This window comes from Ruegeria sp. YTSC004 (assembly GCF_059609805.1).
The window spans coordinates 1-55,379 of record NZ_JBXWMJ010000003.1; the positions used below are offsets into that span (position 1 = coordinate 1).

General features: G+C 56.8%; 58 protein-coding genes and 1 pseudogene (1 of these 59 running past the window's edge). 34 read left to right on the forward strand and 25 right to left on the reverse strand.

Annotated elements, in window-relative coordinates:
* Positions 1 to 206: pseudogene (locus AC2FFP_RS06945) on the reverse strand (hypothetical protein); the annotation flags it as partial.
* Positions 207 to 260: 54 nt separating this feature from the next.
* Positions 261 to 974, reverse strand: a complete 714-nt coding sequence (locus AC2FFP_RS06950; RefSeq protein ID WP_496880848.1) for a uroporphyrinogen-III synthase — start codon at positions 972 to 974, stop codon at positions 261 to 263.
* A 96-nt stretch (positions 975 to 1,070) separates the two neighbouring features.
* Here AC2FFP_RS06950 and tsaD point away from each other — a divergent pair, with 96 nt between their 5' ends.
* Genes tsaD through AC2FFP_RS06970 form a run of 4 tightly spaced genes read left to right on the forward strand, consistent with a single transcriptional unit; the run spans position 1,071 to position 3,820 of the window.
* Entirely contained in the window at positions 1,071 to 2,168 is a 1,098-nt protein-coding gene (gene tsaD, locus AC2FFP_RS06955; RefSeq protein WP_496880849.1) for a tRNA (adenosine(37)-N6)-threonylcarbamoyltransferase complex transferase subunit TsaD, read from the forward strand.
* A complete protein-coding gene (locus AC2FFP_RS06960; protein WP_496844813.1) occupies positions 2,165 to 3,127 on the forward strand; it encodes an NAD(P)H-dependent glycerol-3-phosphate dehydrogenase in 963 nt (320 codons plus the stop codon). The genes tsaD and AC2FFP_RS06960 overlap by 4 nt, the downstream gene beginning before the upstream one ends.
* Before the next feature lies 1 nt (position 3,128).
* Positions 3,129 to 3,398 (forward strand): YciI family protein, encoded by a 270-nt coding sequence (locus AC2FFP_RS06965; RefSeq protein WP_496736545.1) that lies wholly within the window; start codon positions 3,129 to 3,131, stop codon positions 3,396 to 3,398.
* Positions 3,398 to 3,820, forward strand: a complete 423-nt coding sequence (locus tag AC2FFP_RS06970) for an EVE domain-containing protein (protein ID WP_496844814.1) — start codon at positions 3,398 to 3,400, stop codon at positions 3,818 to 3,820. The genes AC2FFP_RS06965 and AC2FFP_RS06970 overlap by 1 nt, the downstream gene beginning before the upstream one ends.
* Positions 3,821 to 4,033: 213 nt before the next feature.
* Here the strand turns inward: AC2FFP_RS06970 and AC2FFP_RS06975 are convergent, their stop codons facing one another.
* Complete coding sequence (locus AC2FFP_RS06975; protein WP_282153670.1) at positions 4,034 to 4,375, reverse strand: DUF2853 family protein; 342 nt, start codon at positions 4,373 to 4,375, stop codon at positions 4,034 to 4,036.
* 198 nt (positions 4,376 to 4,573) lie between these two features.
* Here AC2FFP_RS06975 and AC2FFP_RS06980 point away from each other — a divergent pair, with 198 nt between their 5' ends.
* Positions 4,574 to 5,221: a DUF899 family protein gene (locus AC2FFP_RS06980; protein ID WP_496766079.1), complete on the forward strand. Its 648-nt coding sequence runs from the start codon at positions 4,574 to 4,576 to the stop codon at positions 5,219 to 5,221.
* A gap of 17 nt (positions 5,222 to 5,238) precedes the next feature.
* On the opposite strand, the gene AC2FFP_RS06985 is transcribed toward AC2FFP_RS06980, so the two are convergent.
* From AC2FFP_RS06985 to AC2FFP_RS06995, 3 genes are all read right to left on the reverse strand, one after another.
* Positions 5,239 to 5,988 (reverse strand): extensin-like domain-containing protein, encoded by a 750-nt coding sequence (locus AC2FFP_RS06985; RefSeq protein ID WP_496766077.1) that lies wholly within the window; start codon positions 5,986 to 5,988, stop codon positions 5,239 to 5,241.
* Between the two features lie 14 nt (positions 5,989 to 6,002).
* Positions 6,003 to 7,391 (reverse strand): adenosylhomocysteinase, encoded by a 1,389-nt coding sequence (gene ahcY / locus AC2FFP_RS06990; protein WP_496766075.1) that lies wholly within the window; start codon positions 7,389 to 7,391, stop codon positions 6,003 to 6,005.
* 104 nt (positions 7,392 to 7,495) lie between these two features.
* A complete protein-coding gene (locus AC2FFP_RS06995) occupies positions 7,496 to 7,810 on the reverse strand; it encodes a hypothetical protein (protein ID WP_496766073.1) in 315 nt (104 codons plus the stop codon).
* Positions 7,811 to 8,014: 204 nt separating this feature from the next.
* On the opposite strand from AC2FFP_RS06995, the gene AC2FFP_RS07000 reads away from it, so the two are divergent.
* Positions 8,015 to 8,608, forward strand: coding sequence for an HD domain-containing protein (locus AC2FFP_RS07000; protein ID WP_496766071.1), 594 nt, complete (start codon positions 8,015 to 8,017; stop codon positions 8,606 to 8,608).
* A gap of 230 nt (positions 8,609 to 8,838) precedes the next feature.
* Positions 8,839 to 9,396 (forward strand): CHAP domain-containing protein, encoded by a 558-nt coding sequence (locus AC2FFP_RS07005; protein WP_496880850.1) that lies wholly within the window; start codon positions 8,839 to 8,841, stop codon positions 9,394 to 9,396.
* 176 nt (positions 9,397 to 9,572) lie between these two features.
* Here the strand turns inward: AC2FFP_RS07005 and AC2FFP_RS07010 are convergent, their stop codons facing one another.
* The 4 genes from AC2FFP_RS07010 to AC2FFP_RS07025 form a co-directional block, all read right to left on the reverse strand.
* Positions 9,573 to 9,944, reverse strand: a complete 372-nt coding sequence (locus AC2FFP_RS07010; protein ID WP_480794865.1) for a VOC family protein — start codon at positions 9,942 to 9,944, stop codon at positions 9,573 to 9,575.
* Between the two features lie 267 nt (positions 9,945 to 10,211).
* Positions 10,212 to 10,706, reverse strand: a complete 495-nt coding sequence (locus AC2FFP_RS07015; RefSeq protein ID WP_496766065.1) for a lysozyme inhibitor LprI family protein — start codon at positions 10,704 to 10,706, stop codon at positions 10,212 to 10,214.
* 107 nt (positions 10,707 to 10,813) lie between these two features.
* Positions 10,814 to 11,368 (reverse strand): ActR/PrrA/RegA family redox response regulator transcription factor, encoded by a 555-nt coding sequence (locus tag AC2FFP_RS07020; protein ID WP_058275167.1) that lies wholly within the window; start codon positions 11,366 to 11,368, stop codon positions 10,814 to 10,816.
* Positions 11,369 to 11,454: 86 nt separating this feature from the next.
* Positions 11,455 to 12,075 (reverse strand): SCO family protein, encoded by a 621-nt coding sequence (locus AC2FFP_RS07025; protein WP_496739296.1) that lies wholly within the window; start codon positions 12,073 to 12,075, stop codon positions 11,455 to 11,457.
* Between the two features lie 92 nt (positions 12,076 to 12,167).
* On the opposite strand from AC2FFP_RS07025, the gene regB reads away from it, so the two are divergent.
* From regB to AC2FFP_RS07075, 10 genes are all read left to right on the forward strand, one after another.
* Positions 12,168 to 13,565 (forward strand): sensor histidine kinase RegB, encoded by a 1,398-nt coding sequence (gene regB / locus AC2FFP_RS07030; RefSeq protein WP_496844816.1) that lies wholly within the window; start codon positions 12,168 to 12,170, stop codon positions 13,563 to 13,565.
* Between the two features lie 85 nt (positions 13,566 to 13,650).
* The gene (locus AC2FFP_RS07035) at positions 13,651 to 15,159 is read left to right on the forward strand and encodes a PAS-domain containing protein (RefSeq protein ID WP_496844817.1); all 1,509 of its coding nucleotides are present in this window, start codon (positions 13,651 to 13,653) and stop codon (positions 15,157 to 15,159) included.
* 41 nt (positions 15,160 to 15,200) lie between these two features.
* Entirely contained in the window at positions 15,201 to 15,674 is a 474-nt protein-coding gene (tsaE, locus tag AC2FFP_RS07040; protein WP_496726302.1) for a tRNA (adenosine(37)-N6)-threonylcarbamoyltransferase complex ATPase subunit type 1 TsaE, read from the forward strand.
* Complete coding sequence (locus tag AC2FFP_RS07045; protein WP_496776951.1) at positions 15,671 to 16,675, forward strand: aminoglycoside phosphotransferase family protein; 1,005 nt, start codon at positions 15,671 to 15,673, stop codon at positions 16,673 to 16,675. The genes tsaE and AC2FFP_RS07045 overlap by 4 nt, the downstream gene beginning before the upstream one ends.
* On the forward strand, positions 16,672 to 17,358 hold the full coding sequence (locus tag AC2FFP_RS07050; RefSeq protein ID WP_496776953.1) for a nucleotidyltransferase family protein: 687 nt from the start codon (positions 16,672 to 16,674) through the stop codon (positions 17,356 to 17,358). The genes AC2FFP_RS07045 and AC2FFP_RS07050 overlap by 4 nt, the downstream gene beginning before the upstream one ends.
* Positions 17,351 to 20,278: a double-strand break repair protein AddB gene (gene addB / locus AC2FFP_RS07055; RefSeq protein WP_496880851.1), complete on the forward strand. Its 2,928-nt coding sequence runs from the start codon at positions 17,351 to 17,353 to the stop codon at positions 20,276 to 20,278. Before AC2FFP_RS07050 ends, addB begins: the two co-directional genes overlap by 8 nt.
* Entirely contained in the window at positions 20,275 to 23,634 is a 3,360-nt protein-coding gene (addA, locus tag AC2FFP_RS07060; RefSeq protein WP_496844820.1) for a double-strand break repair helicase AddA, read from the forward strand. Before addB ends, addA begins: the two co-directional genes overlap by 4 nt.
* Positions 23,635 to 23,694: 60 nt before the next feature.
* Positions 23,695 to 24,015 (forward strand): thioredoxin, encoded by a 321-nt coding sequence (gene trxA / locus AC2FFP_RS07065; protein WP_496844821.1) that lies wholly within the window; start codon positions 23,695 to 23,697, stop codon positions 24,013 to 24,015.
* 90 nt (positions 24,016 to 24,105) lie between these two features.
* A complete protein-coding gene (locus tag AC2FFP_RS07070) occupies positions 24,106 to 24,456 on the forward strand; it encodes a Lin0512 family protein (RefSeq protein WP_496844822.1) in 351 nt (116 codons plus the stop codon).
* Complete coding sequence (locus AC2FFP_RS07075) at positions 24,453 to 24,815, forward strand: Lin0512 family protein (protein ID WP_496844823.1); 363 nt, start codon at positions 24,453 to 24,455, stop codon at positions 24,813 to 24,815. Before AC2FFP_RS07070 ends, AC2FFP_RS07075 begins: the two co-directional genes overlap by 4 nt.
* A gap of 61 nt (positions 24,816 to 24,876) precedes the next feature.
* Here AC2FFP_RS07075 and AC2FFP_RS07080 read toward each other — a convergent pair whose 3' ends face one another.
* Entirely contained in the window at positions 24,877 to 25,071 is a 195-nt protein-coding gene (locus AC2FFP_RS07080; protein WP_496844824.1) for a DUF1127 domain-containing protein, read from the reverse strand.
* A 197-nt stretch (positions 25,072 to 25,268) separates the two neighbouring features.
* Between AC2FFP_RS07080 and hslV the strand changes: the two genes are divergently transcribed.
* Positions 25,269 to 25,820: an ATP-dependent protease subunit HslV gene (gene hslV / locus AC2FFP_RS07085; RefSeq protein WP_109313826.1), complete on the forward strand. Its 552-nt coding sequence runs from the start codon at positions 25,269 to 25,271 to the stop codon at positions 25,818 to 25,820.
* On the opposite strand, the gene AC2FFP_RS07090 is transcribed toward hslV, so the two are convergent.
* The gene (locus AC2FFP_RS07090) at positions 25,817 to 27,058 is read right to left on the reverse strand and encodes an MFS transporter (protein ID WP_058275153.1); all 1,242 of its coding nucleotides are present in this window, start codon (positions 27,056 to 27,058) and stop codon (positions 25,817 to 25,819) included. The genes hslV and AC2FFP_RS07090 overlap by 4 nt on opposite strands.
* Positions 27,059 to 27,174: 116 nt before the next feature.
* Entirely contained in the window at positions 27,175 to 27,576 is a 402-nt protein-coding gene (locus AC2FFP_RS07095) for a DM13 domain-containing protein (RefSeq protein ID WP_058279372.1), read from the reverse strand.
* Between the two features lie 197 nt (positions 27,577 to 27,773).
* On the opposite strand from AC2FFP_RS07095, the gene hslU reads away from it, so the two are divergent.
* From hslU to AC2FFP_RS07110, 3 genes are all read left to right on the forward strand, one after another.
* Positions 27,774 to 29,081, forward strand: coding sequence for an ATP-dependent protease ATPase subunit HslU (gene hslU, locus AC2FFP_RS07100; protein WP_496726293.1), 1,308 nt, complete (start codon positions 27,774 to 27,776; stop codon positions 29,079 to 29,081).
* A 98-nt stretch (positions 29,082 to 29,179) separates the two neighbouring features.
* Positions 29,180 to 30,280 carry an alpha/beta hydrolase gene (locus AC2FFP_RS07105; protein WP_496766042.1) on the forward strand — a complete coding sequence of 367 codons (1,101 nt, stop codon included), beginning with the start codon at positions 29,180 to 29,182 and terminating at the stop codon, positions 30,278 to 30,280.
* Positions 30,277 to 31,497, forward strand: a complete 1,221-nt coding sequence (locus tag AC2FFP_RS07110; protein WP_496766040.1) for an MFS transporter — start codon at positions 30,277 to 30,279, stop codon at positions 31,495 to 31,497. Before AC2FFP_RS07105 ends, AC2FFP_RS07110 begins: the two co-directional genes overlap by 4 nt.
* Here AC2FFP_RS07110 and AC2FFP_RS07115 read toward each other — a convergent pair.
* The 3 genes from AC2FFP_RS07115 to AC2FFP_RS07125 are packed head-to-tail and all read right to left on the reverse strand — an operon-like array spanning position 31,494 to position 33,771.
* The gene (locus tag AC2FFP_RS07115; RefSeq protein ID WP_496766038.1) at positions 31,494 to 32,081 is read right to left on the reverse strand and encodes a Smr/MutS family protein; all 588 of its coding nucleotides are present in this window, start codon (positions 32,079 to 32,081) and stop codon (positions 31,494 to 31,496) included. The genes AC2FFP_RS07110 and AC2FFP_RS07115 overlap by 4 nt on opposite strands.
* Complete coding sequence (gene mltA, locus AC2FFP_RS07120) at positions 32,081 to 33,115, reverse strand: murein transglycosylase A (RefSeq protein WP_496766036.1); 1,035 nt, start codon at positions 33,113 to 33,115, stop codon at positions 32,081 to 32,083. Before mltA ends, AC2FFP_RS07115 begins: the two co-directional genes overlap by 1 nt.
* Positions 33,112 to 33,771: a Tim44/TimA family putative adaptor protein gene (locus AC2FFP_RS07125; RefSeq protein ID WP_496766034.1), complete on the reverse strand. Its 660-nt coding sequence runs from the start codon at positions 33,769 to 33,771 to the stop codon at positions 33,112 to 33,114. The genes mltA and AC2FFP_RS07125 overlap by 4 nt, the downstream gene beginning before the upstream one ends.
* A 107-nt stretch (positions 33,772 to 33,878) precedes the next feature.
* Here AC2FFP_RS07125 and AC2FFP_RS07130 point away from each other — a divergent pair, with 107 nt between their 5' ends.
* Both AC2FFP_RS07130 and secB read left to right on the forward strand, forming a co-directional pair.
* A complete protein-coding gene (locus AC2FFP_RS07130) occupies positions 33,879 to 34,379 on the forward strand; it encodes an FxsA family protein (RefSeq protein WP_496844829.1) in 501 nt (166 codons plus the stop codon).
* A 54-nt stretch (positions 34,380 to 34,433) separates the two neighbouring features.
* The gene (gene secB, locus AC2FFP_RS07135; protein ID WP_058275145.1) at positions 34,434 to 34,931 is read left to right on the forward strand and encodes a protein-export chaperone SecB; all 498 of its coding nucleotides are present in this window, start codon (positions 34,434 to 34,436) and stop codon (positions 34,929 to 34,931) included.
* Between the two features lie 27 nt (positions 34,932 to 34,958).
* Here the strand turns inward: secB and dnaQ are convergent, their stop codons facing one another.
* From dnaQ to AC2FFP_RS07155, 4 genes are read right to left on the reverse strand one after another with little or no spacing between them, the layout of a single operon-like run.
* The gene (dnaQ, locus tag AC2FFP_RS07140) at positions 34,959 to 35,681 is read right to left on the reverse strand and encodes a DNA polymerase III subunit epsilon (protein WP_496844830.1); all 723 of its coding nucleotides are present in this window, start codon (positions 35,679 to 35,681) and stop codon (positions 34,959 to 34,961) included.
* On the reverse strand, positions 35,674 to 36,267 hold the full coding sequence (gene coaE, locus AC2FFP_RS07145; RefSeq protein ID WP_496844831.1) for a dephospho-CoA kinase: 594 nt from the start codon (positions 36,265 to 36,267) through the stop codon (positions 35,674 to 35,676). The genes dnaQ and coaE overlap by 8 nt, the downstream gene beginning before the upstream one ends.
* Positions 36,264 to 37,097 carry a shikimate dehydrogenase gene (locus tag AC2FFP_RS07150; protein WP_496844832.1) on the reverse strand — a complete coding sequence of 278 codons (834 nt, stop codon included), beginning with the start codon at positions 37,095 to 37,097 and terminating at the stop codon, positions 36,264 to 36,266. The genes coaE and AC2FFP_RS07150 overlap by 4 nt, the downstream gene beginning before the upstream one ends.
* Entirely contained in the window at positions 37,094 to 37,693 is a 600-nt protein-coding gene (locus tag AC2FFP_RS07155; RefSeq protein ID WP_496736590.1) for a Maf family protein, read from the reverse strand. Before AC2FFP_RS07155 ends, AC2FFP_RS07150 begins: the two co-directional genes overlap by 4 nt.
* Before the next feature lie 403 nt (positions 37,694 to 38,096).
* Between AC2FFP_RS07155 and AC2FFP_RS07160 the strand changes: the two genes are divergently transcribed.
* The 7 genes from AC2FFP_RS07160 to AC2FFP_RS07190 all read left to right on the forward strand — a co-directional run bounded on the left by AC2FFP_RS07160 (position 38,097) and on the right by AC2FFP_RS07190 (position 45,462).
* Positions 38,097 to 38,546, forward strand: a complete 450-nt coding sequence (locus AC2FFP_RS07160; RefSeq protein WP_496736592.1) for a CopD family protein — start codon at positions 38,097 to 38,099, stop codon at positions 38,544 to 38,546.
* 122 nt (positions 38,547 to 38,668) lie between these two features.
* A complete protein-coding gene (rho, locus tag AC2FFP_RS07165; RefSeq protein ID WP_058275260.1) occupies positions 38,669 to 39,940 on the forward strand; it encodes a transcription termination factor Rho in 1,272 nt (423 codons plus the stop codon).
* 30 nt (positions 39,941 to 39,970) lie between these two features.
* A complete protein-coding gene (gene mnmE, locus AC2FFP_RS07170) occupies positions 39,971 to 41,257 on the forward strand; it encodes a tRNA uridine-5-carboxymethylaminomethyl(34) synthesis GTPase MnmE (RefSeq protein WP_496880852.1) in 1,287 nt (428 codons plus the stop codon).
* A 12-nt stretch (positions 41,258 to 41,269) separates the two neighbouring features.
* Entirely contained in the window at positions 41,270 to 43,138 is a 1,869-nt protein-coding gene (mnmG, locus tag AC2FFP_RS07175) for a tRNA uridine-5-carboxymethylaminomethyl(34) synthesis enzyme MnmG (RefSeq protein WP_496880853.1), read from the forward strand.
* Positions 43,135 to 43,749 (forward strand): 16S rRNA (guanine(527)-N(7))-methyltransferase RsmG, encoded by a 615-nt coding sequence (gene rsmG, locus AC2FFP_RS07180; protein WP_496766011.1) that lies wholly within the window; start codon positions 43,135 to 43,137, stop codon positions 43,747 to 43,749. The genes mnmG and rsmG overlap by 4 nt, the downstream gene beginning before the upstream one ends.
* Complete coding sequence (locus tag AC2FFP_RS07185) at positions 43,742 to 44,545, forward strand: ParA family protein (RefSeq protein ID WP_496739272.1); 804 nt, start codon at positions 43,742 to 43,744, stop codon at positions 44,543 to 44,545. The genes rsmG and AC2FFP_RS07185 overlap by 8 nt, the downstream gene beginning before the upstream one ends.
* A 20-nt stretch (positions 44,546 to 44,565) precedes the next feature.
* On the forward strand, positions 44,566 to 45,462 hold the full coding sequence (locus tag AC2FFP_RS07190) for a ParB/RepB/Spo0J family partition protein (protein ID WP_496766009.1): 897 nt from the start codon (positions 44,566 to 44,568) through the stop codon (positions 45,460 to 45,462).
* Here AC2FFP_RS07190 and AC2FFP_RS07195 read toward each other — a convergent pair.
* The 4 genes from AC2FFP_RS07195 to rph are packed head-to-tail and all read right to left on the reverse strand — an operon-like array spanning position 45,452 to position 48,277.
* Complete coding sequence (locus AC2FFP_RS07195; protein WP_496880854.1) at positions 45,452 to 45,805, reverse strand: YbaN family protein; 354 nt, start codon at positions 45,803 to 45,805, stop codon at positions 45,452 to 45,454. The two genes, AC2FFP_RS07190 and AC2FFP_RS07195, sit on opposite strands and share 11 nt — an antisense overlap.
* A gap of 3 nt (positions 45,806 to 45,808) precedes the next feature.
* On the reverse strand, positions 45,809 to 46,960 hold the full coding sequence (gene hemW, locus AC2FFP_RS07200) for a radical SAM family heme chaperone HemW (protein WP_496880917.1): 1,152 nt from the start codon (positions 46,958 to 46,960) through the stop codon (positions 45,809 to 45,811).
* Positions 46,953 to 47,567 (reverse strand): RdgB/HAM1 family non-canonical purine NTP pyrophosphatase, encoded by a 615-nt coding sequence (rdgB, locus tag AC2FFP_RS07205; RefSeq protein ID WP_496880855.1) that lies wholly within the window; start codon positions 47,565 to 47,567, stop codon positions 46,953 to 46,955. The genes hemW and rdgB overlap by 8 nt, the downstream gene beginning before the upstream one ends.
* Complete coding sequence (gene rph, locus AC2FFP_RS07210; protein ID WP_058279370.1) at positions 47,564 to 48,277, reverse strand: ribonuclease PH; 714 nt, start codon at positions 48,275 to 48,277, stop codon at positions 47,564 to 47,566. The genes rdgB and rph overlap by 4 nt, the downstream gene beginning before the upstream one ends.
* A gap of 112 nt (positions 48,278 to 48,389) precedes the next feature.
* Here rph and hrcA point away from each other — a divergent pair, with 112 nt between their 5' ends.
* Both hrcA and AC2FFP_RS07220 read left to right on the forward strand, forming a co-directional pair.
* Positions 48,390 to 49,454, forward strand: a complete 1,065-nt coding sequence (hrcA, locus tag AC2FFP_RS07215; protein WP_282170592.1) for a heat-inducible transcriptional repressor HrcA — start codon at positions 48,390 to 48,392, stop codon at positions 49,452 to 49,454.
* Between the two features lie 10 nt (positions 49,455 to 49,464).
* Positions 49,465 to 50,028 carry a nucleotide exchange factor GrpE gene (locus AC2FFP_RS07220; RefSeq protein ID WP_496766006.1) on the forward strand — a complete coding sequence of 188 codons (564 nt, stop codon included), beginning with the start codon at positions 49,465 to 49,467 and terminating at the stop codon, positions 50,026 to 50,028.
* Positions 50,029 to 50,086: 58 nt separating this feature from the next.
* Here AC2FFP_RS07220 and mutS read toward each other — a convergent pair whose 3' ends face one another.
* Entirely contained in the window at positions 50,087 to 52,702 is a 2,616-nt protein-coding gene (mutS, locus tag AC2FFP_RS07225) for a DNA mismatch repair protein MutS (protein WP_496880918.1), read from the reverse strand.
* A 161-nt stretch (positions 52,703 to 52,863) separates the two neighbouring features.
* Between mutS and AC2FFP_RS07230 the strand changes: the two genes are divergently transcribed.
* Positions 52,864 to 55,119, forward strand: a complete 2,256-nt coding sequence (locus AC2FFP_RS07230; RefSeq protein WP_472722505.1) for an NADP-dependent malic enzyme — start codon at positions 52,864 to 52,866, stop codon at positions 55,117 to 55,119.
* A 3-nt stretch (positions 55,120 to 55,122) separates the two neighbouring features.
* Positions 55,123 to 55,379, forward strand: the beginning of a protein-coding gene (locus AC2FFP_RS07235) for a ribokinase (protein WP_496766004.1). 616 nt of this gene lie beyond the right edge of the window; only the first 257 of its 873 coding nucleotides appear in the window; it begins with the start codon at positions 55,123 to 55,125; its stop codon lies beyond the right edge, outside the window.

Sequence of the window (55,379 nt, forward strand, 5' to 3'; positions counted from 1 at the left end):
GCTTCTGCTTCTGCTTCTGCTTCTGCTTCTGCTTCTGCTTCTGCTTCTGCTTCTGCTTCTGCTTCTGCTTCTGCTTCGGAAAGGGTCTCTTCTAGCGGCTCATCCGCGTCAACGACTGTCTCATCACGCTGCGAGGTGAATTCAACCGTTTCGTCCGACTTGGGGTCTTCCACCGGCTTTTGATCGGTCTTTTTCTTACGAGCCACCGCGACGTTCCCCTTATCGAATCCAATTTCATATGAATAACAGGCCACTCTAAGTTAATCAGTGGTCTCTCCACGCTCAACCCGCATCGCGTGTTTGACAAGCTTTTTCACGGCTTTCCGCATTTTCTTGGGTGTCGGCTCTTTGGCGATCTTTAGGCGCTCATAGTCCAAAGAATAAAGGGGCTCGGCCGTGGCTTCGCTGATGGAAATCAGCCACAAAGGTGCTGTTCCGGTCCAGATTTCGGCAAATTGTCGCGCCGTTCGGGGCGAAAACAGCGGCGCGAGCACAGGTCTGTCACCGGATGCAGCCGCAGCCGCTTCGGATGTCAGCGGTAACAGGCGCTGTTGATAGACAATCTGATCGCGAACTGTCAGCCCCGATTCGGTCAGGCGTCTGGCAACATTTCCCCGCGTATGTTCACCCCTGAGATGCAGCAACGGGCTTTCAGGCCGCTGCTTCAAAAGGTAGGCCACCAGTTCTTCGGCGGTATTGCCCACCATCATTGCATCCCATCCGGCCCCTTTGGCGGTTTCAGTGGTCGCCGGACCAACACAATAGGCGGGCAGATTGGGTTTGACGCCAAGCGAAGCGGCGGCATTGACCGAGTTGGCCGAAGTAAAGATCAATCCGCGAATTCCGTCCGTTTCGACCGCAACCCTCAGGGGTCGGATTTCCAGGATTGGAGAATAGATGACGTCTATCCGTGACCTGACGCGGTCCGAAAGCTGTGCCACAAACCTTTCAGAGGCGGCGCGAGGGCGGGTCATCAACAAATACAATGGCGGGGCCTTCGGCCTTGGGATTGTTTGCGTCCGCGCAGGGTGATACCCCGCTTGAGTGTCATGATGCAACGGATCAGGCCTATGGTGCAAACACTTACCGTTCTTGGATTGGAAAGCAGCTGTGATGACACGGCCGCCGCTGTTGTGCGCCAATCCGATGGTGCGGGTGCCGAGGTTCTGTCGTCTATCGTTCACGGTCAAACCGAGCTGCACAGCGCATTTGGCGGGGTCGTACCCGAAATCGCAGCGCGGGCCCATGCCGAAAAGCTGGACATTTGCGTGGTGCAGGCATTGGAGGTCGCAGGACTGACACTGGCAGATATGGATGCGATCGCCGTCACTGCGGGTCCCGGCCTGATCGGAGGGGTCATGTCCGGCGTCATGTGCGCCAAGGGGCTGAGCGCTGCGACCGGGCTTCCCTTGATCGGTGTAAACCATCTGGCCGGTCATGCGCTGACGCCCCGGTTAACGGATAGCATAGCCTTTCCCTACCTGATCCTGCTGGTTTCAGGCGGACACTGCCAGTACCTGATCGCGCACGGGCCGGAACAATTTACCCGACTGGGCGGAACCATTGACGACGCGCCCGGAGAAGCGTTCGACAAAACCGCCCGTTTGCTGGGCCTGTCGCAACCCGGCGGTCCTTCGGTGGAGGTTGAAGCACATTCTGGCGATCCCAAGCGTTTCCGGTTTCCCCGACCTCTTCTGGATCGGCCGGGATGCGATCTGTCCTTTTCGGGGTTGAAAACCGCGTTGATGCGGATGCGGGATCAGATTGTTGCCGAAAAGGGCGGCCTGACCCGTCAGGACCGCGCTGATCTGTGTGCCGGGTTCCAACAAGCCATCGTCGATACGCTGGCCGAGAAGACCCGCCGCGCGATTGACAGGTATCTTGAGGAAAACCCTACAGACACAGTTATTGCCGTCGCTGGCGGCGTTGCCGCCAATTCTGCCATTCGGGCTGCGTTAGAGACTGTTTGTGCCGAAAAGGACGCCCGGTTTACTGCACCGCCGCTCAACCTGTGTACCGACAATGCCGCCATGATTGCCTATGCCGGCATGGAACGATTTCGCGCTGGTGCGCGGGATGGTCTGGACCTTACGGCGCGCCCTCGCTGGCCTTTGGACAAGACCAGTCCTGCTATGCTGGGCGGCGGCAAGAAAGGCGCCAAGGCATGAGCGTTTCCGTTCTGGGATCCGGCGCATTCGGCACAAGCCTGGCCATTTCACTGGCCGGGAACGGGCCGGTCACGCTGTGGTCTCGGGATCAGGATCAGGCCCAGCATATGCAAACAGCGCGTGAAAACACCCAGCGTTTGCCTGGCGTGGCTTTGCCTGCTGATATCACGGTGACATCGAACATCGATCAGGCGACCAAGGCTGATGTTCTGCTGATAGCTGTCCCTATGCAAAAGTTGCGCGATGCCTTGCAAGCGCAGGCCTCTGATCTGGCCGGAAAAACCTTGGTGGCGTGCTGCAAGGGTATCGAGCTATCGTCCGGGCTTGGGCCGATTTCAGTGATCCAGCAAACGATCCCGGATGCGCGACCCGCCCTGCTGACCGGGCCCAGCTTTGCCGACGACATTGCACGCGGACTGCCAACGGCGCTAACCTTGGCCTGCGCAGATGACTCGCTGAGTCTGACGCTGCAACACGACCTGACCACTGCCAACCTGCGCCTTTATCGAACCACCGACATGATTGGGGCGGAACTTGGCGGCGCGTTGAAGAACGTAATGGCCATCGGATGCGGCGCTGCAATCGGGGCCGGGTTGGGCGACAGCGCACGCGCCGCTTTAATGACACGCGGGTTTGCAGAAATGCAGCGCTTTGCGCTGATGCGCGGGGCGCGACCTGACACTCTGATGGGATTGTCTGGATTGGGGGATCTGGTCCTGACTTGTTCGTCCGAACTGTCCCGAAACTATCGCTTTGGCCTATCATTGGGTCGGAAGATCCAGTTCGACACCCACACCACTGTTGAAGGGGTCGCCACAGCGCGGGCCATGACGGAAATTGCCGCCGCCGAAGGGCTGGACATGCCAATCAGTACAACGGTGGCAGACCTTAGCAGTGGCGCCTACAGTGTGACCGAAGCTATCCGAGCCCTGCTCAACCGACCCCTGAAGGAGGAATAATATGCTGATCGCTCTCATCGCCCGTGACAAGGACGGCGCGCTGCAAACCCGGCTGGACAATCGCGCTGCCCACCTGGCCTATATTGAGGAAACGGGTGTCGTTGCGCAGGCGGGTCCCTTGCTGAACGGCGACGCAATGATCGGCTCGTTGATCATTCTGGAGGTCGAAGACATGGCCGCCGCGCAAAATTGGGCGGACAACGATCCTTATGCAAAAGCCGGGTTGTTCCAATCGGTTGACCTGATTGCGTGGAAAAAGGTCATAGGCTGATGGCGTACTGGCTGTTCAAATCCGAACCATCGACCTGGGGTTGGGACCAGCAGGTTGCAAAAGGGGATGCGGGCGAAGAATGGGACGGCGTGCGCAACTATCAGGCGCGCAATTTCATGCGCCAGATGGCGGTCGGCGACCGCGGGTTCTTCTACCACTCGCAAAAGGACAAGGCGATTGTCGGAATTGTCGAGGTCTGCGCCGAGGCGCATCCCGATAGCACCACGGATGATGAGCGTTGGGAATGCGTGGACATCAAGGCCGTGCGCCCGTTTGCAACCCCCGTCACGCTGGATCAGATCAAGGCCGACGAACGTTTGGCGGAAATGGTGCTGGTCAAAAACTCTCGCCTGTCCGTTCAGCCGGTCAGCGATGCGGAATGGCAGGTGATCTGCGATCTGGGCGGCACGCAGGCTGATTAATAACAGATTAAAGGGAAGGCCCTGACAGATGCAGAACCTTCCCTACCCCGCGTGCTCCCGACTCACCACACGCGTATGGAAATTTTGGCTCTGACCGTCCTGGTCACATGCTGACAATAGCCGATCCTTGCGGCGCAGTTCAAACGGCAAGTACCTAAAATTGGAACCGCCCGCCAAGGATCTGACGGGCGCTGCAAAAAAAGTATAGCGGGATCAGCCGTAAACAGCCTCTTTGCCGAAATGCTTTGTCAGCATGTAATACACGACGGCGCGGTATTTGTTGCGCTCGGACATACCATAGGTCTCAAGGGCCTTGTTGATCGCTTCCATCAGTTCCGGTCCGTCCGACAGGCCCAGCTTTTTGATGAGGAAGTTGTTCTTGACCGTTTCCAACTCACCTTCCTGAGTTGCCGCGACTGTCGATGCGTCGGCGTCATAAATTGCAGGGCCACAGCCGATTGTGACTTTGGTCAGCAGATCCATATCTGCGTCCATACCGCATTTGGACTTCAGGTCCTCGGCATATTTAGCGATCAGGTCGTCGCGTTTTCCCATGGTTATCTCCCGGTTGAAACTCGTTTTTGGCCCTACCAGCGCCGCAGACACGGTAACGGGAGCGGGAATTTGCACAAAGGGAAAAATTAGCGGCATTCCCCCTAAACCCTGCCGGTTTGATCTGAGGCTTGATTTTGATGGCCCTTTATTTAACAATAAAGTTAAATACAATGCTCGTTCCGGAACCAGGAGGTAACAATGCCCGTGTCGCTACCCAACGAAACTTCGCAATACAGAACCGCACGAAACACCTTGCTGTCGGCTGAGGCTGAATTGCGGGCTCAGATTGAAAATGTTGCAAAGCTGCGTCGTAGTTTGCCCAAAGGCGGGGCAATTCCGCGGGACTATGCCTTTCGATCAGACCGGGGTGCGCCGACACCGTTGTCGTCCCTGTTCGGATCACATGACACCTTGGCTATATACTCGCTTATGTACGGGCCGGATGCAGAGGCACCTTGCCCGATGTGTTCTGCCTTCCTGGACGGGTTGAATGGGCAGATCGCCCATATATCGCAGAAAATCGCCTTTGCGGTCGTGGCGCAAAACACCTGTGAAAGGCTGGCAGCGCTGAAAGCGGATATGTCGTGGGATGATCTACCGCTTTATTCTGCATTGGGCACAGACTATCAGCGCGACTATCTGGCTGAGGCCGAGGATGGAAGCCAACTGCCGATCCTGAACATCTTTCAGCGCGATGCGGACGGCATAAGCCATTTCTGGAGTTCTGAGCTGTTCTTCGAGCCCAGTGACTGGCATCCGCGGCACGTGGATGCGGCGTGGCCGCTGTGGAACATTCTGGACTTCACACCACAAGGACGCGGAGATTTCTTTCCGTCCCTGCGTTAAATACCCGCCAAGATAACCTATCGGCAATAACCCCATCCGGGACCCTGTAGATGAAAGTGGTCCGCGTGCAAGCGATTGAAATCAGGACCCAATACCACACGAAACCAATCACATGCGCCGCGCCAGATCTGGTGCAGAAATTGACCTTCAGGTCCTTCGTCGCCCCAATCGGATAGCAATGTCAGACTGCGCCCATCCGCGAATTGCAAACCAACAATATCAATGGAATCCGCCTTGGCATGGCTACTCCAACCACTGCTCTGACCCTGAGCGGTACGCATCTGGCGGCAATTGTAACTGCCCACATGCCGCAAGCGACTGACCTGCGTGCCCAAAAGATCTCTCGCAGCGGGTTGAATTATATGATGTTCCCACATGGCCAGCCGCAGAGTGGTCGCGCAACTGGTTTCGACCGCATTTACATCCGCTGTCACCAGCGCAGACAACAGGCCGCGCCCGGTGATGCCGCAATTCTCATCCACGACCAGATCATCCATCGCCTCAAAGTTCGCGCCGGCGTCGGCCAAGGCGGCGCGGCACTGTACTTCGTTCGCTAGCGCGCGATTAAGCTGAAACCGGGTGATTGGCGTGACTGGCGCGGTGACTTTCAGCTCTCGCAGGGGGTTCCAATGCGTTGGCACGGGTGTTTCCGGGTGCGCCAGCAACCACCATCCGCCCCCTCCGAACAGGATGGCGACAACGGCGATACTGAAAACAAAAGACGCCGCCGATAACAGGAATCGGCGGCGTCCGGAGTGTTTGCTCATGCGTTTTTTCGCACTCAATAACGGTAATGTTCCGGCTTGTAGGGGCCTTCGGGCTTCACGCCAATGTAAGACGCCTGCTCGTTGTCCATCTGGGTCAGCTTGACGCCGATGCGATCCAGATGCAAACGCGCGACCTTCTCATCCAGATGCTTGGGCAGGATGTAGACGTCGTTGTTATACTGGTCGCCCTTGGTGAACAGCTCGATCTGCGCCAGAACCTGGTTGGTGAACGAGGCCGACATCACGAAAGATGGGTGACCGGTCGCATTACCAAGGTTCAGCAGACGGCCTTCGGACAGAAGGATGATGCGATTGCCCGAGGGCAGTTCGATCATGTCCACCTGTTCCTTGATGTTGGTCCATTTGTGGTTCTTCAGGCTGGCCACCTGAATTTCGTTGTCAAAGTGGCCGATGTTGCCGACGATGGCCATGTCCTTCATCTCGCGCATATGCTCGATGCGGATCACGTCCTTATTGCCGGTTGTGGTGATGAAGATGTCGGCCGATGCGACTTCGTCTTCCAGCAGCGTGACTTCGAAACCGTCCATCGCGGCCTGCAGGGCACAGATCGGGTCAACTTCGGTCACTTTCACACGGGCACCAGCACCGCGCAGCGACGCGGCTGAGCCTTTGCCAACGTCACCGTAACCGCAAACCACGGCAACCTTGCCGGCCATCATAGTGTCAGTGGCGCGGCGGATGCCGTCAACCAGCGATTCCTTGCAGCCGTATTTGTTGTCAAACTTCGACTTGGTGACGCTATCGTTCACATTGATCGCCGGGAACGGCAGTTGGCCGTCTTTCACCAGTTGATACAGGCGGTTCACACCGGTGGTGGTTTCCTCAGACACGCCCTGAATCTGGTCGCGCATCTTGGTGAACCAGCCCGGGGATGCTGCCATGCGTTTGGCGATCTGCGCTTTGATGACTTCTTCTTCTTCGGACGTCGGAACAGCAATGATGTCCTCACCCGCTTCGGCACGTGCGCCCAGCAGAATGTACAATGTCGCGTCGCCGCCATCGTCCAGGATCATGTTTGGGCCTTCGTCGAACAGGAAGGATTTGTCCAGATAATCCCAGTGCTCTTCAAGCGTCTGGCCTTTGATAGCGAATACAGGAATGCCAGCCTCTGCAATTGCAGCCGCCGCATGGTCCTGGGTCGAGAAGATGTTGCACGATGCCCAGCGCACGTCCGCGCCCAGCGCGACCAGAGTTTCGATCAGAACAGCCGTCTGGATGGTCATGTGCAGCGAACCGACGATACGGGCACCCGCCAGAGGTTTGCTTTCGCCATATTCTGAACGCAGGGACATCAGGCCCGGCATCTCGGTTTCGGCAATGTCCAGCTCTTTGCGGCCAAACCCAGCCAATGAAATGTCTTTAACGATATAGTCCCCGGCCATCAGGTGCTCCATTTCCGGTAAATCATAGTCCGGGCAGCCCCTAGCATTCCTTGGGGCAGGTGGCAACGCAAATGGCCGGAAAGGGGATAAACCGTCCGTCTAAATCAACTTGGTTCACCCTTTAGTTCTATCTTTGGTATCGCTTCAAAAAAATCTGTGCCAACGGCGACAATACAACTAATGCCGTTCGCCTGGGTCACCAGAACCGTATAGCTTCCGGTTGTCTTCGAGGTCCAAACCTCCATAACTGCCCGCGCGCCGCGTGTTTTCTGCAGTCCGCCAAAGACCAGCTCTTCTGAATAGCTGCTTTGCAGTTTGGCGATCACATCCGCGCGTTGTGCGCAGCTTTTGGCGAAAGCAGGCGGCGCTGTGGCGGCCATGCCGAAGGTCAGGGTTATTGCGAATAAACGTTTGAACATAACATGCTCCTTTCGATACGCGTTTCGGTTCGAGAGGGGCACAACTGAAAGGAGTACGCCCCCCTCAGTCCATATGTCGGGATCAATACGTGCAGGTTCAAAGCACGAAAGCTCAAGAATTTGTTGGCAGCCTGTGATCCAGACAGGTACATCATAGCACAAAAGCGCGAAGTTAACGTGTCCTAGTTCACAAGGCATGGCAGAATGGCAACACAACCCAGAGCATGGCAGCGAATGCTTTCCGGCCGCAGGCTGGATTTGCTGGATCCGACGCCCGTGGATATCGAGATTGAAGATATCGCGCACGGTCTGGCCTTTGTGGCGCGCTGGAACGGGCAAACCGCTGGCGATTATGCCTATTCCGTGGCCGAGCACTCCCTTCTGGTTGAAGAGCTTTTCGGCCGGATTGCACCCAAAGCGCCCGTGAAGTGGCGATTGGCCGCGCTGTTACACGATGCGCCGGAATATGTGATCGGAGACATGATCTCACCCGTCAAATCCGCCGTTGGCCCGGATTACGGTGCGCTGGATGACCGTCTGGCGGCGGCGATTCATATCCGGTTCGGATTACCCGCCGAGGTGCCGAAAACGGTGAAACGGCAGATCAAGAAGGCCGACAAGATCAGCGCATGGATGGAAGCGACCCAGATTTCCGGGTTTTCCGAGGATGAGGCGACAAAGTTCTTTGGTCGGCCCGATCAGACCGTGATGGAGGGCTTGCAAATAACGCTCAGACCTCCGGTTGAGGTTCGAGAAGCGTTTATGGCGCGGCATGAGGCGTTGATATCCTCGCTATAAAATACCGGTCTCATCCACTGTCGGTTCTCATCCCAAGGGAAAAGCCTGCGCAAGCCTGTACTCAACCTGCAGGATATGGGTACAGTTAAAAGCTCAACCAGTGTTTCAATCATGTAACAGAGAACCGGCAAAATCTTGCCGCGTATTGGCAGGCCTCTTTTCACAACCCATCGGATCACCCTAAAACATGCTTGTCTTCGAACGGGCAGTGAAGCTTCTTGAACAACGACATGCGCAATACGAGTACGACCTGGCCGCGCTTGTCCGGCAAAACCCGAACCGCGCTTGCGGTTGGGCTCTTTAGTCTGATTTCTGCCTGCTCGCACAACCCAACCGATGTGGAACTTGATCCGGAACGTCAGTCAATGGCGTTGCGAGAGGTCTCTCAAAAACAGGCGCGGGGGCAAAGAGTATGGTGTGTTCCCTACGCACGCAGCCTCAGCGGTATCGAAATTCGCGGCAACGCAAAGGATTGGTGGGGCAAGGCGCGCAGTTCTTTTGGCCGCGGCAATGAGCCGGTCGTGGGTGCGGTGATGTCGTTTCGGGCAACCCGCGGGATGCCGCTTGGCCATGTGGCTGTCGTGTCAGATGTTGTTACCGATCGGGAAGTCATCGTGAACCACGCCAACTGGCATCGCAACAAGGTGTCCCTGAAAATGGGCGTCAAAGACGTATCCAAGCACAATGACTGGACCTTGGTTCGGGTCGAAAGCCTTCCGGGTCAATATGGCAGTTTGTACCCCGTGAACGGGTTCATTTATCCGGACTCTGGCAATCCACCTAAATGAGAGTCCTCTGAACGGTTTACCGCTCAGATCCACCCAAGTTCATTGCGTGCTATCGCGGTTTGCGGTTCGCCAAATTCCGCGTCAGGGTCATAAGGAAAAGGTGCCAATCGAGTACGCCCGCCTGTTCAGGTAAGGCGGGCGCTTATGGATCGGCATGAGGTTCTGCTGAACCAGCTTTAACCGAAGACGTAGAAACACAGCTTGTTGCCGTCCAGATCGCGAGCATAAGCACCGTAGAACCGATCAGGGACGCGCTGGCCGGGTTCTCCTTCATCTGTAGCTCCCAAGCTTATTGCCTTCTCGTAAAGCGCTTTGGCCTCATCCTTGGAGTCCGCTGCAAAAGCAACCATTCCACCGTTGCCGGTCGCGCAGGCTTCGCCATCGTAGGGTGTGCAAACGGCCAGCATCGGAGCCGACGGGTCATTTCCGATGAAGGCGATGCGACCCGCGTCGATCACAACTTTTGCGCCCTTGTCGGCAAAAAGTGTCGTGTAAAAACTCTTGGCGCGTTCCAAATCTGAAACGCCGATAGTCACATAGCCGATCATTGATTTACTCCATTGTGACGAAAGATGAATTCCCTGCCCGAACCTCGGGCAAAGTGGAACTGGTATCAAGTCACTAAACCGTCAGGACCGGCGCAATATTGCAGACTTTTCCTAGGCCATGGCATTCAAGGTATTTGGGCGGCCGGACAAGGCGGTGATGAAGGGCTTGGGGATCACGTTGCGCCCACCGACAGAGGTGCGGCGGGCGTATACGAAGCGATATGGGGAGTTGTTAGCGCTTCTTTAGGGGACACTATTATGTTTAAATCAGTCTAGATAGCTACCAATTTCATTTTGCAGATCGGCAACTCTACGAACCGTCATACGCCCCAAGCAATTAACGACCGCAGTATCGTATCCCCTGTAAATCGCACCATACAGAACATTTAACTCACAGGTCGTGTCCCGGACCTCCAACCACGCACGCTGGGAGTTTCGCAGCAATTCTTCTTGGCCGGTATACGCAGTATCATCAAGTTCACGCTCAATGATCTTCGTCTTTAACAGAACCAATTGGTAGAATTCATTCAGCACCAAGTCAGCTTGCTCGGAAAGGGCGCGAGCGCAACTTGCTCGGTGAGCTTGAAAGTGAAGGTCATAACCCTCGGCAGCGTACATGCATTCATCGAACTGGGCTTCCGCACATTGTTCAAGTTCTTCGTAAGAACACGAACCCAAGTGTATGTAGTCTTCAGCTTCGAATGCTTGCGCTGCGCCAAAACCGCCTAAAGAAAAGACCACCGATAGCATCAACTTTTTCATTAAATCGCCTTTTGCCTGTTTTGCAGACGCAATTGAAGAACCAATGCGGCAAAAGAGAGGCAAAGCCCATTTGGTCCGTATCAAACACCCGGAGTGAAACTAAGCTTTTACCGCGGACTGCGCTTCGCCAATATCCGCTGCAATGTCCGACGGTGCATGTTCAGGCGCCGTGCGGTCTCGGAAACGTTCCGGTCGCACAGCTCATAGACCCGCTGGATATGCTCCCAACGGACGCGGTCCGCACTCATGGGATTTTCTGGTGGTGGGGGCAGTTCGTCGCCCTTGGCCAGCAGCGCATTGGTGATGTCGGTGGCGTCGGCGGGTTTCGACAGGTAATCCGTGGCGCCGATCTTGACCGCAGCAACGGCGGTGGCAATCGCACCGTATCCGGTCAGGACCACAACCCGGCTGTCGGGGCGCTTTTCGCGCAAAACTTCGACCACATCCAGACCGTTGCCATCTTCGAGACGCAGGTCAACGACCGCGTAGGCGGGCGGGCGGGCGGTGGAAATGGCGCGGCCTGCGGCGACGGAACCTGCGGTTTCAACCTCGAACCCGCGTTTTTCCATCGCTTTTGCCAGACGTCTCAGAAACGGTTCGTCATCGTCCACCAAAAGCAGCGTTTTATCGGGGCCGATGTCGAGGTCAGAGCTGTCCGCCATATTCTGTTCTTTCCGCTATTTCACGCCTTTGGCTTAACCATGAGTAATAGCAGCGCCATCCCAAAGGTCAAACAACCCGTCGTTTTCTAGATTTTGTCGAGGAAACAGCCAACCTTGTGGGCCATCTGCTCGGCGGTGTCGTCCCGGTTGAAGAATTCGATGAACCCATCCTCGGGTGTGACAAGATAGGTAAAGGTCGAGTGGTCTACCAGATAGTACTCATCGCTTTTGTCATGGGCCTTGTAATAAGTTTTGTAGGCCTTGCTGGCAGCCTTAACCTGCTCAGGCGTGCCGGTCAGCGCGATGGTCTTGCCGCCCAGGTTAAAGGCATAATCGGCCATCACTTCGGCCGTATCGCGATCCGGGTCAATTGAAATGAACAAGGGTGTCACGGACTGGCCACGCTCGGCCAGAATGTCCACAGCCTCGGCATTGCGGGACATATCGAACGGGCAGACGTCGGGGCAGAAGGTATAGCCGAAATACACCAGCGTCGGCTCGGTGATCACATCGGTGTCGGTGACTGTTTCGCCCTTGCCGTTGAGCAGTTCAAAAGGCCCGCCGATGGCCGCCGTCCCGCCAGCAATCTGACTGGTCCGGCATTGTGCGAACTTGTCATCTGATCCGGCACCGCGCGTCAACAGCCACATGGCCCCCAGGCCCACGGCAAGAACAACGGTTGCGAGGATGGCGTAAAGACGGACCATGACATCAATCCTGACATAAGAGGGGTTGTTGATCGTTTCGGCCGGGACACCTATCAAGAAGTTCAGCCGATGCAACAGGACATAATCGACCGATGGCAAATTCCAACATCACATTATGGCGCGGTCAGGAACGCAGCAGCTGGATTCGGCTACGCACACTGATCTTGTTGCGCTGGGTGGCCATTTTCGGCCAGATCACGGCGATCACCGTCGCGCAGCAAACTTATGACATCCAGCTGGACGCAACGCTTTGCTATCTGGCGATTGGCGTCTCGGTCATGGGGAATCTGACTGCAATTCTGCTGTTTCCCCGCAACAAGCGCCTGTCCGAGTTCGAAAACTTCCTGATGGTACTGTTCGACCTGCTGCAGCTGACCATTTTGCTTTACCTTACAGGCGGGCTGAACAACCCGTTTGCGCTGTTGCTGGTGGGGCCTGTCACGATTTCCGCGAGCGTCATGAGCACCCGGTCAACCCTGATAATCGGCGGCGTTGCCATTGCCTTGACAACACTTCTGGCCGAATTCCACATGCCTTTGCGCACCGCATTGGGGGCAGAACTGGACATCCCAGATATTCTACTGTTCGGAAACTGGGCCGCAATCGTCATCGCAATTGTCTTTCTGGGCGCGTATTCGCATCGCGTCAGCTCAGAGGTACAATCTATGTCCGAAGCGCTGGCCGCCACCCATATGGCGCTTGCACGCGAACAGAAGCTGACCGATCTAGGCGGCGTGGTCGCCGCCGCCGCGCATGAGCTGGGCACGCCACTGGCAACGATCAAACTGGCGAGCTCCGAGTTGATTGACGAATTGGATGACCGGCCCGACCTTATCGAGGACGCCGCCCTGATCCGCGAACAGGCGAACCGTTGCCGCGATATCCTGCGAGACATGGGCCGGGCGGGCAAAGACGACCTGCATCTGCGTCAAGCCCCGCTTTCTACCGTGGTGCATGAAGCTGCCGAGCCGCATATCAACCGAGGCAAGACCGTTCATTTCTTCGAAGGCCCGGCCGAGGATGGCGATGTGCAGCAGCCCTCGATCCTGCGCAAGCCCGAGATCATTCACGGCCTGCGCAACCTGATCCAGAACGCGGTGGATTTTTCGCGCGGAAATGTCTGGGTCGAGGCGGAATGGTCCACCAAACAGATCACCGTCAGCATCATGGATGACGGTCGTGGATATCCGTCGCAGATGATCGGCCGGATCGGCGATCCCTTCATGCGCCGCCGCCGCAGTGAGACCGATAAAAGGACCCGTCCGGAATATGAAGGCATGGGTCTGGGTCTTTTCATTGCCAAAACGCTGCTTGAACGCAGCGGAGCAGAGCTGGATTTCGCCAACGGATCGGACCCTTACCAAACCCTGTCGGATAACCCCGAACGTCGGGGCGCGATCGTCAAAGTGAGCTGGCCGCGTAACCTTGTGGATGCGCAAACCGGTGATACGCCTGTGCCTTCAGGTGTAAACCAACGGTTCCAAACCTGACCTGATACTGGCGAACATTGGTTAAGACCCCGTTAACCATTAAGGCGCATAGTACCGCTTCTTGGTTTCGCGCACCGGAGGGCGCATGGTCGACTGGATCATTCTGGCCATCATCGGCATTGTTTCAGCAAGTCTTGCCGTTCAGTGGCTGTTGCCCCGCAGGCGGGAACGGGGGGACAATTTTGGGCTGTCCTCACCTGCCTCCTTGTTTGATGCGGCATTCCTGTTTGATGGTGACCGGCTTATCAGTCACTCGGACATCGCGTTGGAAGGGTTCGAGCAGGTCCGTGATTGGGCCGATCTGTGCCGGCTGCTGCACAGGGATTTTCCAACATTCCCCGAAACACCTGATCAGGTCCGGCGTGAAGGCAACCTGGTCATCCCGGCCATCGATTGCACCGTTGAACGCGATGTTCTGTGCGAATGGATAGACGGAATTGTACGCGTTCAGCTGCGCGACCGCACCGATTGTCCCTCGATAACTCAAATCGCATCAAATGATCCAAACCGCCTTGCCATGGAAAAAGCGCCCTACCCTGTCTGGCTGTTGGATCATCAGGGCGATGTGCGCTGGTGCAATGCTGCTTATGTTTCGCTGGTGCGCAAAGTACGGGATCAGGACACGGACCTGACCGCACCATTGTTTCCGGTCCCCGATGCCGACCAACGGCTAAGCGCAAAGGCGCGGGTCTCAATTTCCTCCGAGTTCAGTGAAAACAAGCTGTGGTTCGATCTGACGTTGGTAGATCACCCCGAAGGGCACTTGTCTTATGCCGTGGACATCAACGCGATCGTCGAGGCGGAGGTGGCGCAGCGCAAATTCGTTCAGACCATGACCAAGACCTTTGCGCAATTGCCCATCGGGCTGGCTATTTTTGACCGCAACCGCCAGCTGGCGTTGTTCAACCCAGCCCTGATCGACCTGACCACCCTGCCTCCGGATTTCCTAAGCTGCCGCCCCAGCCTGTCCAGCTTTTTCGATCGCCTGCGGGATCAGCACATGATGCCCGAGCCCAAGAATTACCGCAGCTGGCGCAGTCAGATGAACGACCTTCTCGAAGCGGCGGAGGACGGGAACTACCAAGAGACTTGGTCCCTGCCCTCCGGCTCGGTTTATTCGGTCAGTGGACGTCCGCACCCGGATGGAGCGGTTGCCTTTTTGTTTGAGGACATCACTGCCGAGATCACTCTGACCCGTCGATTCCGGTCAGAAATGGATTTGATGCAATCCATTCTGGACAAACTGGCCGACGCCATCGCGGTCTTCAGTGACGATGGTACACTGGCTTTCACCAATTTCGCCTACCAACAGCTTTGGGGTGATACAGGCGACACAGGCTTTGACGCGGACTCCGTTCTTGAAGTGACCAAAAGCTGGCAGGAGAATTGCACTGCAACGCCGATCCTTGGCGAAATTCGCGATTTTGTGGAGGCGCGGGAAAATCGCGCGGAATGGTCAGGCGTGATCTATCTGCGAAACGGTATTCAAGTGTTGTGCACGGTCAGCCCGATGCAGAACGGGGCCACCATTGTTCGTTTCTCGGTGGATCGGGATGCGCTGATGCGGCAAGAGGCGCAGCAAATCAGCGCCTGAACCGGGTTGCAGCCAACCGGGCGCAAGGCCATTGTGGCGCCATGACCAATTCGCCCTGCACGATCACTTTGAATTCGCCCGAGGATACAGCGGAATTCGCGGCCCGTGTCGGCGCAGAACTGAGACCCGGGGACATCTTGTTGCTTGAGGGCGAGATCGGCAGCGGTAAGACCCATTTTGCCCGCAGCCTGATCCAATCGCTGATGATCGAGCCCGAAGATGTGCCTTCGCCGACTTTCACGTTGGTTCAAGCTTATGACACGCCGGCCGGGGAAATCTGGCACTGTGACCTGTACCGCCTGAGCGCGGTTGAAGAGGTTGAGGAACTGGGCCTGACCGAGGCTTTTGAAAGCGCAATCTGCCTGATTGAATGGCCGGATAAATTGGGCCCGCTGACACCGGAGTCTGCGGTGAAGATATCCTTCGAAACAGACCCTAACATGACAGAAGCACGCCATCTGACTCTTTCCTGGTCAGCCCCGAAATGGCCCGTGAAACTAAGGATTCCTGCATGACAAACCGCGCAGTATTGGCCGAAGCGTTGATCGCGCAGACCAAATGGTCAAATGCAAAGCACGCGCCGCTTGCTGGGGATGCCTCGAACCGGCGGTACGAGCGGCTGACCGATCCGGAAACCGGCAAGACGGCCGTGTTGATGGATTCACCTCCGGGCAAAGCGGAAAATGTCAAAGACTTTGCCCGCATGGCCGAATACCTGCGGTCCCTTGGCCTGAGCGCGCCTGAGATCTATGCCGAAGACACGCATTACGGATTCCTGCTGCTCGAAGACCTTGGCGACGACCTCTTCGCGCGCGTGCTCGTGCAGACCCCCAGCATGGAGCGTGCGCTTTATAAGGTTGCAACGGATGTTCTGATCGACCTGCACAACGCGCCAAGCCTGTCTTTGCCATCCTATGATCCGAGTTTGATGACCGAGCTGGCCGCGTTGTCCTTTACCAAATACGCGCAGGCCGTGCAGGGCATGCACGACACCGATGCGCGTAACCGTTTCGAAAACCGGTTCTCGGACATTCTGCACCGGGAAACTTCGGGATCCAAAGTTGTTGTGCTGCGCGATTACCACGCCGAAAACCTGATCTGGTTGCCGGATCGCGACGGGGTTCAGCGCGCCGGTCTGTTGGACTTTCAAACCGCCATGCTGGGCCATCCGGCTTATGACCTGGTATCGTTGTTGCAGGACGTGCGTCGCGATGTGTCACTTGGAACCGAGATGCAAATGCTGAATCGCTATATCGCCGCGACCGGAGTAAATGATCATGACTTCCGCACTGCCTACGCCGTTTTGGGTGCACAGCGAAACCTGCGCATACTTGGCGTATTTGCCCGGCTGGCAACCGAATATGGCAAGCCCAGCTATGTCGATCTGATTCCGGCGACTTGGGCCCATCTGATGCGAGACCTGGAACATCCCGCGCTGGTAACCATCGCCGATCTGCTGCGCGACACCCTGCCCGCGCCCACCCCTGAAAATCTGGACAGGCTTCGACAGAAATGACCCAAGACCCCGAAGCCGTCATGCTGTTTGCAGCCGGGTTTGGCACCCGTATGGGCGCGTTGACCGAAAATCGGCCCAAACCACTGATCAAGGTCGCTGGCCGGCCTCTGATTGATCACGCGTTGGATTTGGTGAATGCCCTGCAACCCAAGCGTATCGTGGCCAACCTACATTATCTGCCAGATCAGCTTGAAGCTCATCTCGTCCCAAAAGGTGTTCTGCTTTCCCATGAAACGCCGGAAATTCTTGAGACTGGCGGCGGAATACGCGCCGCTTTGCCCCTGCTTGGATCGCACCCGGTTTACACCCTGAACCCAGACGCGATCTGGTCAGGACCGAACCCTTTGACGATGCTCCGCGAGGCGTGGAATCCCGATCACATGGACGCGCTGTTGATGTGTGTACCGGTGGATCAGACTGTCGGGCACACCGGCAAAGGCGATTTCACAGCAGATGAGAACGGACGGATCGTGCGCGGCGGCAGTTTGATCTATGGCGGTGCGCAGATCATGAAATCCGAAGGGTTGATGGATATCCCTGAGAAAGCGTTCTCACTTAACGTGCTATGGGACCAGTTGCAGCGGCAGGATCGTCTGTTTGCCCTCACCTATCCCGGTCGCTGGTGCGATGTCGGCCACCCCGAAGGGATTGCACTAGCCGAGGGGTTGATTGCCGATGTTTGAACCCAGCCCAGCTCCGCGCGTTTTTGCCGTTTCGCCCGGTTCGGACTTCCCAAAAATGCTGGTTCAGGGGCTGCAAGATCGTAGTGCAGCGCATCCGCCCGAGATGCTGGCGCGCGTTCAACTGGTCGTCAATACAAGGCGTATGGCCCGGCGCGTCCGCGACCTGTTTGACCAAGGCCCGGCGTGCCTATTGCCGCATCTTTCACTGGTTACCGATCTGGGGGAAAGCGTCGATCTTGCGCAGATACCTCCGGCGATTCCACCGCTGCGGCGCAGGTTAGAGTTGACGCAGTTGATCGCTAAGCTGTTGGAACAACAGCCTGATCTGGCCGCACGGTCTTCACTTTTTGACTTGTCCGACAGCCTAGCCGCGTTGATTGATGAGATGCAGGGCGAAGGTGTTTCGCCCGACGCGATCCGGAATTTGGATGTCAGTGACATGTCCGGGCATTGGGAAAGGGCGCAAAAGTTCATCGGAATTGCCGATCAAATCATAGATTCAGGCCCAGATGCGCTGGATGTTCAGGCCCGGCAGCGGCTTGTGGTGGAAAACCTGATAGAACGTTGGCAAGTCGCTCCGCCGCAGCATCCGGTTATCCTTGCCGGGTCAACCGGGTCTCGCGGAACCACTCTGATGCTGATGGAGGCGGTCGCGCGCCTGCCGCAAGGCGCGTTGATCCTGCCGGGTTACGATTTCGACCAGCCCAACCGCGTTTGGCGAGGACTGGACGATGCGCTGACATCGGAAGATCACCCGCAGTACCGGTTCCGCAAGCTGATGTCACGGCTTGGTTTGGAGCCAGATCAAATCATGCCTTGGACGGGTGATCAACCACCCTCGCCTGCTCGCAACCGCTTGGTTTCGCTGGCTTTACGCCCGGCGCCAATCACTGATGCATGGATGTCCGAAGGCCCGCAACTGACCGATCTGGATGGCGCCACAAAGGACGTGACACTGGTCGAGGCGCAATCGCCCAGATCCGAGGCCCTGGCCATCGCACTGCGCCTTCGCCAGTCAGCCGAAACCGGCCAAACTGCCGCGCTGATCACACCTGACAGGATGCTGACCCGCCAAGTCAGCGCTGCTTTAGATCGCTGGAACATCCTTCCCGATGACAGCGCTGGTCTACCGCTGCAACTATCGCCGCCCGGCCGGTTTCTGCGTCACGTGGCGGGGCTTTTCGCACGGCGTCTGGATGGCGAGGCATTGTTGACCCTTCTGAAACACCCGCTGTGTCATGATGGTGACGAGCGCGGCGCGCATTTGCTGCACACGCGGGACCTTGAACTAGATTTGCGCCGACATGGCCCGCCTTTCCCGGACAGCGCCAGCCTGACCGCTTTTGCAATCCGCAAAGAAGTTCCCGAGGATTGGGTACGTTGGCTAAACTCCCATTTCTGCGATCAACAGATCGCGGGCCAACTCCCATTGACGGATTGGGTTGCCAAGCTGCGCATCTTGGCCGAGGCGATTTCGGCGGGCGCGTCAGGGGAAACAGGCACGCTCTGGGACAAGAACGCAGGCCAAAAGGCGCAAGGCGTCCTGAGCGCACTGGAAAAAGAGGTGCAACACGGCGGCCCGATGACCGCCCATGATTTCGCCGACCTGTTGGGTGCTTTGCTCGCGGGCGAGGAAGTCCGGGATCGCGACGCCCCGCATCCACACATCATGATCTGGGGCACGCTCGAGGCGCGCGTGCAAGGCGCAGATTTGCTTATCTTGGGCGGCTTAAATGAAGGCAGTTGGCCCGAGGCCGCTGCGCCAGACCCCTGGCTGAACCGCCAGATGCGCGACAAGGCCGGACTTTTGCTGCCCGAACGGCGGATCGGCCTGTCGGCACATGACTTTCAACAAGCCATCGGCGCGCCCGAGGTCTGGCTGACCCGTGCCAAGCGGTCCGATGACGCAGAAACCGTTCCGTCACGCTGGCTAAACCGCCTTACGAACCTGCTGCATGGCTTGCCGGGGCAGGGCGGGCCTGAGGCACTGTCAGAAATGCGCAACAAAGGCCGGCAATGGTTGCAATGGGCGGAACAGCTTGAAATCGCGCCGCATATCGAACCGGCAACGCGCCCGTCTCCGCGGCCACCAGTGGCATCGCGCCCAAATCGGCTGAGCGTGACGGAAATCAAACGGCTGATCCGCGATCCTTATGCGATTTACGCCAAACATGTGCTGCGCCTGAAGCCGCTGGACCCTTTGGTGCAGGCGCCGGATGCCTTGTTGCGCGGGATCGTGATCCACGAAATTCTGGAACATTTCGTCAAAGACAGTGTTCTGGACACCGCCTTGTTGACCCGCGAAAACTTTTTGAAACGCGCGGAAACGTTATTAGATCAACATGTTGCGTGGCCCACGGCGCGTAAGCTGTGGCTGGCGCGGTTGGAACGCATCGCGGATGATTTTCTGGCCGCCGAAATCGCGCGGCGAGGGGACGGGGGGCCGGTCGCCTTCGAAGCGGCGGTGAAACTTGTACTGTCGCCCCTGGATTTCACCATCGCGGGCCGTGCTGACAGGATAGATCGCAACAAACGCGGCGCGTTGCGGATTGTCGATTACAAGACAGGAACGCCCCCGACGGAAAGCCAGCAATCCAAGTTCGACAAACAGTTACTGATCGAAGCCGCGATGGCCGAAGAGGGCGGTATCGACGGTTTCGACCCTTCTCCCGTGGCCGAGGCGATTTTCATCGGCATGGGCGGCACCTACAAAGAAGTACCCGCACCGCTGGCGAAAGAGCCGCCAGACAAGGTACTGGCCGAGCTCAAAGAGTTGGTTTCTGCCTATTTAGAGCCTGATCAGGGGTTTTCTTCCCGTCGGATGTTGCACAAGGATTCGGATGTGGGTGACTACGATCAACTGGCCCGGTTCGGGGAATGGGACCGCACTGATGACACTACGCCCGAGGACCTGACATGAGCGCTCGCAACGACGCAACCGAGCGGCAGGTACAGGCCGCGCGGCCCGACGCCTCGACCTGGTTGGCGGCCAATGCAGGCTCAGGAAAAACGCGGGTGCTGACTGATCGGGTGGCCCGATTGCTGTTGGGCGGCGTCCAGCCACAGCATATCCTTTGCCTGACCTACACCAAGGCCGCCGCCAGTGAGATGCAAAACCGGTTGTTTGATCGCCTCGGACAATGGGCAATGAAGGATGATGCCGGTCTGATGTCCCAACTGACCGATCTGGGCGTACCCGGCGAGATCGACTCGGAACGGCTGGCACAGGCCAGAACCTTGTTTGCGCGCGCTATTGAAACGCCTGGTGGCTTGAAGATCCAGACGATCCACTCGTTTTGCGCCTCGTTGCTGCGGCGCTTCCCTCTTGAGGCCGGGGTCAGCCCGCAATTTTCCGAGATGGAGGACCGTGCGGCGGCCCTATTGCGTGAAGAGGTTGTCGAGGATTTTGCCGCAGGTCCGCAGGCGAATCTGATCGAAGACGTCGCCCGGTTTGTCACCGATACAGGGTTCGACAAACTCACCGCGGCCATCACCCAGAAACGCAACCTGTTTGCGCAGCCGCTGGAATGGGCCGATGTGCTGCAGCGGTTTGAACTGTCCGACGGATTCAATGAAGACGCTTTGATAGCACGTGTGTTTCTGGGTGGCGAAGTGGAATTGATCCGGTCGATCCTGCCGGCGCTTTCCGAAAGCGGCGGCAACAACGCCAAGGCGGCCGACAAGCTGGCAGCATTTTCCGAGGCTCGGGTCAGCAGCTTGCCAATACTGGAAAGTGTATTTCTGACCGGAAAATCCGCCAAAGAACCCTTTACGGCCAAAATCAACAGTTTCCCCACCAAAACTCTGCGAGAAGACGTGCTGGTGGACCAGATGCCCCAACTCGAAGCGTTGATGCTGCGGGTCGAGGCAGCGCGTGAGCAACGGCTGGCCCTGGTTGCCGCGCGCAAGACAATGGTGCTGCACCGCTTCGCTGCGGCGTTTTTGCCGGAATATGAGCGGCGCAAGCAACTGCGCGGGTGGTTGGACTTTGACGACTTGATCCTACGCGCGCGGCGGGTGCTGAATGATCCCGCAGTTGCCGAATGGGTGTTGTACCGACTGGATGGCGGCATCGACCACATTCTGGTGGACGAAGCGCAGGATACCAGTCCCGATCAGTGGGATGTGGTCGAAAAACTAGCGCAGGAATTTACCAGCGGGGAAGGGGCCCGGTCCGGGGTTGAACGCACGATTTTCGTGGTCGGTGACAAAAAGCAGTCGATCTATTCCTTCCAAGGCGCCGATCCGCAGGCATTCGATCTGATGCAGGCTGAGTTTGGGCGGAAGCTCTCTGAATCAGGCTCTAAATTGTGGGATTCCACGTTAGAATACTCATTCCGATCCTCCAGCGCGATCTTGTCCTTGGTCGACATCCTGTTTGAAAACCGCGCTGAGGCCGGGTTTCACAAGGAAAGCCAGCACCGCGCGTTCAAGGCGGATCTGCCGGGCCGAGTTGATCTGTGGCCCGTGGTCGAAAAGATCGAAGACGATGACGATACCGACTGGACCGATCCGGTAGATCGGCCCAGCGCGCGGCATCACACCGTCATTCTGGCCGAGAAGGTGGCGCAGTCGATCAAGGCAATGATCGAACAGGGTGAGACGATCCCTGAGGATGGCGAAACGCCCGGCACATTTGTACGGCGGAAGGTTCAACCGGGGGATTTCCTGATCCTCGTTCAGCGCCGCTCGGACCTGTTTGCCGAGATCATCCGCGCCTGCAAAGCCGCTTATCTGCCGATAGCCGGGGCAGACCGGCTTAAGGTCGGTGCGGAATTGGCGGTCAAAGACCTAGCTGCGCTGCTGAGCTTTCTGGCCACGCCCGAGGATAGCCTGTCGCTTGCCACAGTTCTGAAATCGCCGCTGTTCGGGTGGGGCGAACAACAATTGTTCGACTTGGCACATCGGCGCAAAGAACAGTTCCTTTGGGCGGCTCTGCGTCAACGCGCCGAAGAGTACCCTGAAACACTGGCCGTTCTGCACGACTTGCGCGGGCAGATCGACTTTCTGCGCCCCTACGACCTGATAGAACGCATCCTGACCCGCCATGATGGCCGTCGTAAACTGCTGGGCAGGCTGGGAGCCGAGGCGGAAGACGGGATCAACGCGCTGTTGTCGCAGGCATTGGCGTACGAGCGCACGGATATCCCAAGCCTGACTGGGTTTCTGGTGTGGATGCAGACCGATGATCTGGAAATCAAACGGCAGATGAGCGGCGTCGGAAACATGATCAGGGTGATGACGGTGCATGGTTCCAAGGGGTTGGAGGCTCCGATTGTGATCCTGCCGGATACGGGCAAACGGCAAGCTCCGCGCGATGCCGAGATCATGGTGGCCGAAGGCACACCGCTTTGGAAAGTTCCGGCAGATGCTTCTCCGGCATTGATTGCGTGCGCGCGCGACGAAGCCCGAGCGCGGGAAGAAAATGAGCGGCTTCGCTTGCTTTATGTGGCTCTAACACGAGCTGAAAAGTGGTTAATCGTGGCGGCTGCCGGCGATGTCGGTAAGGATGGGACCAGCTGGTATCAGATGGTTCAAACCGCGATGGAACGGGCAGGGGCGGTGGCGCTGCCCAGTTCAGAAACGCTGCGATTGTCACATGGTGATTGGAACGCATCGTCGATTATTGAATCCGCAGAGACCTCAACTGCCGTGACGGACCTGCCAGCCCCGTTCCTGTCTCCCGCCACACAACCAGAGCCTGAAGCGGAAACGCTCAGCCCTTCCGATTTGGGCGGCGCCAAGGCTTTGCCCGGCGATGCAGGTCAGGACGAAGAGGTGGCAAAGTTACGCGGCACGCGGTTGCACCTACTGCTGGAACACTTGCCTTCGATTGCGCGGGAAGACTGGCCGCAGCTTTGCGCACGGGTTCTGCCCGATATGCAGGACGCGGAACGGCAAGAGTTGCTGGACGAGGCATGCGACGTTTTGACTGCGGCGCATCTTCGGCCTGTCTTTGCCGCCGACGCCTTGGCTGAGGTGCCCGTGACAGCCGACCTGAACGGACGTCGCATGCATGGGGTGATCGACCGACTGATCGTCACCGATACCGAGGTTCAGGTCATTGATTTCAAAACAAATGCAACGGTTCCCAACAGTGCTGAGACATGTCCTGAGGGGCTTTTGCGGCAAATGGGGGCGTATGCCAACGCCTTGTCACAGGTCTATCCGAACCACGAAATCCGAACTGCGATCCTATGGACCAGAACAGCAGATCTTATGTGGCTGCCACACGATCTTGTGACGCATGCATTGTCGCGCACCCAGATATCTTGACCTTGGATTAACGGGCCCCTACGTTCAGTTCCCGAGTTTACCCCATTCAGGAGACAGAATATGTCGACCGTTGCCGTTACCGACGATACCTTTGACGCCGAAGTCAAAAACTCCGATGTCCCCGTTGTGGTGGATTTCTGGGCCGAATGGTGCGGCCCCTGTAAACAGATCGGCCCCGCTCTGGAAGAGCTGGCCAACGAATACGGCGGCAAGGTGAAAATTGCCAAGGTGGACGTGGACAGCAACCCGAATTCGGCAGCTGCCATGGGCGTGCGCGGCATTCCGGCGCTGTTCATCTTCAAGGACGGTCAGGTTGTGTCGAACCGCGCCGGTGCAGCACCCAAGGCCGCACTGCAAAACTGGATCGACGAATCAATCTGATCCGATGTGATCGGTTTTGATCAAGGGCGTCCGAATTTGGGCGCCCTTTTTTGTGACTGGCTCAATTGGGCCATCAAACAGGGAAAGCAAATGGCAAAAACACGGGTACTGGTGGAATTCGGGATGGGCACATCCCTGCGGCGCGAGGATTATACCGAGGCTGCGCTGCGGGCGATCAAGGATGCGCTGTGGCATAACTCGGTGAACATGGCCGAGCTGTTCGACTTTCCGAAAGAGGCGATGATCATTGACGCCGAAGTGGGTGTGCAACAGCCCGACAAGGTCGACACCGAGGCGCTGAAGGCGATCTTTCCCTATGGCCAGCCCAACATCACGGTAACGCAGGGTGGTCTGGATATCGATAAGCCCCATACTGATGGCCGCACCGTGATCGCCAACGCGGCGGTCATCGTCTCATTCGACATGGAGCCCGCCCAATGACCGAAAAACGCATCATTCTGGAAATGGGTACCGACAACGATCTTTATGGTCAGGACTACACCAAAGCCGCCTGCCGCGCCGTCCAGGACGCACTGCATCATTCATCGATCACTTTGTTTTCCAAACTTGGCATCGAACACAAGGAAATGCGGGTGCAGGTAACGATTGCTGTACAAAACCCTGATCAGGTCGACTGCGACAGGGTCGCCGCCGATCTGCCAAGGGGCCGCGCCGAAGTGCGGGCCGTCAAGGGTGGGTTGGATGTTGTGGATGACGCCGCGGGCACGCACCATGTCATCGCCACAGCCGCGATCGAGGCGTTTTTGCCGGATCAGGCTGGTAAATACGTGCAAAGCTGACAAAGAAAAAGCCGCTCGGATACCCGGGCGGCTGCTTCAAATTCTGGTTCTGATTGCGGGATCAGATTTTTGCGATGTCCGCGCGCGCCAGGCCGATGTCTTCCAGCTGTGCGTTGGTCAGACCCGACAGAATCTTGCGCGTCTTGCGGTTTTCGTACCGCTCAACAGCGGAGTCGAAGACATTGATGAATGCATCCACTACGTGCAGGATGGTAGCTGCTCCGAGTGGGGCATGGATGTTTGCAGTTGTTGCCATGTTCCCAGTCCTTATATCTGAAACAGCCGACCCGTTGTCGGTTGTGAGCCTCATGTAGTCCCACGGGCGGGGACTCACAATTGCTGGTCTGGTAACCCCGGTTTGCGTTTTGTGCATATCTTTTGGGCAGTTGTGCAACGGGTTGCGCCGATCCCGCGCCCGGCCCATATATAGCGACTGAGAACACGGAGGCTTTCATGGCGGACAGCGATTTTCCCGGATGGCACGGGACCACGATCATTGGTGTCAAAAAAGGCGGGCAAGTCGTTATTGCCGGGGACGGACAGGTCAGCCTGGGCCAGACAGTGATCAAAGGCACTGCGCGCAAAGTGCGTCGTCTATCGCCGGGCGGATTTGAAGTTGTCGCCGGGTTTGCGGGATCAACCGCAGATGCGTTTACCCTGCTGGAACGGCTTGAGGCAAAACTGGAAGCAACACCCGGTCAACTGGCCCGTGCCTCGGTCGAGCTGGCCAAGGACTGGCGCACTGACAAGTATCTGCAAAAGCTTGAGGCGATGTTGATCGTCACCGACGGCAAAGACCTGTTGGTTATCACCGGGGCGGGGGATGTGCTTGAACCGGAACACAACGTGGCCGCTATTGGGTCAGGCGGGAACTTTGCCCTGGCCGCTGCGCGGGCAATGATGGGCAGCGATAAGCCCGCCGAAGAGGTCGCGCGCGAAGCCATGGCGATCGCCGCAGACATCTGCGTCTATACCAATGGCAATCTGACGGTTGAGACGATCTAGGCCAACAGCGCCGAGATTTCTTTCCCCTTCCAGCGCCGGTACATGCCGACCAGCCCAAGTAGGGCGGTTGCGATGACGATGTAATAAGGCAGGCGAATGTCGATGCTCATCAATCCGCCGCCGACCAGGGACATGACACCGCCGGCAAGACAGAAGACCGCCGTCGTAACGCCCATGACCCAACCCTGATCCGCTTCGCCAACGCTGGACGAAAACAGACCTAGCAGGGTCGGGTAGGCGACGCCAAAGAAGAAATAGAAGAAGAAGACCGGGACGTAGCTCAGAACACCGCTGGGGCTGAAGGCGAAGCCAAAGCCGCAGATCACCATCACCACCAATGAGGTGTGGATGATGGAGTGTTTGCTGAATCTTTCTTGCGCTGGTTTCACGAGGAATGTGCTGGAAAACGCCAAGGCAAAACCGATGACCACCATTGCCATGCTGCCACCGATCACGCCGTAGCCCCATGCACTGGTCAGGAAATTATCGACGAAGACGTAGAACGTGACATTGGCAATCATGAACAGCGCATAGACGGGCAGGATTTTCAGAACCAACGGGTGTTCACGTACCGCGATCAGACTGTCGGTGATATCGCGTGGGCGAAAGACAAATGCCGCGCGCTCGGTGCGGGTGTCCTTGAAGAAAAAGCTCACCAGGAAGATGGCGATCATCACCAGAACAAACGCGCCATAGAACGGCATCTTGAGCGTGGCATAGCTGCCCAGTATCGCCGCGTCGGACAGAACAGCCCCGATAATCGGGCCGCCGACCAGACCAAAGCTGACGCCGGTGATGATATACCCCATGTTTCGGTCGCGGTCGGCGGCATCGGTGCTGCCGTCAATCATCGCCGCTTGTGCAATGGGCTGATTACCCGCCGTAAAGCCGGTGATCGACCGACCAACGATCAGCAGAAGCAAACTGTTAAGGTAAAGTGCCGTGATGGTGATGGCATAACCGGCCAGCGCCCCACCTAAACACACCAACAAAGCATTCTTACGCCCGATGGAGTCCGACACTTTCGAGACATAGACCACACCCAAAAACCAGGACAGAAAGAAACACCCGATCACCAACCCATAGTAGAAATGGCGCTGGCCCATAGATGTGCTTTCCGGCAGGAACCCGGATTTTGTTTCCATGATCAAAGAGTTGATGATGGGAAAGACCAGCCCTTGTCCGATCAGATCCACAAATACCACGAACAATAACGTAATCTTGGCAATCTTCGTCATGATACACACCTTGGAACTGGTTCCTTGAGGTGAGTGTAACAGACAGGTGCTATGGCACCTAACGCCTTGTCAGAGGCCGGTAATTTACCGGCCTCCGGGCGCAATTCGTCGTTGGGTTACGAAAGCGCTGCAACGCCCAGCGGAACGCCGGCAACGTCACACCAGATGTAAACTTCGTTATAGCCCGAGATATCCATGGTCGGCGGTACCGCATAAGACTGCTTGCCTTTCAGGTTCAGCAACGCCCCCAGTTTCGAGTTGGGGTCATAGGTGCCGTCCTTGCCGAAGGCCACGCGCGGGTCCGGACCGTTATCCAGCGAAAAGTCATCACCCAGCTCAACGATATAGCGCTCACCGTCCTTGACCACTTTGACCGAACCGGTGGTGATATGTTTCGAGCGGCCCTCGAATGTGCCCTTTTTCTTGGCACCGCCGGCGGCAGCGACATTGGCGCTGGCCAGTGTCAGAGCGGCGCCCGTTGCAGCGGCATTCAAAAAGAGCGAACGACGAGTCATCATGATGTGGGTCTCCATTTCAAAGTGCAGGCGAACTTGCCCGTCGACGCAGACTATGCGCAGCTATTTTCTGTCTGGCGATTCACATCACCACGATTTTCCGTGTGCAGACCGTGTGTTGGCGTGAGTTTTTCGTGATCAGCTTGTGTTTTTGTGGCTTATGATTAGGTTCCGGTGCGAAACAATTGGATAGAACTCACATGACCGACCTGACCCCGCGCGAAATCGTCTCGGAACTGGACCGTTTCATCATCGGGCAGAAGGATGCCAAACGGGCCGTAGCCGTTGCGCTGCGCAACCGCTGGCGGCGCAAGCAGTTGGCTGACGACATTCGGGACGAGGTCTATCCGAAGAACATCCTGATGATCGGCCCCACCGGCGTCGGCAAGACCGAGATTAGCCGTCGTCTGGCCAAACTGGCCCGCGCGCCCTTCATCAAGGTTGAAGCCACCAAATTCACCGAAGTGGGCTATGTCGGTCGTGACGTGGAACAGATCGTGCGCGATCTGGCCGACGCCGCCATCCTGCAAACCCGCGAATACATGCGCGAGGATGTCAAAGCCAAGGCGCATCAGGCCGCCGAAGACCGCGTGATCGAAGCCATTGCAGGCACCGATGCACGCGAAGGCACACGCGAGATGTTCCGCAAAAAGCTGAAAGCGGGCGAGTTGGATGATACGGAGATCGAGTTGGAGCTGTCAGACTCGTCGAACCCGATGCCAATGTTCGATATTCCCGGTCAGCCCGGCAGCCAGATGGGTATGATGAATCTTGGCGACATATTCGGCAAGGCCTTTGGCGGGCGTACCGTGAAACGCAAGATGACCGTCGCCGATAGCTATGAAGCACTGATCGGAGAAGAGGCCGACAAGCTGCTGGATGATGAGATCGTTAACCGCATCGCGCTGGAATCCGTTGAACAGAACGGCATCGTGTTCCTGGATGAGATCGACAAGGTCTGCGCCCGCACTGACGCGCGGGGTGGCGATGTTAGCCGCGAAGGGGTACAGCGTGACCTCTTGCCTCTGATCGAAGGCACGACGGTATCCACCAAGCACGGTCCGGTCAAAACCGACCATATCCTGTTCATCGCGTCGGGCGCGTTCCACATCGCCAAACCGTCGGACCTGTTGCCGGAACTGCAGGGCCGCCTGCCGATCCGCGTGGAATTGCGCGCGCTAACCGAAGAAGACTTTGTGCGCATCCTGACCGAAACCGACAACGCGCTGACCCGTCAATACACCGCCCTGATGGGCACCGAAGAGGTCACGGTCAGCTTTACCGATGACGGAATCGCGGCCCTTGCGCGTATCGCGGCCGATGTGAACCAAAGCGTCGAAAACATCGGTGCGCGCCGTTTGTACACGGTGATGGAGCGCGTGTTCGAAGAGCTGTCCTTTACCGCGCCCGATCAGGCCGGAATCTCGATCACGGTTGATGCGCAATTCGTGGACGACAATCTGGGCGAATTGACCAAATCTACTGACCTCAGCCGTTACGTTTTGTAACATCGCCAGCCGGTTTTTGCCGCTTCGGCAGTGTAGTGCCGCTGGACGCCGGGCCAGAATGAGATAGCGTAGTCGCAACTCACCCAGAGGGCTGACCAGTGCTGCGCTATTTAATAATTCTGATTACATCCCTGACGCTAAGCGCCTGTGTTGATCGGACGGTAACCGAGATTGTTCCATCGGCCGCAACTGTCGGAACGCCTGAAAAGATATTCGCAGCCACGACGCGAGCTCGTCAAGCAGACGGAACTTATGGATTCAAGCGTGGGGAAGCGCTGAAGTTTTTGGAAACAACAGTGTCGATCCCGCCATCACACACGCCGGGAACATTGAAATTCTCTTATGCGAATCCGAACCCGAAAAAAGAATTTGTTCTTACAAATGTTACCGAACTGGGCGGGCCAAAGGGCTTACGCGAACATTTGCGCGGCGAAGACGATGTTACGATTTTTGTACACGGCTACAACTCGACCCAAACCGAGACGATTTTCCGCGCGGCTCAGCTGACCCATGACATTGGCCTTCCGGGATCTACTCTGGTCTATTCCTGGCCCAGCCGCGCGACCGGGTATGGATATGCCTATGATCTCGACAGCATGTTGTTTGCCCGCGACGGGTTGGAGCAGACAATCCGTGAACTGAAATCCATGGGTGTCAAACGCGTCATTCTAGTCGCGCATTCCATGGGGGGCGCATTGACGATGGAGATGATGCGCCAAACGGAACTGCAGGAACCGGGTTGGGCGAAAAGGAACCTCGAAGGGGTCGTGCTGATCTCGCCCGATCTGGATCTGGATCTGTTTCGCTCCCAGATGAGGCGGATCGACAATCCTCCCGACCCATTTATCGTGATGGTCTCGCAAAAGGACAAAATCCTGAACATTTCCGCCCGCCTGCGCGGCACGGATGAGGGTGTGCGGCTGGGAAACATCACCTCACTCGAGTCCCTCGAGGAGTTCCCGATTAACGTGATCGATACAACCGCGTTTAGCAGCGATGCGGAATCCTCGCATTTTGTGGCGGCGACTTCCCCGGCTCTGTTGTCGATCCTTAGTTCGTTGCGGCGCGTCAATAACACGTTCGGACGCGAAGACAGGCCCGGCATCGATATACTGGTGCCGCCCAGCGAGCGTAATCCAGACGGCGCCACGGAAATCGTTCTGACAGAAACAGGGCAGGCTCAGGTCACTACCCCGTGACGCAGTTTAGTTTGCGTGAATATTTTCGGGACAACGCGACCTGGTTGGGTGCGGGGGTCCTTTTGACCTTTCTGTCCAGCTTTGGGCAGACCTTCTTCATCTCGATCTTCGCTGGAAACATCCGCGCCGAATTTGGTCTTGGGCACGGCGCGTGGGGCGGTCTTTACTCTTTGGGCACCACCGTTTCGGCCATCGTTATGATCTGGGCCGGCGGGCTGACAGATGTTTTCCGCGTCCGTGTATTGGGGCCCTCCGTTCTGGTCGGCCTGGCCGTGGCAGCAGTGGCCATGGCCGTGAACAGCTGGCTTGTCCTGTTACCGCTGGTGGTCTTTTTATTGCGCCTGTTCGGGCAGGGGATGAGCATCCATCTTGCACAGGTCGCCATGGCGCGATGGTTCATCGTTACACGTGGCAAAGCCCTGTCGATTGCATCGGTCGGCTACGCGATTGGAGAGGCGCTGCTGCCGCTAGCTTTCGTGGCCGCGATGGCGTTTCTGGACTGGCGATGGCTTTGGGTGTTGTCCGCAGTGGTTGTCCTGATGGGGATACCCGTTCTGACGCGACTTTTGCGTCAGGAGCGCACGCCGCAGAGTCTGGCGGATGCCTATTCAGCGACAGGGATGCAGGGCCGCCATTGGACCCGGAAAGACGCGCTGTTTCACCCTCTGTTCTGGTTCATGGCCCCGACTATTCTGGCCCCATCGGCCTTTATTACTGCGTTCTTCTTCCATCAGGTGCATCTTGCCCAAGTCAAGGGATGGCAGCATATCGAACTGGTCGCCCTGTTTCCGGTTTTCACCGGCGTATCCTTGATTGGGATGTTTGCGGCCGGCTGGGCGCTGGACAAATGGGGCACCGCGAGGCTGATGCCTTTTTACCAAATCCCGATCGCAATAGGTTTTGTGATCGCAGGAATGACAAACTCGATCGGCGGGGCCTTGATTGCAATGATCTTTCTGGGACTGACGGTTGGAGCAAACAACACACTACCAAGCGCCTTCTGGGCAGAATTCTACGGCACCAGGCACATTGGGGCGATCAAGGCGATGGCCACAGCAGTTATGGTTTTGGGATCAGCGATCGGCCCCGGCCTGACCGGGATATTGATCGACGCCGGTATACCGCTGAGCACACAGTTCCTGTGGATCGGAGGTGTTTTCATTCTTGTATGCCTGTCGGCTAATATCGGAATTACGCGCGCTGTGCGCTCGCTTTAACGCGTCCGGCGCAAATAGACGTAGTAGGCCCCTTCGCCGCCGTGGCTGATATGGGCTGGGGTCACTTGCAAAACGGCCTGCGCAAGCGGCGGCAAGGCCAACCATTGCGGCACTTGGTTGCGCAATACACCGCGCGGCGTGGGGATAGGACCGGGTTCATCCCTGTCCTTTCCTTTTCCGGTGACAACCAGAACAAGGCGCTTACCTGACGCCTGGGCCGTCAGAATAAACCGGGTGAGCGCCGGATACGCAGTGTCCATGCGCATGCCATGCAGGTCCAGTTTCCCTTCAGGCTTGATCTTGCCGCGTTTCAAACGGCCAAATGCCTTGGTGTCCATTTGCACCGGGCTGGTACGCAAACTTTCACTGATCGAGGGCTTCAGCGCATTTCGCACGGGTTTACCGGGCGCGTTTTGTCCGACCTCGAATGCCTCAAACCGGGGTTTTGGGGGTTTGTTCGGCTTGGGTTTGGGCAGTGTGACCGGGTGGACCGATTGTGGAATTTCGGGATGCAGCCGCTCAGCCTGTTTGGCGACCTTGCGCCACAGCTCGACCTCGTCTGCCGTCAGTTTGCGCCGGGACATCAGAATTCATCCGGTAGTAAGGCATAGGCCCGTTGGATCGGCAGCAACAGCACCATCCGTCCCGGATCCCTGAGGCGCCCGGCGGCCTTTCCGGCGTCATCACCTGTGCCAAAGAAGATATCCGCACGCTGCGCACCTTTGATGGCAGCACCCGTGTCTTGAGCAATCATCAAACGCCGCAACGGAGTCTTGCCATCTTTTTCCACCCAGACAGGGGCGCCCAGCGGCGTATAAGCCGGATCAGCCGCAATGCTGCGCATCGTGGTAACTGATCTGTTCATGGCACCCAACGGCCCAAGCTCGGGCGCAACGCGCGAAACTTCGCGGAAGAAAACGTAAGAAGGGTTGTGAAACAGCAGTTCAACCCCGGCTTCAGGGTTCTTGCGGACCCATGAGCGGATCATCTGGGCACTGACTTCATGCGCGCCCAGCGCACCCTGGCGGATCAGCTCAGCCCCAATGGAACGATAAGGGTGACCGTTTGCCCCGCCATAGCCCACGCGCAGGGCACTGCCATCTGGCAGGCGCACACGTCCCGAACCCTGAATTTGCAGAAAGAACAACTCGACCGGGTCATCCACCCAAGCGATCTCAAGGCCGCGACCCTGCATCGCGTCGCCCGTCAGGATTTCGCGACGGCTGAGCCATGGTCCTTCGGCACGCGCTTCGGGTGGCATTTTGTAGATTGGATACTTGAACCGGTTGGTCCGGGTTTTAGACCCATCCAGTTCCGGTTCGAAATAACCGGTGAAAAGGGCGTCGTCGCCGTCCTCGACCAGAACCGGGCGAAAGAATAACTCAAAGAACGACCGCGCCGCGTCTGCCTTGTATGTTCGGGCCACGTTGCATAGCGCTTGCCAGTCCGGATTATCCAGATCGCCGCAGGTGTTCAGAAATACCGAAAGGGCCGCCCCATGATCATCGGCAGCCCATCCATCCAGATCGTCAAAGGAAAGAATTGATCGCGTCGGTTCAGCGCTGGTGGCAGTGGTCATGACTGCCACCAGTAATAGCGACCGGAGCGCGCCAATCATGCGTCCGTGGCAACAAGCAGCCAGTTTGGATCATCAGCACCCATCACACGGGCAAAGGTCCAGCTGTCCTTTTGGCGTTTTACGGTGTTCGGGTTGCCTTCGATGATGTCGCCACCGCGGTCGCGTACGACCGAGGTCAGCTCGCCCACAAACCGCATCGTAATCTCGGCTTGGTTTGTGTCTTTGTCGAAGGTCACATCCGCCAGCGCGGTTTCGCGGACGCCGATAAACTCGGCCTCGATGGTCAGGCCCTGATCTTCACGGGCTGCCACAACTGAAACAAAAGTGTCGAACACCTCTTCGGACAGGAAGGGCTGAATTTCATCCAGATTCCCCTTTTCGAACCCCATGACGATCATCTCATAGGCACCGCGTGCGCCCTGCACAAATTCAGTGACCGAGAAGCTGGGCTCAACCCGCTTCATCGCGGCCAGTGTTTGCGCCTGTTCGCTGTCTTCGGCGACATGGTCTGTAATGTCATGATCCGGGCCGCCTTCGATCACCTCGAAGCCGCGACGCGACTTGTCCGCCTCGGGTTGCTGTTGAACAGGGGGTTTCTCAAAACCCTCACGTGTACCCAGCACGCTTTTTAGGCGCAGGATCAGGAAAACGGCAATTCCGGCCAGGACCAGCAACTGGATCATCGGTTCGTTCATTTCATCCTCTTTTCAGACCGCGGCTTTGTATACGCGGCCTCATGCCACTATGTAGGTGACAGATCGTGGCAAGTCCACAGCCCGGCCTAAGGGAAAGGATAAAGCAAATGTACTTGTTCTTGGCATTTTTATTGGTGCCGATCATCGAGATCGCCCTGTTCATACAGGTCGGCGGCCTGATTGGCCTGTGGCCTACGCTGGCGATCGTCGTTCTGACGGCCGTTATCGGCACCTTTATGGTCAGGACACAAGGTCGCATGGCACTGGTCAATTTGCAGCGATCCTTTTCCGAACTGGATGACCCGACCGAGCCTTTGGCCCATGGCGCGATGATCTTGCTGTCTGGTGTTTTGCTGCTGACGCCGGGATTTTTCACCGATGCCGTTGGCTTTGCACTGCTTGTTCCGAGTATTCGAGTGGCCGTATTCAAATACCTGAAATCCAAGGCGACCATCACGCATTTCCAGATGGGCACCGGCGCGCAGTTCCGCACTGGTCCCACCCAGTTTGATCAGGATGACGTGATCGACGGAGATTTTACTGAGGTTCGCCCGCGTCAGAACCCCTCAAAGCCATCCAAATGGGTCGAAGGTCCACCCCAGCATTGAGGTGCCGCGCCCAACTTGCTAAGCAGTGGCAAATTTCATTTTCGGAGTAGATCCATGGCTGACGAAAGCCCTGCAGAAAACACCGCGGCACAGACCGCCCCTCAGATCCAGATGCGCGTTCTGGGACAGTTCATTCGCGATATGTCTTTTGAAAACGTGATGGCACAAAAAGGCGTGTCTGGTGACGTTCAGCCCGAGATTGCTGTTCAGGTGAACCTGGACGCCAAAAAGCGCCCGACCGAGCATCAGTACGAAGTTGCGGTCAAGCTGAACCTGACTTCCAAAGCCAAGGGCATGGAAGACGTTCTGTTCCTGTGCGAGCTGGATTATTGCGGTCTGTTCCACATCGAAGGCGTGGCCGAAGATCAACTGCACCCATTCCTGATGATCGAGTGCCCGCGCATGCTGTTCCCGTTCCTGCGCCGCATTGTCAGCGACATCACCCGTGACGGTGGTTTCCCGCCGGTCAACCTGGACAATATCGACTTTGTTGCGCTGTACCGCAACGAGCTGATGCGCCGTCAGGCCGAAACCGAAAAAACCGAAGCCTAATCGGTACGACCCGCGCCGGGCAGGCGCTCAGGCGCGGGTCCACAGGGCTTTTTCGCCCAGTTCTTCCACAAATGTCTCATGAGCCGCGCGTTCTTCCGCGGTGATTTTCGACGCCAGCGGCGTCGGGCGCGCAGCGGGCCGCCAATCGTCCCCTCCGCCACCGGCAGAAGCCGCGCTGGTGGACAGGCCAAAGTCCGGCTGTCGCCCGCCAATCAGTTCCAGATACACTTCAGCAAGAATTTCCGAGTCGAGCAGCGCGCCGTGCAAAACACGGTTCGTGTTGTCGATGTTGAACCGCCGACACAACGCATCCAATGATGCAGGCGAACCCGGAAACCGTTTGCGCGCAATCGCCAGCGTGTCCAGCGCCTGATCCATCGGCAGCTGCGGCAACCCCATCCACCTGAGTTCCGCATTCAGGAATTTCATATCGAAGGACGCGTTGTGGATCACCAGTTTGGAATCCTGAATGAAATCAAGGAACCCCTGACCAACCTTGGCAAAAACCGGCTTGTCTTTCAGCGTAACCTCGCCCTTTTCCGGGGGGCGCGGAGTGTCCAGCAGGTCGGGGCCGATACCGTGCACGCCAAATGCCTCTTCGGGCATCGAACGCTCGGGGTTGATGTAAACGTGATAAGTCTCACCTGTGGCCATATGGTTCCACAGTTCGACTGCACCGATTTCTACGATCCGGTCGCCGCTTTCGGGATCAAACCCCGTGGTTTCGGTATCGAGTACAATCTCACGCATTAGCCATCCCCGCCCGTATCTGTCTGACAACATCCTGCACCTGTGCGCGGGCGTGGTCCAGCGTGTCCGTCACGATCACAAAGTCCGACCGCGCGCATTTTTCATCATTGGTCATCTGCTTGGCGCGGATTTGTTCGAATTGCTCTTCGGTCATCGTTCCGCGCTCCATCACACGTCGCTTTTGCTCGTCCGCCGGGACCTGAACACAAGCAACCGCATCCATCGCCGCATTGCCGCCTGTTTCAAACAACAAAGGGATGTCGAAAACCAGAATGTCCGCCGTGGCGCTATCCCGAAAACCCACCCGGTCGGCGGCCACCAAAGGGTGAACGATGCCTTCGATCACTTTCAATACCGTCGGGTCCGCGGAAATAGTTTGTTTCAAGGCATCCCGGCTGACCGCGCCATCATCAATTGCCTCAGGAAACGCATCACGCATTGGTTTTACCGCAGCGCCGCCCCTTGAATACAGCCGATGCACAGCCGCATCCGCATCCCAAAGCGCACAGCCTTCATCCACGAACATCTGTGCCGTGGTGCTTTTGCCCATTCCGATCGAGCCTGTCAGGCCAAGTGCAAAGCTCATCCCAGCACCGTGGTGCGCAACTCATCCGTTACCTCGGGCCGTTTTCCAAACCAACGCTCAAAGCCCGGAACCGCCTGGTGCAGCAACATGCCCAGACCGTCAACTGTTGTGCACCCGGCCTCTTCGGCCGCTTGCAGAAGCTTGGTTTTCAGAGGGGCGTAGACAAGGTCGGTAGCCACAGCACCCGGCTGCAAACCATCCAACGGCACACGCAATTCGGGCTGTCCCTGCATACCCAGAGATGTTGTGTTCACCACCAGCTCCGCATTCTCGATCACATTGCCGGCCTTGACCCAATCAACCACTGTAATGCGCGGCCCAAATTCTTCTTTCAATTGGTCGGCCCGGGCACGCGTGCGGTTGGTCAGCATGATCTCGGGCACTCCGGCATCCACCAGTGCCTGCAAAACGGCGCGCGCAGCCCCGCCCGCGCCGAAGACCACGGCCGGCCCATCCTGTGGGTTCCAGTCGGGCGCCCCTGCAAGCAGGTTTTCCATAAATCCGTAGCCATCGGTGTTGTCTGCGTGGATCGAGCCATCAGGCAGAAAGACAAGTGTATTTGCCGCACCAATCTTTGCCGCCCGATCCGACACGTGATCCGCAATCTGCAAGGCGGCTTCTTTATGGGGGACGGTTACATTTGCGCCGACATACCCGGCTTTGGGCAGGGTCCGCAGAACACTCTCCAAATCCTCGGGTGCGACGTCCATAGGGATATAGTGCCCGGGCAGCCCATAGGTCTTTAGCCAATGTCCATGCAGTTTAGGGGATTTTGAATGTCCAATCGGATGCCCAATCACGCCGGCCAATGGAATTTGGTTATCCGTCATTGATCAATCATCCCTTTCACAGCCAGAAAATTCAGCAACTCCAACAGGGGCATACCCAAAACATTAAAATAGTCGCCGTCAATGGTGGCGAACAGGCGCACACCTTCCTCCTCAAGCTTATAAGCCCCGACCGCATGGCGAATGCTGTCCCAGTTGCGGTCAATATAGTCGCGCAGATAGGTGTCCGAGCTCATGCGCATGCGCAGACGCACCTGACCAACATGGCGCCAGATGGGTTCACCATTCTGATAGATCACGGCCGCAGACAACAGCATATGCCGCTTGCCCCGCATTGCCTTCAACTGCGCCAGCGCGTCCTCGGGTGTTTCTGGTTTCGACAAAAGCTGGCCATCGAAGTCCAGCACCTGATCACAGCCCAGAACCATCGCGCCCGGGTTCTTGTCGCTAACCTTGCGGGCCTTCATTTCGGCCAAAGTGTCTGCGATATCCCGAGGGCGCGCGTCTTCGGCCAGCAAGGCGCGTTTGGCAGTATCCTCGTCCACGCGCGCGGTTTCCACCGTGAATGGCACGCACGCATTGCGCAAAAGCTGCGCGCGGATAGATGACCCCGAGGCAAGGATGATGGGGACAGACATGTGGAAAACCCCTGAGCAATTCGTTGAGCGTTCTAGGATGGTTTGTATGGTTTTCCGGTTGACACGCAACCCCGGGAATTTCGCCTGAAACTTCCCTGAGTCGTTCGAAGACCGTCCTTTTGGGACAAGGATAACTCTGCTGCGCGGGAAAACTGGGATTTCCTGTCTTACCCAACGAGTTATCCCCAGACAAGCTTGGATGAATTCTGTGTAATATACTGATTTTAAATCATAAAATCTGAAATCAACAGAATCACCTATTCGCGGCACAATTCTATCCACCTGGGGAAAACACATGCGTAAAAAAGTAATCCACGGAATTTACGCACCCTACAAAACCATCATCCTTTTTCTTTTCCTATTTTTTTATTAGGGAGGGTTCCAACCAACGTCCGGAGCCAGAATGACCGATCTTCTTTTCACGATTTACCCGTGGGTGAAGTCATTGCACATCATGGCTGTGATCTCATGGATGGCAGGTTTGTTCTATTTGCCCAGACTATACGTCTATCACGTTGAGAAAGCCCAAAAGGTCGAAGGCGCAGAAACCATCTTCTTTGAGATGGAAGAGAAGCTGCTGCGTGTGATCATGCGACCCGCGATGTATGTAGCGTGGCTCTGCGGTTTGATCATGGTGTTCACGCCCGGCATTGTCGGGTGGGATTGGTCCTGGCCCTGGATCAAGGGTGCTGCCGTAATCGGCATGACCTGGTTCCATCATTGGTTGATGGCGAGACGTAGGGATTTCCTGGAAGGCCGAAATAAGCTCACTGGGCGGCAGTTTCGCATGATGAACGAGGTTCCCACCCTTCTGATGGTTATCATCGTTCTGGCGGTCGTTGTGAAGTTTTGAGGGCCTGTTTGACTCCGACGGCCCGCGCGCTTATGTAGGGATCAACACGCCCGTCCGGGCGGCGTATCTTCCGTACTGAAATTCCACTTCGTGCCGCAATATCAGCGGCGAAGGTATATATCATGTCCACTGAATCCCTGAATCTGGCCGACCTGAAGGCCAAAAGCCCCAAAGACCTTCTGGCGATGGCCGAAGAGCTGGAGATCGAAAACGCCTCGACCATGCGGAAAGGCGAAATGATGTTCCAGATTCTGCGCGAACGCGCGGATGAAGGCTGGACCGTTGGCGGCGACGGCGTGCTGGAAGTGCTGCAAGACGGCTTTGGCTTTCTGCGCTCGCCCGAGGCGAACTATTTGCCAGGTCCGGATGATATCTATGTCTCACCCGACATGATCCGCCAGCATTCCTTGCGCACCGGTGATACGGTCGAAGGGGATATCAAAGCGCCTGATGACAATGAGCGTTACTTTGCGCTGATCAAGGTCACCAAGATCAACTTTGAAGAACCGGAAAAAGCCAGACACAAGATCGCGTTTGACAACCTGACGCCACTCTATCCCGATGAACGCCTGAAGATGGAGATCGAGGATCCCACCATCAAGGACAAGTCGGCGCGTGTGATCGATCTGGTGGCCCCGATCGGTAAAGGCCAGCGATCGCTGATTGTGGCGCCGCCGCGGACCGGTAAAACAGTGATCCTGCAGAACATCGCGCATTCGATCGAACAGAACCACCCAGAGTGCTATCTGATCGTTCTGCTGATCGACGAACGCCCCGAAGAGGTGACCGACATGCAGCGTTCGGTGAAGGGTGAAGTTGTGTCTTCAACCTTCGACGAACCCGCAACGCGCCACGTGGCTGTGTCTGAGATGGTGATCGAAAAAGCCAAGCGTTTGGTCGAGCATAAACGAGATGTTGTTATTCTTCTCGACTCGATCACAAGACTTGGTAGGGCCTTCAACACTGTCGTGCCATCGTCGGGTAAAGTTCTGACCGGTGGTGTGGACGCGAACGCTCTGCAACGGCCCAAGCGGTTCTTTGGTGCCGCGCGGAATATCGAAGAGGGTGGTTCGCTGACCATCATCGCCACCGCGCTGATCGACACCGGCAGTCGGATGGACGAAGTTATCTTCGAAGAATTCAAAGGCACCGGTAACTCGGAAATCGTTCTGGATCGCAAGATCGCAGATAAGCGCGTGTTCCCGGCCATCGACATCCTCAAGTCCGGCACCCGGAAAGAGGACCTGCTGGTCGACAAGGGCGATCTGGCCAAGACATTCGTCTTGCGTCGTATCCTTAACCCGATGGGCACAACCGACGCGGTCGAGTTCCTGTTGTCCAAGTTGAAACAGACCAAGACGAACGGTGAGTTCTTCGATTCGATGAACACCTGACACAGGTCTTAAACGACGCGAGGCCTTCGAATGGATACGATATTCGCCTTGGCCAGCGCGCAGGGCAAAGCCGGGGTGGCGGTCATCCGCCTCTCGGGACCACGCGCGCATTCCGCAGCTGCCAGCTTAACCGGAAGCCCGCTGCCATCTCGTGGCATGCAGGTCCATTCGCTGTGCGCCGCTGATGGCGCGCGGTTGGATGACGGGCTGGTTCTGACCTTTCAGGCCCCGGCCAGTTTTACCGGCGAAGACGTGGCCGAACTGCAGATCCATGGCAGCACAGCTTCGGTGAACGCAGTGATGCGATGCCTTTCCGATATGGACGGACTGCGGCTGGCGGAGCCTGGTGAGTTCACTAGACGCGCGCTGGAAAACGGCAAGATGGACCTGACACAGGTCGAAGGTCTTGCTGATCTGATTGATGCGGAAACCGAGGCGCAACGCAAACAAGCGCAAACTATTCTGGCTGGTGATTTGGGTGTATTGGCGGAACGGTGGCGACGCGATCTGATCCGTGCTGCATCCTTGCTGGAAGCCGTCATTGATTTCGCGGATGAGGATGTTCCAACAGACGTTACACCCGAGGTAAAATCCCTTGTGACGGATGTCATGGCTGATCTGCAACGTGAAGCAGATGGCGTACAGATTGCAGAGCGCATTCGAACAGGGTTTGAAGTCGCGATTGTTGGTCGTCCGAATGCCGGAAAATCAACCTTGCTAAATGCTCTGGCAGGGCGAGAGGCGGCGATTACTTCGGAATATGCCGGAACTACTCGCGATGTAATCGAGGTTCGAATGGATCTTGCAGGACTCCCGGTCACATTGCTGGACACCGCAGGATTGCGGGAAACTGAGGATCACGTCGAAAGCCTGGGAATAGAACTGGCTAGAAAGCGGGCGGATTCAGCTGATTTGCGTGTGTTTCTGACAGATGACCCGAAGGACCTGGGTGTTCAGATGATGAATGGCGATATACAGGTTTTGCCGAAATCTGATCTTCGCGATCTATCTGAGGGTGGAATATCCGGAAAAACCGGGCAGGGTATTGATCAACTCATTTCCCAGATTTCGGATGTGCTTAGCAACCGAACTACAAGCAGTGGTATTGCGACGCGGGAAAGGCACCGGGTTGCTTTAATCAAATCGCGGGAATCCCTAAGTTCTGCCATGGCGGTTCTGGAATCAGGTCCAGACTTGTATGATATCGCAGCAGAAGAATTGCGCACGGCAATCCGTGCACTTGAAACCTTGGTTGGCAGAATCGGCGTTGAAGATCTTTTGGATGAGATCTTCTCGAGTTTTTGCCTGGGTAAGTAAGGAGTGTTTCACGTGAAACATTCAGATTTCGATGTAGTGGTCATTGGCGCGGGACACGCGGGCACCGAAGCCGCGCATGCGGCAGCGCGTATGGGCGTCAAGACAGCACTGGTAACATTGTCCGCATCAGACATAGGCGTCATGTCCTGCAACCCGGCAATTGGTGGGTTGGGTAAAGGCCATCTGGTCCGTGAAATTGATGCCCTGGATGGGGTCATGGGACGTGTTGCCGATCAGGCCGGAATTCAATTTCGCTTGCTTAATCGACGTAAAGGACCAGCTGTTCAAGGCCCCAGAACTCAGGCAGATCGTGCGCTGTACCGCGCGGCCATGCAGAAAGAGACGGATAAGCAGCCAAATCTGTTCGTCGTTACCGGAGAAGTTGTCGATTTTCTGATGGAAGGGAACCAAGTTTACGGTGTGAAACTTGCTGACGGTTCTGAAATCAAGAGTAAAACGGTTATCCTGACGTCCGGTACGTTCTTGCGTGGTGTCATTCATATTGGGGACGTATCACGCCCAGGTGGTCGTATGGGTGATCGCCCGTCAGTCAAATTGGCAGAACGGCTCGAAAGTTTCGAGCTACCCCTGGGGCGTTTGAAAACAGGAACACCGCCGAGGCTGGATGGCCGGACGATTGATTGGAGTGATCTGGAACAGCAAGACGGGGATGATGACCCAACCTTGTTTTCATTCTTGTCAACAAAGGTGATTGCCCCACAGATTTCCTGCGGAATCACGCATACAAACGCACGGACGCACGAAATCATTGAAAAAAACTTGTCTCGATCGGCGATGTATGGCGGACATATTGATGGGGTGGGCCCCAGGTATTGCCCATCCATCGAGGATAAGATCGTACGATTTGCTGATAAGGAATCACATCAGATTTTCCTGGAGCCCGAAGGTGTCGATGATCACACGATCTATCCGAACGGGATTTCGACCTCTTTACCTCAGGACGTGCAGCTTGAGTATGTGCGTTCAATCAAAGGTCTTGAGGCGGCAGAGATCCTGCAGCCCGGTTATGCGATTGAGTATGACTATGTGGATCCTCGTGTTTTGACATCGACTCTCGCACTACCAGATGTCGAAGGACTATATCTAGCAGGGCAAATAAACGGAACCACAGGATATGAGGAGGCAGCTGCGCAAGGCTTGGTTGCGGGGTTGAATGCTGCGCTAAAGGTGCTTGACCGGGAACCGCTGCATTTTACACGTGCTGACAGTTATATCGGCGTGATGATCGACGACCTGACAACACGCGGTGTTGTGGAACCTTATCGCATGTTCACGTCACGCGCAGAATTCCGTTTGTCACTACGTGCGGATAATGCAGACCAGCGCCTTACGCCAATTGGGCTGGAAATCGGCTGTGTTGGCGGTGAGCGGAGCAGCATGTTTTCAAGCAAGATGAAGAGGTTGTCCGCCGCAAAGTCCCAGCTGACAGAAAAAACCTTTACTCCAAAAGAAGTTCGAGCAGCTGGTATCAATGTCAATCAAGATGGAAACCGCAGGGACGGGATGGCTATTCTGGCGTTCCCGGATGTTCACTTTGGTGATCTTGTTCCTCTGATGCCCGAGATTGAGAGTGTTGATGAGGAGATCCGTCTGCAAGTAGAGCGGGACGCTTTGTACGCAAACTACATTGCCCGGCAACAAAAAGATGTTGAGGCAATGAAACGCGATGAATCATATGAGATTCCACGGGGTTTCGACTATTTTGCGATGGAAGGGCTATCTTCTGAAATGAAGCAAAAGCTTTCAAATGCAAAGCCGGAGAACATTGCACAGGCGGGGCGTGTCGAAGGAGTTACCCCTGCGGCACTGACGTTGTTATTGGCTAAGCTTCGTCGCGATCAGAAGGTCCGCAAGGTATGAATGGGACCACTATTGATGATTTGGATGTTTCACGTGAAACATTCGAGCGTCTCACAACCTATGTAGAGCTTGTGAAGCGGTGGAACCCGAAGATTAATCTTGTTTCACGGAAAAGCTTGGATGACATCTGGCTTCGGCACATAAAGGATTCCGTACAAGTTTATAGATGCGCAAACCTATTCAAAAACTGGGTAGATTTGGGTAGTGGAGGCGGATTCCCCGGGATGGTTTGTGCCATAATGGCCATTGAAGACGCACCAGATGCCCAGTTCACCTTTATTGAAAGTGACCAACGAAAGTCCGCCTTCCTGCGCAACGTTGCACGTGAGTGCGGCGCGAAATGCACTGTTGTTTCCAAGCGAATCGAAGTGGTTGAACCGTTGAGCGCTGATATCCTTTCTGCGCGGGCTCTTGCTGATCTTCCTACGCTATTGTCCTTTTGCGACAGACATTTGAGCAAAAAGGGGCTGGCGCTGTTGCCGAAAGGCGAAAGGTGGAAAAAAGAGCTGGAAGAGGCGCAGGAAGAATGGAATTTCGACGTTGACCCGATTACAAGTTTAACTGAGCCTCAGGCCGTTATCCTTAAAATCAAAGGAGTATCACGTGGTTGATTTGTCTCGTCCCTCAGGGCCCCGGATTATTGCGGTAGCCAATCAGAAGGGCGGGGTTGGGAAAACCACAACAGCGATCAACCTTGCGGCCGGTCTGGCCGAGGCTGGATGCAAAGTGCTGGTTGTTGATCTTGATCCTCAGGGGAACGCATCCACCGGATTGGGGGTCGAAGATCGGGATTGGACGACGTATGACCTGATTCTGGATGACGCGCCATTAGAGGCGGTCGTTCAGGAAACCGAAATCGAGGGGTTGCTTGTCGTCCCGGCGACGGTTGATCTAAGCTCGGCGGATATTGAATTGATATCCAATGAAAAACGCAGCTATCTGTTGCATGACGCGCTGCGTCAAACCGCAATCGACAAGTTTGACCTGGATTTTGTGCTAATCGACTGCCCGCCTTCGCTAAATCTTCTGACTGTCAACGCTATGGTCGCTGCACATTCTGTCCTGGTGCCGTTGCAGAGTGAGTTCTTTGCGTTGGAAGGATTGTCGCAACTAATGCTGACCATCCGAGAGGTGCGCCAAACCGCGAATCCGGACCTTAGAATCGAAGGTGTTGTGTTGACCATGTATGACAACCGCAACAACTTGTCCCGCCAGGTCGAAAAAGACGCGCGTGACAATCTGGGCGAGATGGTATTTAAAACCAAGATACCCAGAAATGTGCGGGTCAGCGAGGCTCCGTCTTACGCGTTGCCCGTTTTGCAATACGACTCGGGATCACTGGGGGCGATGGCTTACCGGCACCTGGCCCGGGAAGTCATGCACAAGAACAAGAAAGTCGCCGCCTAAGCGACAGTGAGGAGGGCACCGTGGCCGCCAAAAAAACAAAACCCAGAGGTTTGGGCCGGGGACTTTCCGCTTTGATGGCGGATGTGACGCAGGATAGCGGGGGGCTTATGCCCACAGACCCGCGCCGTCCGGATATGAAAGTCCCGATTGAAAAACTGCGCGCGAACCCGAACCAGCCACGCAGAACCTTTCAGCAAGAGCGATTGGATGAACTTGCGGCCTCGGTCAAGGAAAAGGGCATCATTCAGCCGCTGATCGTGCGTGAGGTTCGCGGCGGCGACTATGAAATCGTGGCAGGCGAACGCCGCTGGCGTGCGGCTCAGATGGCGCAGCTGCATGATATCCCGGTTATCGTGCGGGATTTTGACGACACCGAAGTTCTGGAAGTCGCCATTATCGAGAATATTCAACGCGCAGACCTGAATGCTGTCGAAGAGGCTGCGGGTTACAAGCAGTTGATGGATCGTTTTGGCCATACACAGGAAAAGCTGGCCGAAGCACTGGGTAAAAGCCGCAGCCATATTGCGAACCTTTTGCGTTTGCTGTCGTTGCCGATGGACGTTCAGAAGCTTGTTGTTGAAGGAAAACTATCTGCCGGTCATGCCCGGGCTCTGATTACAGCTGAAGATCCCTCTGAGCTGGCAAAGATCGTCGTCAAGGACGGGCTGAGCGTGCGTGCGACTGAAGCGCTGGTTAAAAAACAACAGCAGGGGGATGCCCCTCAGGCGGCACCGAGGTCTAGAAACCTGAATGCTGGCAAGGATGCGGATACGCGCGCGTTGGAGAAGGATCTTTCGGCCATTCTGGCGATGAAAGTAGCCATCAACCACAAAGCGGGATCGGAAACGGGGCAGGTCGTGCTGACCTATGAAAATCTCGATCAATTAGACGATCTGTGCGCCAAGCTCAGCCGTTAGGACGGGTCCAGATAAAAATCATAACTCCGCTGAGGACGACAGCCTGAATAATCAGAACGTGGCTTGGAAGCGCAAGAACGACAGATAAACCAAAAACGGCGGCAACCGATAGGGTGGCCGCCTTTTTTGCGCCCGGACGAATAGCTCCCGATCGCTGCCAATCCAGAATCATGGGCCCAAAGGTTCCATGACTGACCAACCAAGTGTGCAGTCTGGAGGAAGATCGGGCAAAAAAGAACGCGGCCAGCAAAAGAAACGGGACCGTCGGCAGTAGCGGCAATACAATGCCAACAACAGCCAACCCGACGCAGATCAATCCCATTGCGGCCCAGAGGTACTGCATCGTTTATCCCAATAACTCTCGGATGACTGCATTTAGGACTGCGCGGCCATCTTTTGTGGCGATCAATCGGCCGTTTGACCGGCGTATCATACCCAGTTCTTCCAGGTCTCTCAGTTTGTTTTCTGGCAGCGTGAGATCAGAAAGTGTATTGAAACGATCAACATCTAGTCCTTCAACAATTCTCATACCCATCATAAGGTATTCACTTGCCTGATCTTGCGTAGATAGCGATGATCTTTCTTTCTCGCCGTTTCCTTTTTCAACAGCACTGAGCCAGGCGTTGGGTGACAGATAGGTCTCTGTCGCTATCTTCTGGCCGTCCAGCGTAATACGCCCGTGCGCGCCGGGGCCGACACCGACGTAATCTCCGTAACGCCAATAGATCAGGTTGTGCCGGGATTCTGCCCCCGGACGGGCATGGTTGGAAACCTCATAGGCGGGCAGGCCGTGGGCTTCGCAGATCTCTTGTGTGGCCAGATACATGTCGGCGGCGTGGTCATCTTCGGGCAGTCCACGTAGCTTACCAACTGCATACCGGTCCCCAAAGGCCGTGCCTTCCTCAATCGTCAATTGATAGAGCGAGAGGTGATCGATGGCCATCGACAGCGCCTCGGTCAGTTCTGCTTGCCAGGCCTTCGGGGTTTGATGCTGACGTGCGTAAATCATGTCAAAGCTGACGCGGTCAAAGCAGTCGCGGGCGATATCAAATGCGGCGCGGGCCTCGGCGACCGTGTGGATACGACCCAATCGGCGCAGGTCCTCGTCATTCAGGGCCTGAACGCCCATGGAAACTCGGTTCACGCCTGCATCGCGATAGGCGGCAAACCGGCCTGCCTCGACCGATCCGGGGTTGGCCTCAAGCGTGACTTCCATGTCATTTGCAGGGCGCCAAAGCTTGCGCGCCTCGTCGATAATGGCTGCCACCGTTTCTGGTGCCATAAGGGACGGCGTGCCGCCACCAAAGAAGATCGTGCTTAAAACCCGATCTGGGGTTTCAGATGCCGAGCGGTGCAGTTCAGCTAAATAAGCTTTAAGCCATTGTTTTTGATCAATATTTTTTGAAACATGGCTGTTGAAATCGCAATAGGGGCACTTAGCCTCGCAAAAAGGCCAGTGCACATAGAGGCCGAAACCTCCATGCCGCCAGTCATCCACCGAAACAGCCTTGAACAAAGGCATTTACGGCGCGTCCGCGATGGCTGATTTTGTGTTTTTCCGCCGGAACCATTTCCGCACAGGTCACATCGTGCCCGTCCGGTTGGAACATCGGGTCATAACCGAAGCCGTTTTCCCCACGGATGGGCCAGACAAGCTGACCGGGCATGACGCCCTCAAACACTTCGTCATGACCATCAGGCCAGGCCAGGACCAGCGTGCAGCGAAATTGTGCAGTGCGGGGATGAGGCGCCTGTGCGGCCTCGAGCTCATCATGTGCGCGGGTCATCGCCATCAGGAAATCGCGGCCATTGCCGGTTTCTGCCCAATCGGCGGTGTAGACACCGGGCGCGCCGTCCAGCGCGTCGATCGTGATTCCGGAATCGTCCGACAGGGCAGGCAGGCCGGTAGCTTGTGCCGCCGATTGGGCCTTGATCCGGGCGTTACCGACGAATGTATCTTCGGTTTCTTCCGGTTCCGGCAGGTTCATCTCTGCCGCGCCAACAACCTTCACGCCGAAGGCCTCAAGGAGATGGGTCATCTCCTCAAGCTTGCCTTTGTTGTGCGTGGCCACCAGCAGCCTGTCGCCGTCGAACTTGCGGGTCATGCGGTGGCTGCCTTTTGGGCCGCAACCAGCTCACCCACGCCTTTTTCTGCCAGATCCATCAGCTGGTTCATTTGATCACGGCTGAAAACAGAGCCTTCGGCGCTCATCTGCACTTCGATCAGTTTGCCTGATCCGGTCATGATGAAGTTACCGTCAACACCAGCTTCGCTGTCTTCGGGATAGTCCAGGTCCAGGACAGGTTGGCCCGCGTAGATGCCGCAGGATACGGCCGCGACGGGATCGACCAGCGGGTCGGAAATGACGTCACCGGTTTTCATCAGTTTGTTCACGGCTAGACGCAGCGCCACCCAACCACCTGTGATCGAGGCGCAGCGGGTGCCGCCATCAGCCTGGATAACATCGCAGTCCACGGTGATCTGACGCTCACCTAACGCAACCCGATCCACGCCTGCGCGCAGCGAACGACCGATCAGGCGTTGAATTTCTACTGTACGGCCGCCTTGCTTGCCACTGGCCGCCTCGCGCCGCATGCGGGTGTTTGTTGCGCGGGGCAACATACCGTATTCGGCAGTAACCCATCCCAGGCCCGAGCCTTTGATGAACGGTGGCACGCGATCCTCAATCGTGGCGGTGCACAGGACATGGGTATCGCCTATTTTGATCAGGCAGGAACCTTCGGCATGTTTGGTAAACCCCGTTTCGATTGAAACGGCGCGCATTTCGCTTAAATCTCGTCCTGAGGGTCGCATGGAAAATCCTTTGTTTGCTGGGTTGGGGATAACGTCCCCGTGCCTTAGGATGCAACCCCGATTGACCTTTCAGATGTCTGCGATTTAATGCCGATCCAGCAGAGGATTGCCGATGAGCAAAGCAAGTAGAGTTCTGGACGAAATGAATGACCGGTCACGCGAGGTGTTCCGGTTGATCGTCGAGAGCTATCTGGACAGCGGCGAACCGGTCGGAAGCCGCTCGCTGACCCGCACATTGTCGGAAAAGGTCAGCGCCGCCACCGTACGCAATGTAATGCAGGATCTCGAATTTTTGGGTCTTCTCGACAGCCCGCATGTCAGTGCAGGCCGGGTGCCCACGCAGATGGGTCTGCGGATGTTCGTCGATGGGTTGCTGGAAGTGGGTGATCTTGGTGTAGACGATCGGCAGAAGTTGGATGAAACACTAGGCTCTAACGCGGGTGATGTGGGCGGGATGCTGGACCGAGTTGGTTCGGCCTTGTCACACGTGACACATGGCGCATCGCTGGTTCTTACCCCCAAGCAAGAGTCCGAGATCAAGCATATTGAGTTCGTCTCGCTGGCCCATGACCGCGCTTTGGTGGTTCTGGTTTTTGCGGACGGGCATGTGGAAAACCGGCTATTTACGCCTCCGCCGGGACAGACACCCAGTTCGATGCGCGAGGCGGCGAACTTTCTGAACTCTCTGATCGAAGGACGAACGCTCAGCGAAGTGCTGCGTCAGATGCAGACCCAGATTACCGCGCGCAGGCAGGAAATTGATGTATTGGCGCGCGAGATGGTCGAAAGCGGCATGGCGGCCTGGGATGGGGACGGGACAGACTCGGCCCGTTTGATCGTGCGCGGGCGGGCGAATCTGCTGGGGGAGCCAGGCGAAGCCGAGGAATTGGACCGAATCCGAACGTTGTTTGACGACCTGGAGCGAAAGCAAGACATTGCTGAATTCCTCGAATTGACCGAAGAAGGCGAGGGTGTGCGCATTTTTATCGGCTCAGAGAACAAACTTTTCTCACTTTCGGGTTCCTCTTTGGTGGTGTCTCCATATATGAACGCTGATCGAAAGATAATTGGTGCGGTTGGGGTCATCGGACCCACTCGTCTGAATTATGGGCGGATCGTGCCGATCGTGGATTATACGGCGCAACTGGTCGGCAAACTGATTTCCGACCGGAGCTAGAGGGTAAGAGATGGCAGAGCCCAAAAACGAAGAATTTCTGGACGATATCGCAGCCGCCGAGGCGGAAGAGCTGGCCGAGGAATTTGCCGAGATCAGTCAAGAAGCGCTGGAACTTGATGCGCTGCGTGCTGAGCGGGATGATTTCAAAGACAAGTTCATGCGCGCGCTGGCGGATGCGGAAAACGCGCGCAAGCGGGGTGACCGGGCGCGCCGCGATGCGGAACAATATGGCGGATCGAAACTGGCCCGCGACATGCTGCCGGTTTACGACAACATGAAACGTGCGCTTGAAGCCGCGACCGATGAGCAGAAAGAAGTGGCAGGACCCCTTCTGGAAGGCGTGGAACTGACCATGCGTGCGCTGAAGGACGTGTTCCAAAAGCATGGGATGGAAGTGATCACGCCCGAAGTTGGCGACCGGTTTGATCCCAACGTGCATGAAGCGATGTTCGAGGCCCCGGTGCCGGGTACCCGTGCAGGTGACATAATACAGGTGTCCGCAGAAGGCTTCATGTTGCATGATCGCCTGCTGCGGCCGGCGCAGGTTGGGGTGTCGTCTACTCCGGCAAGTTAATTGGCTTCGTTGAAGCCAAGCCTTGGGCGAGAGTATTTTTGAAAAGGTGAAGGGGCGGTCAGGTTTTGGCCGCCTCTTTCAGTTTGTAGATCAGGTCGAGTGCTTCGCGCGGGGTAAGCTCATCCGGCAGAATATCGTTCAGCATGTCGGTTACCGGAGAAGCTTTGGGCGCTGGTGGTGGCGGTGGCGGGGCGGCCGAAAACAAAGGCAGATCGTCGATCAGGGTCTTTTGCTTCCCCCCTTCGCGTTCGGTTTTTTCAAGTTGATCCAGAACGATACGGGCACGTTCAACGACCGAGGCGGGCAGTCCTGCCAATTGGGCGACCTGCACACCGTAGGACCTGTCAGCCGCGCCTTTGTGAACTTCGTGCAGGAAGATCACTTCGCCTTCCCATTCTTTGACAGCAACGGTGGCGTTTTCCACGCCTTCCAGTTTGCCGGCAAGTGCGGTGAGTTCATGGTAATGGGTTGCGAACAGGGCGCGACATTTGTTGGAGGCGTGCAGATGTTCCAGCGTGGCCCAGGCGATGGAGAGGCCATCATAGGTGGCCGTACCGCGACCGATTTCATCAAGAATAACAAGAGCGCGGTCATCAGCCTGATTGAGGATGGTGGCGGTTTCGACCATTTCGACCATAAAGGTCGAGCGTCCGCGAGCCAAATCATCCGACGCTCCGACGCGGCTGAACAGTTGGCTGACTAGCCCGACATGCGCCTGTTCCGCAGGCACGTAACTGCCCATCTGGGCAAGCAGGGCAATCAGGGCATTCTGGCGTAGGAAGGTCGATTTACCGGCCATGTTGGGACCTGTCAGCAGCCAGATCGCCGCGCCTTTGTCAGCACTGAGATCGCAATCATTGGCGATGAAGGCGTCGCCGTTTTGCTGGCGCAATGCCTGTTCGACCACCGGGTGTCTTCCGCCCTGAACATCGAACGCGCGTGAGGCATCAACTTGCGGGCGACACCAGTTTTCACCACGCGCCAGATCGGCCAGAGCAGTGGTCAGATCCAGTTCAGCCAAACCGCGCGCTGCTTGGTTGAGACGTGCGGCCTTATCCAGAATTTCGCCAGAAAGCGTTGCATAGAGCCGTTTTTCGATCTCAAGCGCCAAGTTTCCGGCGTTTAGAATGCGGGTCTCGATCTCGGACAGCTCCACGGTCGTGAACCGGACCTGGTTGGCGGTTGTTTGACGGTGGATATAGGTCTCAGAAAATGGTGGGTTCAGCATTTTCTCGGCATGGGTGGCCGTAGTTTCGATGAAATAGCCCAGCACATTATTATGCTTGATCTTCAGTGACGTGATGCCGGTGTGTTCCGCATATTTCTGCTGAAACCCGGCAATGACGGAACGACCTTCGTCGCGTAGGGTGCGGGCTTCGTCCAGTTCGGCATCATAACCCGGGGCGATGAACCCGCCGTCCCGGGCCAGCAATGGGGGTTCGGCCACAAGCGCTTGGTCAAGCAGGCTCAGCAGGTCGTCAAATCCGACCAGATTTTGCAGGGCGGTGGCTAAAAGAACCGGCAGGTCTCGACCTGCGCAGAGCTCAGCGATTGCGGCGGCCTGTGTCAGACCGTTGCGAATGGCGGTCAGATCCCGCGGGCCACCCCGATCCAGTGACAGGCGGGACAGCGCCCGGTCCAGATCCGGGGTTTTGCGCAAAGCCTCGCGCAGGTCTGATGTGATCAGGCTGTCGTCGGCCGCAAAAGTTACAGCATCCAGCCGCCCGTGGATGACGTCCAGATTGCGGGATGGGCTCGAAAGCCGTTGGTCCAACAGTCGTGCACCACCCGGTGTGACGGTGCGATCCATCACAGATAGCAGCGAACCAGCGCGGCCGCCGGACAGGGATCGGGTCAGTTCTAGATTGCGCCGTGTGGCGGCGTCGATCTGAACGACGCGGTCCTCGGATTCTTTCAATGGGGTTTGCAGAAGCGGCAGTTTGCCTTTTTGCGTGATTTCCAGATAGTCGATCAGTGCGCCCATGGCGGAAATCTCAGCCCGGCCGAAACTGCCAAATGCGTCCAGTGCGCCCACGTGAAACAGCCCGCATATGCGCTTTTCCGCCGCAGTGCTGTCGAAGCTGGCACGCCCGATCGGAGTCAGCGAGATACCCAGATCCATAACGGGTTCGTTCAGTTTGTCCTGCACACCATCGGCCACGATCAACTCGGAAGGAGCCAGCCGGGCCAGTTCGGGACTGAGGCGCACTGAGGTCAAAGGCATCACGTGAAATGCGCCAGTTGAGATATCGGCCCAAGCCAGCGCGGCCTCATCGCGAACCTCGGCATAGGCGGCCAAGAAGTTGTGGCGGCGAGCCTCAAGCAGGGCATCTTCGGTCAAAGTGCCAGGCGTTACGAGGCGCACAACATCGCGCTTTACGACCGATTTAGAGCCTCTTTTTTTCGCTTCAGCCGGGCTTTCCATCTGTTCGCAGACGGCCACGCGAAACCCTTTCCGGATCAGCGTCAGCAGATACCCTTCAGCCGCATGGACCGGTACGCCGCACATCGGAATGTCGGTGTCGTTATGCTTTCCGCGTTTGGTCAAGGCGATGTCCAGCGCTTCGGCGGCGTTGACGGCGTCCTGAAAGAACATCTCGTAAAAGTCGCCCATGCGGTAAAACAGCAAGGCATCGGCATGCGCCTCTTTGATTTCGAGATATTGCGCCATCATCGGCGTGACTGTGGACAAGGCTGACCCCTTTTGGCGTATTCCGGTCGCGACCTTACAAATCCACCCATCTCGACGAAAGGTGAAAAGTATTCTCGTTGAGGCGCGCGCCTGCCTGCGCTATGAGGCAAAAGTCCCGCAGATGTAAAGAAACGACCCATCACATGCCCAAAGCGAAGATCACCAAAGAAGAGGCGCTGGCCTTTCACCTCGACCCGACACCCGGCAAGTGGGAGGTTCAGGCCACCGTTCCCATGACGACGCAACGCGATCTGTCGCTGGCTTATAGCCCCGGTGTCGCTGTTCCATGTGAAGCTATCGCCGAAAACCCAGAGACTGCTTACGACTACACCAACAAGGGCAATCTGGTTGCGGTGATCTCGAACGGCACGGCGGTTCTGGGCCTTGGAAATCTTGGCGCGCTGGGTTCGAAGCCGGTGATGGAGGGGAAATCAGTCCTGTTCAAACGGTTCGCCGATGTGAACTCGATCGATATCGAACTGGATACCGAAGACCCGGACGAATTCTGCCGCGCCGTGCGTCTGATGGGACCGACCTTTGGCGGTATCAACCTGGAAGACATCAAGGCGCCCGAGTGTTTCATCATCGAACAGCGCCTGAAGGAAGAGATGGACATCCCCGTCTTCCACGACGACCAACACGGCACGGCGGTGATCTGTGCGGCGGGTCTGCTGAACGCGCTGCGTATCTCGGGCAAAAAGATCGAAGACGTGAAAATCGTGCTGAACGGCGCGGGTGCGGCGGGTATCGCCTGTATCGAGCTTCTCAAGTCGATGGGCGCAAAACACGAAAACTGCATCGTCTGCGACACCAAGGGCGTGATCTACCAAGGCCGAACCGAGGGCATGAACCAGTGGAAATCGGCCCACGCGATCACCACCGAGTTGCGCACATTGGAAGAGGCGATGAAGGGCGCGGACGTATTCCTTGGTGTGTCGGTCAAAGGGGCAGTGACGCAGGATATGGTTGCCAGCATGGCAGACAACCCGGTGATTTTCGCCATGGCGAACCCGGACCCGGAGATTACGCCAGAAGAGGCGCATGAGGTTCGTGTTGATGCCATCGTCGCCACCGGGCGCAGCGATTACCCGAACCAGGTGAACAACGTTCTGGGTTTCCCTTACCTGTTTCGCGGCGCGCTGGACATTCACGCCCGCGCTATCAATGACGAGATGAAGATCGCTTGCGCCCATGCACTGGCCAATCTGGCGCGCGAGGATGTGCCGGATGAGGTTGCCATGGCCTATGGCAAATCTCTGACCTTTGGCCGGGACTACATTATTCCGACGCCGTTTGACCCGCGCCTGATCCACCGTATTCCACCTGCCGTGGCAAGGGCCGGGATGGACACTGGGGCAGCCCGCCGCCCGATCATTGATATGGACGCCTATGAGCTGAGCCTGAAATCCCGCATGGACCCGACCGCCAGCATCCTGCGTGGCCTGAACGCCCGTGCACGTCAGGCGCAAAGCCGGATGATCTTTGCCGAAGGCGATGATCCACGCGTCTTGCGCGCGGCGGTGATGTATCAGCGATCGGGCTTTGGCAAGGCGCTGGTTGTTGGTCGTCCAGACGATGTGAAGGAAAAGCTGGAAGCCGCCGGTCTGGAGGACGCGGTGCGCGAGTTGGAGGTGATTAACGCCTCCACAACCACGCATCTCGAAGCCTATAAGGATTTCCTTTACAAGCGTCTGCAGCGCAGTGGCTTTGATCGCAAGGATATCCATCGTCTGGCCGCGCGGGATCGCCATGTGTTCTCTTGCTTGATGCTGGCGCATGGCCACGCCGATGGCATGGTCACCGGTGCAACGCGGAAATCGGCACATGTGCTGGAACGCATCAATCATGTGTTTGACGCTGATGCCGAACATGGGGCCGTTGGTGTAACGGCGCTGTTGCACAAGGGTAAGATCGTTTTGATTGGTGACACGCTGGTCCATGAATGGCCGGATGAGCATGATCTGGCCAATATCGCCGAACGCTCGGCCTCGGTCGCGCGGCATTTGGGGCTGGACCCACGCGTTGCCTTTGTCAGCTTTTCCACCTTCGGCTATCCGGTATCTGAGCGGGCTGAGAAAATGCACGTAGCGCCCGAGATTCTGGATAAGCGCGGCGTCGATTTCGAATATGATGGCGAGATGACCGTGGATGTGGCGCTGAACGTGGAACAGCAAGAGGCTTATCCCTTCTCGCGTCTTACGGGCCCGGCCAACATCTTGATTGTACCCGCACGGCATTCGGCCTCAATCTCGACCAAGCTGATGCAAGAGATGGGCGGCGCGAACGTCATTGGCCCGATCCTGACTGGTGTCGATAAGCCGATTCAGATCTGTTCGACTGGCTCGACAGCAAATGACATTCTGAACATGGCCATTCTGGCCTCGTGCGATATTGGATAAGCCATGACGATCTGGAACCTTGGCTCAATTAATGCGGACATGGTCTATGCCCTGCCGCATCTGCCCACAGCCGGTGAAACCCTGGCCGCTTCGAACTTGGAGCGGTTTCTGGGCGGCAAAGGGGCTAACATGTCCGTTGCAGCAGCGCGTGCCGGATCGCGTGTGGCGCATATCGGCGGCGTGGGATCTGACGGGCGCTGGGCGCGGGACCGTATGACTGAATACGGCGTCGACACCCGGTTCATCGCCGAGGCTGAGGT

Bases quoted from the DNA above. Each gene is read 5' to 3' on its own strand.
- AC2FFP_RS06950 (WP_496880848.1), bottom strand. From the start codon at position 974: ATGACCCGCCCTCGCGCCGCCTCTGAAAGGTTTGTGGCACAGCTTTCG.
- tsaD (WP_496880849.1), top strand. From the start codon at position 1,071: ATGGTGCAAACACTTACCGTTCTTGGATTGGAAAGCAGCTGTGATGAC.
- AC2FFP_RS06960 (WP_496844813.1), top strand. From the start codon at position 2,165: ATGAGCGTTTCCGTTCTGGGATCCGGCGCATTCGGCACAAGCCTGGCC.
- AC2FFP_RS06965 (WP_496736545.1), top strand. From the start codon at position 3,129: ATGCTGATCGCTCTCATCGCCCGTGACAAGGACGGCGCGCTGCAAACC.
- AC2FFP_RS06970 (WP_496844814.1), top strand. From the start codon at position 3,398: ATGGCGTACTGGCTGTTCAAATCCGAACCATCGACCTGGGGTTGGGAC.
- AC2FFP_RS06975 (WP_282153670.1), bottom strand. From the start codon at position 4,375: ATGGGAAAACGCGACGACCTGATCGCTAAATATGCCGAGGACCTGAAG.
- AC2FFP_RS06980 (WP_496766079.1), top strand. From the start codon at position 4,574: ATGCCCGTGTCGCTACCCAACGAAACTTCGCAATACAGAACCGCACGA.
- AC2FFP_RS06985 (WP_496766077.1), bottom strand. From the start codon at position 5,988: ATGAGCAAACACTCCGGACGCCGCCGATTCCTGTTATCGGCGGCGTCT.
- ahcY (WP_496766075.1), bottom strand. From the start codon at position 7,391: ATGGCCGGGGACTATATCGTTAAAGACATTTCATTGGCTGGGTTTGGC.
- AC2FFP_RS06995 (WP_496766073.1), bottom strand. From the start codon at position 7,810: ATGTTCAAACGTTTATTCGCAATAACCCTGACCTTCGGCATGGCCGCC.
- AC2FFP_RS07000 (WP_496766071.1), top strand. From the start codon at position 8,015: ATGGCAACACAACCCAGAGCATGGCAGCGAATGCTTTCCGGCCGCAGG.
- AC2FFP_RS07005 (WP_496880850.1), top strand. From the start codon at position 8,839: ATGCGCAATACGAGTACGACCTGGCCGCGCTTGTCCGGCAAAACCCGA.
- AC2FFP_RS07010 (WP_480794865.1), bottom strand. From the start codon at position 9,944: ATGATCGGCTATGTGACTATCGGCGTTTCAGATTTGGAACGCGCCAAG.
- AC2FFP_RS07015 (WP_496766065.1), bottom strand. From the start codon at position 10,706: ATGAAAAAGTTGATGCTATCGGTGGTCTTTTCTTTAGGCGGTTTTGGC.
- AC2FFP_RS07020 (WP_058275167.1), bottom strand. From the start codon at position 11,368: ATGGCGGACAGCTCTGACCTCGACATCGGCCCCGATAAAACGCTGCTT.
- AC2FFP_RS07025 (WP_496739296.1), bottom strand. From the start codon at position 12,075: ATGGTCCGTCTTTACGCCATCCTCGCAACCGTTGTTCTTGCCGTGGGC.
- regB (WP_496844816.1), top strand. From the start codon at position 12,168: ATGGCAAATTCCAACATCACATTATGGCGCGGTCAGGAACGCAGCAGC.
- AC2FFP_RS07035 (WP_496844817.1), top strand. From the start codon at position 13,651: ATGGTCGACTGGATCATTCTGGCCATCATCGGCATTGTTTCAGCAAGT.
- tsaE (WP_496726302.1), top strand. From the start codon at position 15,201: ATGACCAATTCGCCCTGCACGATCACTTTGAATTCGCCCGAGGATACA.
- AC2FFP_RS07045 (WP_496776951.1), top strand. From the start codon at position 15,671: ATGACAAACCGCGCAGTATTGGCCGAAGCGTTGATCGCGCAGACCAAA.
- AC2FFP_RS07050 (WP_496776953.1), top strand. From the start codon at position 16,672: ATGACCCAAGACCCCGAAGCCGTCATGCTGTTTGCAGCCGGGTTTGGC.
- addB (WP_496880851.1), top strand. From the start codon at position 17,351: ATGTTTGAACCCAGCCCAGCTCCGCGCGTTTTTGCCGTTTCGCCCGGT.
- addA (WP_496844820.1), top strand. From the start codon at position 20,275: ATGAGCGCTCGCAACGACGCAACCGAGCGGCAGGTACAGGCCGCGCGG.
- trxA (WP_496844821.1), top strand. From the start codon at position 23,695: ATGTCGACCGTTGCCGTTACCGACGATACCTTTGACGCCGAAGTCAAA.
- AC2FFP_RS07070 (WP_496844822.1), top strand. From the start codon at position 24,106: ATGGCAAAAACACGGGTACTGGTGGAATTCGGGATGGGCACATCCCTG.
- AC2FFP_RS07075 (WP_496844823.1), top strand. From the start codon at position 24,453: ATGACCGAAAAACGCATCATTCTGGAAATGGGTACCGACAACGATCTT.
- AC2FFP_RS07080 (WP_496844824.1), bottom strand. From the start codon at position 25,071: ATGGCAACAACTGCAAACATCCATGCCCCACTCGGAGCAGCTACCATC.
- hslV (WP_109313826.1), top strand. From the start codon at position 25,269: ATGGCGGACAGCGATTTTCCCGGATGGCACGGGACCACGATCATTGGT.
- AC2FFP_RS07090 (WP_058275153.1), bottom strand. From the start codon at position 27,058: ATGACGAAGATTGCCAAGATTACGTTATTGTTCGTGGTATTTGTGGAT.
- AC2FFP_RS07095 (WP_058279372.1), bottom strand. From the start codon at position 27,576: ATGATGACTCGTCGTTCGCTCTTTTTGAATGCCGCTGCAACGGGCGCC.
- hslU (WP_496726293.1), top strand. From the start codon at position 27,774: ATGACCGACCTGACCCCGCGCGAAATCGTCTCGGAACTGGACCGTTTC.
- AC2FFP_RS07115 (WP_496766038.1), bottom strand. From the start codon at position 32,081: ATGTCCCGGCGCAAACTGACGGCAGACGAGGTCGAGCTGTGGCGCAAG.
- mltA (WP_496766036.1), bottom strand. From the start codon at position 33,115: ATGATTGGCGCGCTCCGGTCGCTATTACTGGTGGCAGTCATGACCACT.
- AC2FFP_RS07125 (WP_496766034.1), bottom strand. From the start codon at position 33,771: ATGAACGAACCGATGATCCAGTTGCTGGTCCTGGCCGGAATTGCCGTT.
- AC2FFP_RS07130 (WP_496844829.1), top strand. From the start codon at position 33,879: ATGTACTTGTTCTTGGCATTTTTATTGGTGCCGATCATCGAGATCGCC.
- secB (WP_058275145.1), top strand. From the start codon at position 34,434: ATGGCTGACGAAAGCCCTGCAGAAAACACCGCGGCACAGACCGCCCCT.
- dnaQ (WP_496844830.1), bottom strand. From the start codon at position 35,681: ATGCGTGAGATTGTACTCGATACCGAAACCACGGGGTTTGATCCCGAA.
- coaE (WP_496844831.1), bottom strand. From the start codon at position 36,267: ATGAGCTTTGCACTTGGCCTGACAGGCTCGATCGGAATGGGCAAAAGC.
- AC2FFP_RS07150 (WP_496844832.1), bottom strand. From the start codon at position 37,097: ATGACGGATAACCAAATTCCATTGGCCGGCGTGATTGGGCATCCGATT.
- AC2FFP_RS07155 (WP_496736590.1), bottom strand. From the start codon at position 37,693: ATGTCTGTCCCCATCATCCTTGCCTCGGGGTCATCTATCCGCGCGCAG.
- AC2FFP_RS07160 (WP_496736592.1), top strand. From the start codon at position 38,097: ATGACCGATCTTCTTTTCACGATTTACCCGTGGGTGAAGTCATTGCAC.
- rho (WP_058275260.1), top strand. From the start codon at position 38,669: ATGTCCACTGAATCCCTGAATCTGGCCGACCTGAAGGCCAAAAGCCCC.
- mnmE (WP_496880852.1), top strand. From the start codon at position 39,971: ATGGATACGATATTCGCCTTGGCCAGCGCGCAGGGCAAAGCCGGGGTG.
- rsmG (WP_496766011.1), top strand. From the start codon at position 43,135: ATGAATGGGACCACTATTGATGATTTGGATGTTTCACGTGAAACATTC.
- AC2FFP_RS07195 (WP_496880854.1), bottom strand. From the start codon at position 45,805: ATGCAGTACCTCTGGGCCGCAATGGGATTGATCTGCGTCGGGTTGGCT.
- rdgB (WP_496880855.1), bottom strand. From the start codon at position 47,567: ATGACCCGCAAGTTCGACGGCGACAGGCTGCTGGTGGCCACGCACAAC.
- rph (WP_058279370.1), bottom strand. From the start codon at position 48,277: ATGCGACCCTCAGGACGAGATTTAAGCGAAATGCGCGCCGTTTCAATC.
- hrcA (WP_282170592.1), top strand. From the start codon at position 48,390: ATGAGCAAAGCAAGTAGAGTTCTGGACGAAATGAATGACCGGTCACGC.
- AC2FFP_RS07220 (WP_496766006.1), top strand. From the start codon at position 49,465: ATGGCAGAGCCCAAAAACGAAGAATTTCTGGACGATATCGCAGCCGCC.
- mutS (WP_496880918.1), bottom strand. From the start codon at position 52,702: ATGATGGCGCAATATCTCGAAATCAAAGAGGCGCATGCCGATGCCTTG.
- AC2FFP_RS07230 (WP_472722505.1), top strand. From the start codon at position 52,864: ATGCCCAAAGCGAAGATCACCAAAGAAGAGGCGCTGGCCTTTCACCTC.